The organism is Lysobacter sp. SCRH-1R (assembly GCF_057747855.1).
In genome coordinates this window covers 1,703,103-1,759,459 of sequence record NZ_CM173227.1, presented here as the reverse complement: position 1 = coordinate 1,759,459, position 56,357 = coordinate 1,703,103, and the positions used below count along the sequence as shown (strand labels likewise).

The 56,357-nt window shown below is 67.7% G+C and carries 48 protein-coding genes and 2 pseudogenes (2 of these 50 cut by a window edge); 18 read left to right on the top strand and 32 right to left on the bottom strand.

Going from position 1 to position 56,357, the window contains the following annotated elements; all coding sequences use genetic code 11:
• The 9 genes from AC3ANK_RS07940 to cmk all read right to left on the bottom strand — a co-directional run.
• Window positions 1-1,083 carry the 5' portion of an NAD(P)/FAD-dependent oxidoreductase gene (locus AC3ANK_RS07940; protein WP_484172653.1) on the bottom strand. The gene continues 219 nt to the left of window position 1, outside the view, so 1,083 of the gene's 1,302 nt are visible here — the first part of the coding sequence; it begins with the start codon at window positions 1,081-1,083; its stop codon lies off the left edge, out of view.
• Window positions 1,084-1,180: 97 nt separating this feature from the next.
• Entirely contained in the window at window positions 1,181-2,080 is a 900-nt protein-coding gene (gene galU, locus AC3ANK_RS07935) for a UTP--glucose-1-phosphate uridylyltransferase GalU (protein ID WP_206858845.1), read from the bottom strand.
• Window positions 2,080-3,990 (bottom strand): polysaccharide biosynthesis protein, encoded by a 1,911-nt coding sequence (locus AC3ANK_RS07930; protein ID WP_206858846.1) that lies wholly within the window; start codon window positions 3,988-3,990, stop codon window positions 2,080-2,082. The genes galU and AC3ANK_RS07930 overlap by 1 nt, the downstream gene beginning before the upstream one ends.
• Window positions 3,991-4,031: 41 nt before the next feature.
• Window positions 4,032-5,000: an MraY family glycosyltransferase gene (locus AC3ANK_RS07925; RefSeq protein WP_206858847.1), complete on the bottom strand. Its 969-nt coding sequence runs from the start codon at window positions 4,998-5,000 to the stop codon at window positions 4,032-4,034.
• A 4-nt stretch (window positions 5,001-5,004) separates the two neighbouring features.
• A complete protein-coding gene (gene lapB / locus AC3ANK_RS07920) occupies window positions 5,005-6,183 on the bottom strand; it encodes a lipopolysaccharide assembly protein LapB (RefSeq protein WP_484172652.1) in 1,179 nt (392 codons plus the stop codon).
• A 3-nt stretch (window positions 6,184-6,186) separates the two neighbouring features.
• Entirely contained in the window at window positions 6,187-6,450 is a 264-nt protein-coding gene (locus tag AC3ANK_RS07915; protein ID WP_206858849.1) for a lipopolysaccharide assembly protein LapA domain-containing protein, read from the bottom strand.
• A 114-nt stretch (window positions 6,451-6,564) separates the two neighbouring features.
• Window positions 6,565-6,867, bottom strand: a complete 303-nt coding sequence (locus tag AC3ANK_RS07910; protein WP_206858850.1) for an integration host factor subunit beta — start codon at window positions 6,865-6,867, stop codon at window positions 6,565-6,567.
• A 111-nt stretch (window positions 6,868-6,978) separates the two neighbouring features.
• A complete protein-coding gene (gene rpsA / locus AC3ANK_RS07905; protein ID WP_206858851.1) occupies window positions 6,979-8,667 on the bottom strand; it encodes a 30S ribosomal protein S1 in 1,689 nt (562 codons plus the stop codon).
• A 199-nt stretch (window positions 8,668-8,866) separates the two neighbouring features.
• Window positions 8,867-9,559 (bottom strand): (d)CMP kinase, encoded by a 693-nt coding sequence (gene cmk / locus AC3ANK_RS07900; protein ID WP_206858853.1) that lies wholly within the window; start codon window positions 9,557-9,559, stop codon window positions 8,867-8,869.
• Window positions 9,560-9,716: 157 nt separating this feature from the next.
• On the opposite strand from cmk, the gene ykgO reads away from it, so the two are divergent.
• The 8 genes from ykgO (at window position 9,717) to AC3ANK_RS07860 (ending at window position 16,259) form a co-directional block, all read left to right on the top strand.
• Complete coding sequence (gene ykgO, locus AC3ANK_RS07895) at window positions 9,717-9,842, top strand: type B 50S ribosomal protein L36 (RefSeq protein ID WP_010342887.1); 126 nt, start codon at window positions 9,717-9,719, stop codon at window positions 9,840-9,842.
• Window positions 9,843-10,047: 205 nt separating this feature from the next.
• Window positions 10,048-10,377: a hypothetical protein gene (locus AC3ANK_RS07890; RefSeq protein ID WP_206858854.1), complete on the top strand. Its 330-nt coding sequence runs from the start codon at window positions 10,048-10,050 to the stop codon at window positions 10,375-10,377.
• 18 nt (window positions 10,378-10,395) lie between these two features.
• On the top strand, window positions 10,396-11,433 hold the full coding sequence (locus AC3ANK_RS07885; protein ID WP_484172651.1) for an agmatine deiminase family protein: 1,038 nt from the start codon (window positions 10,396-10,398) through the stop codon (window positions 11,431-11,433).
• Between the two features lie 112 nt (window positions 11,434-11,545).
• Window positions 11,546-12,433, top strand: a complete 888-nt coding sequence (locus tag AC3ANK_RS07880) for a carbon-nitrogen hydrolase (RefSeq protein ID WP_484172650.1) — start codon at window positions 11,546-11,548, stop codon at window positions 12,431-12,433.
• Between the two features lie 299 nt (window positions 12,434-12,732).
• A complete protein-coding gene (locus tag AC3ANK_RS07875; protein WP_484172649.1) occupies window positions 12,733-13,290 on the top strand; it encodes an N-acetyltransferase family protein in 558 nt (185 codons plus the stop codon).
• 54 nt (window positions 13,291-13,344) lie between these two features.
• Window positions 13,345-13,953: a TetR/AcrR family transcriptional regulator gene (locus AC3ANK_RS07870; RefSeq protein ID WP_206858865.1), complete on the top strand. Its 609-nt coding sequence runs from the start codon at window positions 13,345-13,347 to the stop codon at window positions 13,951-13,953.
• A 22-nt stretch (window positions 13,954-13,975) separates the two neighbouring features.
• Window positions 13,976-14,902, top strand: coding sequence for an alpha/beta hydrolase (locus tag AC3ANK_RS07865; RefSeq protein WP_484172648.1), 927 nt, complete (start codon window positions 13,976-13,978; stop codon window positions 14,900-14,902).
• Between the two features lie 151 nt (window positions 14,903-15,053).
• Window positions 15,054-16,259: a TraB/GumN family protein gene (locus AC3ANK_RS07860; RefSeq protein ID WP_484172647.1), complete on the top strand. Its 1,206-nt coding sequence runs from the start codon at window positions 15,054-15,056 to the stop codon at window positions 16,257-16,259.
• A 206-nt stretch (window positions 16,260-16,465) separates the two neighbouring features.
• On the opposite strand, the gene AC3ANK_RS07855 is transcribed toward AC3ANK_RS07860, so the two are convergent.
• From AC3ANK_RS07855 to AC3ANK_RS07845, 3 genes and pseudogenes are all read right to left on the bottom strand, one after another.
• The gene (locus AC3ANK_RS07855) at window positions 16,466-19,576 is read right to left on the bottom strand and encodes an efflux RND transporter permease subunit (protein ID WP_206858869.1); all 3,111 of its coding nucleotides are present in this window, start codon (window positions 19,574-19,576) and stop codon (window positions 16,466-16,468) included.
• 12 nt (window positions 19,577-19,588) lie between these two features.
• Window positions 19,589-23,029, bottom strand: a pseudogene (locus AC3ANK_RS07850) (efflux RND transporter permease subunit); the annotation flags it as partial.
• Window positions 23,030-23,077: 48 nt separating this feature from the next.
• A complete protein-coding gene (locus tag AC3ANK_RS07845; RefSeq protein ID WP_484172646.1) occupies window positions 23,078-24,211 on the bottom strand; it encodes an efflux RND transporter periplasmic adaptor subunit in 1,134 nt (377 codons plus the stop codon).
• Window positions 24,212-24,515: 304 nt separating this feature from the next.
• Here AC3ANK_RS07845 and AC3ANK_RS07840 point away from each other — a divergent pair, with 304 nt between their 5' ends.
• Complete coding sequence (locus AC3ANK_RS07840) at window positions 24,516-24,908, top strand: c-type cytochrome (RefSeq protein ID WP_484172858.1); 393 nt, start codon at window positions 24,516-24,518, stop codon at window positions 24,906-24,908.
• A gap of 11 nt (window positions 24,909-24,919) precedes the next feature.
• Window positions 24,920-25,375: a c-type cytochrome gene (locus AC3ANK_RS07835; RefSeq protein WP_206858871.1), complete on the top strand. Its 456-nt coding sequence runs from the start codon at window positions 24,920-24,922 to the stop codon at window positions 25,373-25,375.
• Window positions 25,376-25,453: 78 nt separating this feature from the next.
• On the opposite strand, the gene AC3ANK_RS07830 is transcribed toward AC3ANK_RS07835, so the two are convergent.
• From AC3ANK_RS07830 to AC3ANK_RS07770, 13 genes are all read right to left on the bottom strand, one after another.
• Window positions 25,454-26,155, bottom strand: coding sequence for an HAD family hydrolase (locus tag AC3ANK_RS07830; protein ID WP_484172645.1), 702 nt, complete (start codon window positions 26,153-26,155; stop codon window positions 25,454-25,456).
• 68 nt (window positions 26,156-26,223) lie between these two features.
• Window positions 26,224-26,937: a YiaD family glycine zipper/OmpA-like lipoprotein gene (locus AC3ANK_RS07825; protein ID WP_484172644.1), complete on the bottom strand. Its 714-nt coding sequence runs from the start codon at window positions 26,935-26,937 to the stop codon at window positions 26,224-26,226.
• Between the two features lie 93 nt (window positions 26,938-27,030).
• Complete coding sequence (locus tag AC3ANK_RS07820; RefSeq protein WP_484172643.1) at window positions 27,031-28,449, bottom strand: WS/DGAT/MGAT family O-acyltransferase; 1,419 nt, start codon at window positions 28,447-28,449, stop codon at window positions 27,031-27,033.
• Between the two features lie 118 nt (window positions 28,450-28,567).
• A complete protein-coding gene (locus tag AC3ANK_RS07815) occupies window positions 28,568-30,004 on the bottom strand; it encodes a cryptochrome/photolyase family protein (protein WP_206858879.1) in 1,437 nt (478 codons plus the stop codon).
• Between the two features lie 70 nt (window positions 30,005-30,074).
• Window positions 30,075-31,199 (bottom strand): alanine racemase, encoded by a 1,125-nt coding sequence (alr, locus tag AC3ANK_RS07810; protein ID WP_484172642.1) that lies wholly within the window; start codon window positions 31,197-31,199, stop codon window positions 30,075-30,077.
• A gap of 274 nt (window positions 31,200-31,473) precedes the next feature.
• Window positions 31,474-31,806, bottom strand: a complete 333-nt coding sequence (locus AC3ANK_RS07805) for a glycine zipper 2TM domain-containing protein (protein WP_206858885.1) — start codon at window positions 31,804-31,806, stop codon at window positions 31,474-31,476.
• Between the two features lie 46 nt (window positions 31,807-31,852).
• Window positions 31,853-32,125, bottom strand: a complete 273-nt coding sequence (locus tag AC3ANK_RS07800; RefSeq protein ID WP_206858887.1) for a KTSC domain-containing protein — start codon at window positions 32,123-32,125, stop codon at window positions 31,853-31,855.
• A gap of 53 nt (window positions 32,126-32,178) precedes the next feature.
• The gene (locus AC3ANK_RS07795) at window positions 32,179-33,591 is read right to left on the bottom strand and encodes a replicative DNA helicase (RefSeq protein ID WP_206858890.1); all 1,413 of its coding nucleotides are present in this window, start codon (window positions 33,589-33,591) and stop codon (window positions 32,179-32,181) included.
• 217 nt (window positions 33,592-33,808) lie between these two features.
• The gene (locus AC3ANK_RS07790; RefSeq protein ID WP_206858892.1) at window positions 33,809-34,111 is read right to left on the bottom strand and encodes a hypothetical protein; all 303 of its coding nucleotides are present in this window, start codon (window positions 34,109-34,111) and stop codon (window positions 33,809-33,811) included.
• 260 nt (window positions 34,112-34,371) lie between these two features.
• Complete coding sequence (gene rplI / locus AC3ANK_RS07785; protein ID WP_206858894.1) at window positions 34,372-34,824, bottom strand: 50S ribosomal protein L9; 453 nt, start codon at window positions 34,822-34,824, stop codon at window positions 34,372-34,374.
• 153 nt (window positions 34,825-34,977) lie between these two features.
• A complete protein-coding gene (gene rpsR, locus AC3ANK_RS07780) occupies window positions 34,978-35,208 on the bottom strand; it encodes a 30S ribosomal protein S18 (protein WP_123769111.1) in 231 nt (76 codons plus the stop codon).
• A 23-nt stretch (window positions 35,209-35,231) separates the two neighbouring features.
• Window positions 35,232-35,654, bottom strand: coding sequence for a 30S ribosomal protein S6 (rpsF, locus tag AC3ANK_RS07775; protein ID WP_206858895.1), 423 nt, complete (start codon window positions 35,652-35,654; stop codon window positions 35,232-35,234).
• A 186-nt stretch (window positions 35,655-35,840) separates the two neighbouring features.
• Complete coding sequence (locus tag AC3ANK_RS07770; protein WP_484172641.1) at window positions 35,841-37,658, bottom strand: DUF885 domain-containing protein; 1,818 nt, start codon at window positions 37,656-37,658, stop codon at window positions 35,841-35,843.
• 149 nt (window positions 37,659-37,807) lie between these two features.
• Between AC3ANK_RS07770 and xth the strand changes: the two genes are divergently transcribed.
• From xth to AC3ANK_RS07745, 5 genes are all read left to right on the top strand, one after another.
• Window positions 37,808-38,734, top strand: coding sequence for an exodeoxyribonuclease III (gene xth, locus AC3ANK_RS07765; protein WP_484172640.1), 927 nt, complete (start codon window positions 37,808-37,810; stop codon window positions 38,732-38,734).
• A gap of 81 nt (window positions 38,735-38,815) precedes the next feature.
• Window positions 38,816-39,397, top strand: a complete 582-nt coding sequence (locus AC3ANK_RS07760) for a BON domain-containing protein (RefSeq protein WP_206858900.1) — start codon at window positions 38,816-38,818, stop codon at window positions 39,395-39,397.
• 83 nt (window positions 39,398-39,480) lie between these two features.
• A complete protein-coding gene (locus tag AC3ANK_RS07755) occupies window positions 39,481-41,346 on the top strand; it encodes an ABC transporter ATP-binding protein (protein ID WP_484172639.1) in 1,866 nt (621 codons plus the stop codon).
• A 71-nt stretch (window positions 41,347-41,417) separates the two neighbouring features.
• Window positions 41,418-42,617 carry a PQQ-dependent sugar dehydrogenase gene (locus AC3ANK_RS07750; protein WP_484172638.1) on the top strand — a complete coding sequence of 400 codons (1,200 nt, stop codon included), beginning with the start codon at window positions 41,418-41,420 and terminating at the stop codon, window positions 42,615-42,617.
• Window positions 42,618-42,835: 218 nt separating this feature from the next.
• Window positions 42,836-43,270, top strand: coding sequence for a nuclear transport factor 2 family protein (locus AC3ANK_RS07745; RefSeq protein WP_484172637.1), 435 nt, complete (start codon window positions 42,836-42,838; stop codon window positions 43,268-43,270).
• A 3-nt stretch (window positions 43,271-43,273) separates the two neighbouring features.
• Here the strand turns inward: AC3ANK_RS07745 and AC3ANK_RS07740 are convergent, their stop codons facing one another.
• A complete protein-coding gene (locus tag AC3ANK_RS07740; RefSeq protein ID WP_320415122.1) occupies window positions 43,274-43,804 on the bottom strand; it encodes a DUF488 domain-containing protein in 531 nt (176 codons plus the stop codon).
• Window positions 43,805-43,926: 122 nt separating this feature from the next.
• Here AC3ANK_RS07740 and AC3ANK_RS07735 point away from each other — a divergent pair, with 122 nt between their 5' ends.
• Both AC3ANK_RS07735 and AC3ANK_RS07730 read left to right on the top strand, forming a co-directional pair.
• The gene (locus tag AC3ANK_RS07735) at window positions 43,927-44,736 is read left to right on the top strand and encodes a ferredoxin--NADP reductase (protein WP_484172636.1); all 810 of its coding nucleotides are present in this window, start codon (window positions 43,927-43,929) and stop codon (window positions 44,734-44,736) included.
• Between the two features lie 87 nt (window positions 44,737-44,823).
• Window positions 44,824-45,564, top strand: coding sequence for an SDR family NAD(P)-dependent oxidoreductase (locus AC3ANK_RS07730; RefSeq protein ID WP_484172635.1), 741 nt, complete (start codon window positions 44,824-44,826; stop codon window positions 45,562-45,564).
• A 42-nt stretch (window positions 45,565-45,606) separates the two neighbouring features.
• On the opposite strand, the gene AC3ANK_RS07725 is transcribed toward AC3ANK_RS07730, so the two are convergent.
• The 3 genes from AC3ANK_RS07725 to AC3ANK_RS07715 form a co-directional block, all read right to left on the bottom strand.
• On the bottom strand, window positions 45,607-46,089 hold the full coding sequence (locus AC3ANK_RS07725; RefSeq protein ID WP_206858915.1) for a glutathione peroxidase: 483 nt from the start codon (window positions 46,087-46,089) through the stop codon (window positions 45,607-45,609).
• Between the two features lie 205 nt (window positions 46,090-46,294).
• Window positions 46,295-48,631 carry a TonB-dependent receptor gene (locus tag AC3ANK_RS07720; RefSeq protein WP_484172634.1) on the bottom strand — a complete coding sequence of 779 codons (2,337 nt, stop codon included), beginning with the start codon at window positions 48,629-48,631 and terminating at the stop codon, window positions 46,295-46,297.
• A gap of 302 nt (window positions 48,632-48,933) precedes the next feature.
• Complete coding sequence (locus AC3ANK_RS07715; protein WP_484172633.1) at window positions 48,934-50,988, bottom strand: amidohydrolase family protein; 2,055 nt, start codon at window positions 50,986-50,988, stop codon at window positions 48,934-48,936.
• A gap of 167 nt (window positions 50,989-51,155) precedes the next feature.
• Here AC3ANK_RS07715 and AC3ANK_RS07710 point away from each other — a divergent pair, with 167 nt between their 5' ends.
• On the top strand, window positions 51,156-53,363 hold the full coding sequence (locus AC3ANK_RS07710; RefSeq protein WP_484172632.1) for a M3 family metallopeptidase: 2,208 nt from the start codon (window positions 51,156-51,158) through the stop codon (window positions 53,361-53,363).
• Between the two features lie 181 nt (window positions 53,364-53,544).
• Here the strand turns inward: AC3ANK_RS07710 and AC3ANK_RS07705 are convergent, their stop codons facing one another.
• The 3 genes and pseudogenes from AC3ANK_RS07705 to AC3ANK_RS07695 all read right to left on the bottom strand — a co-directional run.
• A complete protein-coding gene (locus AC3ANK_RS07705) occupies window positions 53,545-54,852 on the bottom strand; it encodes a glycerophosphodiester phosphodiesterase family protein (protein ID WP_484172631.1) in 1,308 nt (435 codons plus the stop codon).
• Window positions 54,853-54,949: 97 nt separating this feature from the next.
• Window positions 54,950-55,831 (bottom strand): DUF72 domain-containing protein, encoded by an 882-nt coding sequence (locus AC3ANK_RS07700; RefSeq protein WP_484172630.1) that lies wholly within the window; start codon window positions 55,829-55,831, stop codon window positions 54,950-54,952.
• Window positions 55,828-56,357 (bottom strand): annotated as a pseudogene (locus AC3ANK_RS07695) (UdgX family uracil-DNA binding protein) (its annotated part continues 148 nt past the right edge of the window); the annotation flags it as partial. The gene AC3ANK_RS07700 and the pseudogene AC3ANK_RS07695, both read right to left, overlap by 4 nt.

Below are 56,357 nucleotides of genomic sequence, written 5' to 3'. Positions count from 1 at the left end.
CGCCAGCCACAGCCCGTCGTCGATCGCGCCGATCTGCGGCATCTGGTGGCGCGCGTAGCTCATCAGGCCCGACCACGCATGATCGATGCGTACGCCGTCCAGCTGCGGGAAGACCTTGAGCATGTCGCGGTACAACACCGCTTCGACCTCCGCCGGCGAGCGGTCCAGCACCGAGATGCGACCGCCCCACAGCAGGCGCGTGTCTGGCAGCGGGCGATAGTAGTCGAAGGCGAAGCGCGTGTCGTACACGGCCGCCCGCGTGGTCATGACGTCGTCGAGGCGCGCGCCGAGCGGCTGCGTCACCATCACGTAGGTGGCGATCGGCAATACGCCGGCATCCACCTCCGCGCGCAATCCGGCGAGGTAGCCGCCGCACGCGAGCACGACCAGGTCGGCTTCCACCACGCCTTCCGGCGTGCGCACGCGCCAGCCGGGGCCGGCACGCTCCAGCGCGACGGCCGGTGTCTGTTCGTGGATCGCGACGCCCTGCGCCATCGCGGCGCGTGCGATGCCGCGCGCGTATTTCAGCGGATGGAAGTGGAACGCCCGGGGTTCGAACAGGCCGTCGTGATAGCGCTGCGTGTGCACGAGCGAACGCAGGCGCTCGCGTGGCATCCATTCCCACTGGACGCCGAATTGCTGTTCCAGCAGGTGCTGGCGCTCGCGCAGCACCTGCGGGTCGCGGAACCAGTTCGCCCAGAGCACGCCCGCATCGACGCGATCGCAGTCGATGGCGTAGCGATCGGTACGCGCGCGGATGAGCTCGACCGCGTCGGTCGTTCCCGAATACAGCAGGCGCGCGCGTTCGGGGCCAAGGTCCTGCAGCAGGCTGTCCTCGCCGCGCGAGAAACCGCCGAACACGAAACCGCCGTTGCGCCCGGACGCACCGAACCCGACGCGTTCCGATTCGAGAAGCACCACGTCGCGCACGCCGCGCTCGGCCAGTCCCAGCGCGGTGTTCAGGCCGGCGAAACCGCCGCCGACGACGCACACGCTGGCGGCGACCGGCCCACGCAACGGTCCGAACCCGAGTTCGCGCTCGGGAACGGTCGCCAGGTAATAACTGGTATCCGGGCCGCTCATGCCATCGAACCTTGGCGGCGATCGGGACGACGCCGCTTGCTTCCCCAAAGTCTAGCGGCGAAGGCGCCGAGTGGCGGCGCCCGGGGTCGCGCGTCGCTCAGTTGAGCTCTTCGACGCCGAGTTCGGACAGCGCGTTCGCCATCAGCTGGCGTGCCGAGTCGCTGAGCTTCTCGTGGTCCAGCGCGTAGCGGATCGTCGCCTCCACCAGGCCGATGTGCGTGCCGCAATCGAAACGCGTGCCCTGGAAACGGTAGGCATTGACCGCCTCTTCCTCCAGCAGCGCGGCGATGGCGTCGGTCAGCTGGATCTCGCCGCCGGCGCCCGGCGTGGTCGATTCCAGCAACGAGAAGATGCGCGGATTCAGCACGTAGCGACCGACCACGGCGAGATTGCTCGGCGCGACTTCGGGCTTGGGCTTCTCGACGATGGCGCGGATCCGGCCCTGGCGCTTCTCGAAATTCTCGGTGGCGACGATGCCGTAGCTGGCGGTCTGCTCGCGCGGCACGTCCTGCACGGCGATCATGCTCGCACCCGAGGCTTCGGCTGCGTCGGCCATCTGCTTGAGCGCGCCGGGGCCACGATTCCAGATGAGGTCGTCGGGCAGCAGCACGGCGAACGGTTCGTCGCCGATCACCGACTTGGCGCACAGCACCGCATGCCCAAGGCCCAGCGCCTCGGCCTGCGTGACGAACACGGCACGCACGCCTTCGGGCAGCACGTTGCGCACCAGTTCCAGCTGTTCGGTCTTGCCGCTGCGCTCGAGCTTCTGTTCCAGCTCGTAGGCCTTGTCGAAGTAGTCGGCGACGGCGTGCTTGTAACGGTTGGTCACGAACACCAGCGTGTCGCAACCGGCCTCGATGGCTTCATCGACCGCGTACTGGATCAGCGGCCGGTCGATGATCGGCAGCATCTCCTTGGGAACGGTCTTGGTGGCGGGAAGAAAGCGGGTGCCGAGGCCGGCGACCGGGAAAACAGCCTTGCGAATACGTGCGGACATCAAACCTTCCTGGCGTTGCGGGCGGGAAAGGCCACCACTGTGGCCGATTCCTGGTAATCCGGATGTGTACCGACCGGCTGGAATTCAGGGACGGCCATCCGCAGGAGGTGGTTGAGCTGGTCCAGGTCGTACCGGGCGCTGGCTTCGCGCAGCTGCCCCAGGGCGTTGTCCAGGTGCGTCGCCGAGACGTCGCGCGGCTCGGCCTGGAGGATTTTCGGGTGCGCGGTCTGACGGTACCGCTCGTCCGCGTGGAAGAGCGTTTCGTGCAGCTTTTCGCCGGGGCGCAGGCCGGTGTAGACGATGGCGATGTCGCGGCCCGGCAGCTTGCCGGCGAGGCGGATCATCTGTTCGGCGAGCAGCCTGATCGGCACCGGCTCGCCCATGTCGAGCGTGTAGATGGCTTCGTGCGTGCCCAGCGCGGAGGCCTGCAGAATCAGCTGGCAGGCTTCCGGAATGGTCATGAAGAAGCGGGTCACTTCCGGATCGGTCACGGTGACCGGACCGCCGGCGCGGATCTGCTCGCGGAACAGAGGCACCACGCTGCCGGCCGAGTCCAGCACGTTGCCGAAGCGCACGGTGACGAACCGCGTCGCGTGCTGCCCGGCCAGCGCCTGGCAGGCCATCTCGGCCAGGCGCTTGGTCGCACCGAGCACGTTGACCGGATCGACCGCCTTGTCGGTGGAGATCAGCACGAAGGTGCCGACGTCGGCCTGGCAACAGGCGCGCGCGACGGTTTCCGTCGCCAGCGAGTTGTTACGCACGGCCTCGCGCAATTGCAGTTCTAGCAGCGGCACCTGCTTGTAGGCGGCGGCATGGAAGACGGCATCGGGTTCGGCACGTGCGAGCGCGTGGGCGATCACCGCCGGGTCGCCACAGTCGCCCAGGATGGCGATGTATTCCACGTCGGGGAAATCGCGCTTCAACGCGGCTTCGGTGGTGGTGAGCGCGAGCTCGTCTACTTCGATCAGCGCGATGCGGCGCGCACCGTGGCGCGCGCACTGGCGGCACAGTTCCGAACCGATCGAACCGCCGGCGCCGGTGACCAGCACCGAACGAGCACCAAGCCAGCCGCGGATCGCCTTCCAGTCCGGCAGCACCGGCTTGCGACCGAGCAGGTCCTCGATCGCCACTTCCTTCAGTTCGCCGGGCAGCGAACGGCCTTCGAGCACGTCCTGCAGCTTCGGCACCATGCGGAACGGAAGACCGGTGCGCTCGCACGAGACGACCACGCGTTGCAGCGCGTTGGCATCGGCCGAGGGCATGGCGATCACCAGCAGCTTCGCCGCGGTTTCGCGCGCGATCTCGGCGACGTCCTGCACGCGCCCGAGCACCGGCACGCCCTGCACCTTGCTGCCGCGCAGGCGCACGGCATCGTCGAGGAAGCCGACCGGCTGGTAGGTACCCGAACGACGCAGGTCGCGCACGAGCGCTTCGCCCGCGTGACCGGCACCGAGGATCAGGATGCGCACCGACGACTTGGAAGCCGATTCGACGCGGCTGTCCTTCCACGCACGGTACAGCAGGCGCGGCGCGCCCAGCATGCCCATGAGGACCAGCGGATACAGCACGAGGACCGTGCGCGGCACGGTGCCGAGGCGGTTGTAGAGGAACAGGCCGAGGACGATCGCAAACAGCCCGAGCACCGAGGCCTTGAGGATGTTCCACAGATCCGGCACGCCGGCGAAGCGCCACAGTCCGCGATACAGGCCGACCTGCCAGAAGACCAGCCCCTGCGCGGCGAGCACCAGCACGATTTCCGCCGACCACAACGGAATGGCGGGCGCATTGGTTTCGATACCCCAACGCAGGCGATGCAGCGCCTGCCAGACGACCCACACCATGGCGAGATCGTGCACGACCACCGCGAGGCGCGGCAGGCCGCTCTTCCACCGATCACGCCATGAGCTCATCCTTCGCCCCTTTTGTTTGTTTCAGACTGCCAGTTATTCAATCAGGAAGCTGCGCCCGGAAACTTCTTCTGCAGGACCAGCCAAAAAAAAGCGCAGCACATATACCACGCGATCGTGGTACCGGCGATGAAGAACGCATCACGCGGTACACCCCCCCAGCTTGCGATTATGACCAGTAGCGAAACGGCCGCATAGCATGCGGTGACCCGGGCGTGACCGGCCGCACGGGACCACCCCTGGTAGGCATGCTGGGTATGCGGCGTCCACCAGCGTTCGCCCCGCAGGAGACGGCGCAGCAAGGTCAGGCTGGCATCGACGAGAAACACGGAAACCGGCAGCAGGACAAGCGCGAATTTCTCACCCAGCCGGGCGCCGGCCACGACGCACAGCGCGCCCAGCGCGAACCCGATCGCACCGCTGCCGACGTCGCCCATGAAGATGCGGGCGCGCGGAAAATTGAACGGCAGGAACCCCGCGCAGGCCGCCGCCAGCGCCAACGCGAGCAGGCCCCATGCGCCGCCGGCCAGCCACGCCAGCCCCACGGCGGCGATCAGCGCCTGGCTCGCGGCCAGGCCGTTGATTCCGTCCATGAAGTTCCAGACGTTGGTCAGCACCAGCGTGGCGACGAAGGCCGCAAGCGCAAGCCACACCGAGTCGTACAGGTCGCCGACGACCAGCGCGAACAGCCCCGACGCGACCACGTGCACGCCGAGGCGGAGCCACGGCGAGAGCGGCCGATGGTCGTCCACCCAGCCGATGCCCGCGACCATCAGCAGGCCCACGCCGAAGGCCAGCATCAGCGGCGCCTGCGCCGGCTGTCGCAGGCCGAGCGCGACCGCCGCGACCAGCAAGGCAATGACGATCGCGATGCCACCGCCGCGCGGCGTCGCCACGCTGTGGCTGCGCCGTTCGCCCGGCTGGTCGATCAACGATTGCCTGAGGGCATAACGGCGTGCGAGCCACGTGCCCGCGACGCCGATGCAGAAGTGCACCGCCAGCCATTCGAGCATGCGATCAGACCACTGCGTAATTGAGCAGCGGCTTGATCGTGCCCCACTCCTTGCAGCTCGGGCACTGCCAGTGATGGCTGCGCGCGCCGAAGCCGCAACGGTTGCAGCGGTAGCTCGGGTTGCGCACCAGCAACTGGTCGGTGATGTGTTTGAGGTCGTGCAGCGTCGCGGCCGGATCGGCGCCCTCGGCCAGGGTCAGGTCGATCAGCGCCGCTTCGCCACGCACGGAGGGGCGATCCTTCAGCTGGCGCGCAAGATACGCACGCGCCGCCGGAACGCCCTCCTCGCCTTCGACCATGCGCGTGAGCGCGAGCACCGGCGCGATGCCGCGATAGTGTTCGGTCATCTCGGCGAGGAACGCACGCGCACCGGTCGCGTCGCCGACGCGCGCGTAGCAGTCCAGCAGAGCCGGCAGGATTTCCGGCAGGTAGTCGGGGTCGACGCGCGCCACGCGTTCGAAGGCGCGGATCGCGCCGGCGTCGTTGCCGGCATCCACTTCCAGGCGGCCTTCGATCATGCCCGCGCGCACGGAGTTCGCGTCGGCCTCGTACGCGCGCTTGACCGCTTCGCGCGCGGCATCGGTTTCGCCGGAGGCACGGTGGCGGTCGGCGAGCTCGCATTCGAACTGCGCGATGAGCTTGCCCATCGGCTCGCCGGTGGCTTCCTCGTAGCGACGCGCGTTCTCGATGGCCTTGTCCCAGTCGCGTTCGGACTGGTAGATGCCGATGAGATGGCGCAGCGCGAGCGGCGCGCGCATGTCGAGTGCGACCAGATCTGAAAACACGGTTTCGGCGCGATCGAGCAGGCCCGAGCGCATGTAGTCCTCGCCCAGCGCGAGCAGCGCCTGCACCCGCTGCTGGTCGCTCAGGCCGGGACGCTGCACGAGCGCCTGGTGCAGGCGGATCGCGCGATCCACTTCGCCACGACGGCGGAACAGATGGCCGAGCGCGACCTGCGTCTCGAAGGTGTCCTTGTCGAGTTCGGCGATGTGCAGGAACAGCTCGATCGCCTTGTCGGGCTGTTCGTTGAGCAGGTAATTCAGGCCACGGAAGTAGGTCGTCGACAACCGGCTGACCTGCGTGTCGCTGTGTCGCTCGCCGCCACGACGGCCGATGATCCAGCCGCTGACGGCCGCGATGGGCAGCAGGAGGAAGAACCAGAACCACTCACTGATGAAAGCCATGCATCAACTTCCGGAAGGGGGCGCGATCGTCGCACCCTGGCGTTGCGCGCGCGCCAGCCGACGGCGCATGGGAAGGACCACGCTGGCGCTGATCGCAAGGCCGCCAATCAGCACGCCCAGCAGCAGCGCGACGAGCAGCGACACGCCGAGGTTGGTCGGCAGCCGCGAGAATCCAAGATCGACCACGACCGGTGCGCGATTCAACGCGCCGACGATGGCGCCTGCCGCCAGGCACGCGATCGCGATCAGGAAACGGAGCAGGCGCATGACGGCCTCCATCGGACCGCTGTGGTCTGCTTTAGCTTAACGGACCTCGTTCGCAGGTCCAGAGGTTCAAAGAAGGGACGATGCGGTCGCACGAATCGCGCGTGCCGCGGGCCGTCAATCGGCCTCGTCCATGGGCACCACGCCGCTCACGCGCTCGCGCAGCTCCTTGCCGGGCTTGAAGTGCGGAACGTGCTTGCCGGGCAGCGCGACGGACTCGCCGGTCTTGGGATTGCGACCCAGGCGCGGCGGACGGTAGTGCAGCGAAAAACTGCCGAAGCCGCGGATCTCGATCCGCTCCCCGGTGGCGAGCGAGCCGCCCATCATTTCCAGGAGCGCCTTCACCGCCAGATCCACGTCCTCGCCCTTCAGGTGGGCCTGACGCTGGGAGAGGATCTCGATAAGTTCGGACTTGGTCATGCACGCTCGGGAGTGAAACGCCGCACGGATGCGGACAGTTGCGAGGCTCTCGCATATCGAAGGCGGTCCGGACGAACCGGACCGCCTTCGGGTACAACGCTACAGCGGTTGTTACTCGGACTTGTTGCCCAGCTGCTCGCGCAGCAGCGCGCCCAGCTTGGTGGTGCCGCTGGAGGCTTCGGCCGAAGCACGGTTGTAATCGGCCAGCGCTTCCTGCTGCTCCGCCTCGTCCTTGGCCTTGATCGACAGCTGCATCGAACGGCCCTTGCGGTCCGTGCCGATGATCTTGGCTTCGATTTCCTGGCCGACCTTCAGGTACTGCGAAGCGTCCTCGACGCGCTCCTTGGCGATGTCGCGGGCGGCGATGTAGCCCTCCACGCCATTGTCCAGTTCGACGGTCGCGCCCTTGGCGTCGACTTCCTTCACCTTGCCGCGGACGATCGAGCCCTTGGCGTTGGACGCCACGTACTGGCCCATCGGGTCCTGCTCAAGCTGCTTGACGCCCAGGCTGATGCGCTCGCGTTCCGGGTCCACGGCCAGGACGACGGCTTCCAGCGTGTCGCCCTTCTTGAAGTTGCGGACCACGTCTTCGCCGGTGGTGTTCCAGCTGAGGTCGGACAGGTGCACCAGGCCGTCGATACCGCCGTCCAGGCCGATGAAGATGCCGAAGTCGGTGATCGACTTGATCTGGCCCGACACCTTGTCGCCCTTCTTGTGGATGGCGGCGAAGGTTTCCCACGGATTGCTGGTGACCTGCTTCATGCCCAGCGAGATGCGGCGACGCTCCTCGTCGACGTCCAGGACCATGACCTGAACCTCGTCGCCGACCTGCACGATCTTCGACGGGTTGACGTTCTTGTTGGTCCAGTCCATCTCGGACACGTGCACCAGGCCTTCCACGCCCGGCTCGATCTCGACGAACGCGCCGTAATCGGTGACGTTGGAGACCTTGCCGAACACGCGGGTGTTGGCCGGGTAGCGACGGGCGATGTTGTCCCACGGATCCTCGCCCAGCTGCTTCAGGCCGAGGCTGACGCGGTTGCGCTCGCGGTCGTACTTGAGCACGCGGACGTCCAGCTCCTGGCCGACTTCCACGACTTCGGACGGGTGACGCACGCGCTTCCACGCCATGTCGGTGATGTGCAGCAGGCCATCGATGCCGCCGAGGTCGACGAACGCACCGTAATCGGTGAGGTTCTTGACGACGCCCTTGAGGATCGCGCCTTCCTGCAGCTTCTCGAGCAGCTGCTCGCGCTCGACGCTGTACTCGCTCTCGACCACCGCACGGCGGGAGACGACGATGTTGTTGCGCTTGCGATCGAGCTTGATCAGCTTGAACTCAAGCTCCTTGCCTTCCAGGTAGGCCGAGTCGCGCACCGGGCGCACATCGACCAGCGAACCCGGCAGGAAGCCGCGGACATCCTTGATGTCGACGGTGAAGCCGCCCTTGACCTTGCCGCTGATGCGGCCGGTGATGGTCTCGTTCTTCTCGAGCGCCTGCTCGAGTTCGTCCCACACCATGGCGCGCTTGGCCTTCTCGCGCGACAGGACGGTCTCGCCGAAGCCGTTCTCGATCGAGTCGAGCGCGACCTTGACTTCGTCGCCCACGCCCACGTCGATTTCACCGGCGTCGTTCCGGAACTGTTCGATCGGCACGATGCCTTCGGACTTCAGGCCGGCGTTGATCACCACCACGTCGCCGCGGACTTCCACGACGACGCCGGTGACGATGGCGCCCGGCTTCAGCTTGGCCAGGTTGGTCTGGCTCTGTTCAAACAGTTCGGCAAATGATTCGGTCATTGGAAAAAATACTCGGTTGAACACACGGGCCGCACCGGCTGTCAGGGCCTAACTGAGTTAGAAGGCATCAAGCAGCGCGTGGTCGACCCACCCGTTGTGTGGCGCGATGCAACTGCGCCATGTGTTGTGGTTGAACCATCACGGGATTGCGATGGCACTTTGATCTGCTACGGTTGAAACACTTACGTTTGAAGCACGCTCAGCGCGCAGGCAACAAGGCCAGCACGCGTTCGACCACGTCATCGATGCCGAGGCCGGTGGTATCGATGCGGACGGCGTCTTCGGCCGGCCTCAACGGAGCCACCGCGCGGTTGGCGTCGCGCGCGTCGCGGGCGAGGATCTCCCGCAGCAGACCGTCTAAATTAACGGAAACCCCCTTGTCTTTCAACTGCTTATAGCGCCTTTCCGCTCTTTCCTCGGCACTGGCGGTCAGAAACACCTTGTAGGGGGCGTCCGGGAAGATCACCGTGCCCATGTCGCGGCCGTCGGCGACCAGGCCTGGCGCCTGGCGGAAGGCACGCTGGCGGTCCTTCAGGGCGGACCGGACTTCGGGGATCGCGGCGATCGCCGAGGCGGCGGCGCCGGCGGTCTCGGTGCGCAGCTCGTCGGTGGCGTCCATGCCGTTGACCAGGATCCGCAGCTCGCGCGAGACCGGGTCTTCCTCGAATTCGATGCGGGTGTCGAAGGTGCAGCGGACCAGCGCGGCCGGGTCGGCGAGGTCCAGGTCGGCCCAGCCGGCGGCGACGCCGACGGCGCGGTACAGGGCGCCGGAGTCCAGGTAATGCCAGCCCTGGCGGGCGGCGACCAGACGGCTGATGGTGCCCTTGCCGGAGCCGGAAGGGCCGTCGATGGTGAGGACGGGGACGCTGGAGTTCGGGTGTGGGCTGTTCATGGGGGCATTATGCGGGACCCGGTTGCCGCCCCCGCCATTCGGGATGCGTACCCGGGATTAGGCGATGGTCGCCGCAACCACTTGATCGACGGGAGATTTACCCGTTAGAATCGCCGGCTTCGTCCGTTAACCCATTTACCTGTAGCCGAGGTCTGTCATGAAGGTCCTGTCCTCCCTGAAGTCGGCGAAGGCCCGTCACCGCGACTGCAAGGTCGTTCGCCGCCGTGGCAAGGTCTTCGTGATCTGCAAGTCGAACCCGCGTTTCAAGGCGCGTCAGCGCTGATCCATTCCGTCCGGCGTCCTGCGCCGGGCTGAAACGCGAGAAGGCCGCCCTCGGGCGGCCTTCTGCATTGTGGCGTTCCCCGCCTTCGAATTGGCGTTATCGCAGGCGCAAACCTTCAAAACGTGACGGCCGCGCGCTGCCGGGGCATCAGGGGTTGTGCGTACAATCGCGCACTACCACGAGGGGGCTCGAAGGGGAATCCGCCATGAAGCATCGCATTGCCGCCGTTCCGCTGTTCGCTGCGCTCGCCCTGTCCGGTGTCGCCTCGGCCGACACCCTGCTGGTCGAGCGCGTCCAGGAAGAAAACCAGGCCACCCTGCCCGCGCGTGGCCAGACCATGGCGCAGGTGGAAGCCAGCTACGGCGCACCGTCGCAGAAGCTGGAGGCCGAAGGTGGACAGAAGCGCCAGTGGCCGACCATCAACCGCTGGGTCTACCCGTCCTTCACCGTCTACTTCGAGAAGAACAAGGTGATCGACGCCGTAGCCAACAAGGCCAGCGCGGAGGAAGTGGGTCCCAAGCCACCCATCCGCTGAGCCCCTCTCGATGACGTCATGAACCAGAACGCACACGCACGCTTTCCCGCCGAATGGGAACCCCAGTCGGCCGTCCTGATCGCCTGGCCTAACGCGGACACCGACTGGGCCGACCGCCTGGGCGAGGTCGAGGAGACCTACATCGCGCTCGTCGCGGCGATCACCCGCTTCCAGGACGCGATCGTGTGCGTTGCCGACGAGGACGTGGAGGCCTACGCGCGTGCGCGCCTGTCCTCCGCACGCGTGGACATGTCGAAGGTGCGCTTCATCGAGGCGCCCTACGACGACACCTGGCTGCGCGACTCCGGCCCGATCACCCTGCGCGATGGCGATGGATTCCGGCTGCTCGACTTCCGTTTCACCGGCTGGGGCGGGAAGTTCGACGCCAGCCAGGACGACCTGCTGGTGGAACGCCTGACGGACGCGGGAATCTTCTCGAAAAGTGAGCGCCAACCGGTTGATTTTGCCCTGGAAGGCGGCGCCATCGACACCGACGGCGACGGCACGCTGCTGACCACCTGGCAGTGCCTGCGCGAGCGCCACCCGGATGCCTCCCGCGAGGAACTGACGAACAAGCTGGCCGACTGGCTGCAGCAGGACCGCGTGCTGTGGCTCGACCACGGCTACCTGGAAGGCGACGACACCGACGCCCACGTCGACACTCTCGCCCGCTTCGCGCCGAACGAGGCCATCGTCTTCCAGGCCTGCGACGACGAAACCGACTCGCACTATGCCGAACTCAAGGCGATGGGCGACGAGATCGCCGCGCTGCGCACGAAGGACGGCAAGCCGTACCGCCTGTTCCCGCTGCCGTGGGCAAAGCCCATTCTCGACGACGGCCGTCGCCTCGCCGCGAGCTACGCCAACTTCCTGATCGTCAACGGCGCCGTGCTGATGCCGACCTACGGCGACGAGGCCGACGCGAAGGCGCGGGCCGTGCTCGCCGAAGCGTTCCCGGGCCGCGAGATCGTGCCGGTCCCGTGCCGCCCGCTGATCTGGCAGAACGGCAGCCTGCACTGCATCACGATGCAGTTGCCGCAGGGCGTCGTCGCCTGATCCCCACGCAGCGGCACCGACCGCTGCGTTTCGCCCACGTTTTCGTTCGCGTCATGCGCAAGGCCTACAATTACAGGCCTTCGCGCGTTGCGCAGCTTTCGATCCGGAACCGATGAAGAAGACCACCCTCCCCGTCGCGCTGATCCAGGAGCGCAACCACGGCGACGCCGATGCGAACCTGACGGTGATCGAACAGCGCGTGGCCGAGGCCGCCAAGCGCGGCGCGAAGCTCGTGCTGCTGCAGGAGCTGCACAACGGCCCATATTTCTGCCAGCACGAGAACGTCTGCGAGTTCGACCTGGCCGAAACCATTCCCGGCCCGAGCACCGAACGCCTCGCCCCGCTCGCGAAGCAGCACGGCGTGGTGCTGGTGAGCTCGCTGTTCGAGAAGCGCGCGACCGGCCTGTACCACAACACCGCGGTGGTCTTCGAAGCCGACGGCAGCGTCGCCGGCAAGTACCGCAAGATGCACATCCCGGACGATCCGGGCTTCTACGAGAAGTTCTATTTCACGCCGGGCGACATCGGTTTCGAACCGATCAACACCTCGGTCGGTCGCCTCGGCGTGATGGTGTGCTGGGACCAGTGGTATCCCGAAGGCGCGCGCCTGATGGCGCTCGCCGGCGCGGAGCTGCTGCTCTACCCCACCGCGATCGGCTGGGATCCGGACGACGTGCAGGCCGAGAAGGATCGCCAGCGCAACGCGTGGATCCTCAGCCATCGCGGCCATGCCGTCGCCAACGGCCTGCCGGTGCTCAGCTGCAACCGCGTCGGGCACGAGGCTTCGCCGATGGGCGCTTCGGGCATCCAGTTCTGGGGCAGCAGCCACGTGCTCGGCCCGCAGGGCGAGTTCCTGGCCGAAGCCAACACGGACGAGCCGGAAATCCTGATGGCCGAAGTCGACATGGAACGCAGCGAACACGTGCGCCGCATCTGGCCGTTCCTGCGCGATCGCCGGATCGACGCGTATGGCGACCTGCTGAAGCGCTATCGCGATTGATCCTGCGGTGTCGGTCCGCGCGCGGCGAACCGACATCTCCAGCGAACGATGAGTGCAAGCGCCGGGCAGCGGACGGGCAGGGCGCCGCGGGAAGCCGTCATCCAGGCGAAGGCCGGGGCCAGGCCCATAGCGCCGGAGCACTCCGACCGCAGCGCTCCACCTCACCGTCCTTCCAGCGAAAGCTGGAATCCATCTCGTTGTTGCTCTTGGCCGAAGGCCGCGGCCCTTCGGCCAAGACCTTCGCGTCTCGAAAACCCGCATCCGGCGACGCCAACCGCTCCGGCAGTTACGCTTGCCGCATGCCCACGCCCACCGCATCCACCCTCGCCTCAAGCGCCCTGCATCTGCGCAGCGCCACCGCCGCCGACCTCCCCGCCATCACTGCGCTCTACGCGCAGGAAGTTCGCGATCACGTCGCCACCTACGAATACGACGAACCCGACGAAGCGGAGATGGCCCGCCGCTGGCAGGCGATCGTCGCGCAGGGGTATCCGTACCTGGTCGCCGAACGCGACGGCCGCTTCGCCGGCTACGCCTACGCCAGCGCCTACCGCACGCGCGAGGGGTACCGCTGGACGGTCGAGGACACCGTCTACGTGCACCCGGACCACGTCGGCCGCGGCGTCGGCCGCGCGCTGCTGCAGCGGCTGATCGACGACTGCACCGCGCTCGGCCTGCGGCAGATGGTCGCGGTCGTCGGCGACGTCACCAACGTGGCCTCGATCGCGCTGCACGAGAAGCTCGGATTCCGCACAGTCGGCGTGTTCCAGGGGCTCGGTCGCAAGCACGGCCGCTGGCTCGACACGGTCCAGATGCAGCGGAGGCTAGGCCCGGGACACGAAACGGACCCGGTGTGACCCCGGCCGACGAGCGGTAGAAATAAAACGAACGGCCGTGCTATTTTCCGCCCCATGACCGTTCTGACCGCCACCAGCAAGGGCGCCGCGACCCGCGAGGCCATCATCGACCGGGCCTACGGCATCGCCTGTGCTGCCGGCCTGGAAGGCCTGTCGATCGGGCCGCTGGCCCAGGCGGTGGGCATGTCGAAGAGCGGCGTATTCGCGCATTTCGGCTCGCGCGAGGACCTCCAGCTCGCCGTCCTCGACGAGGCCGCCGTGCGGTTCGTCGATCACGTCCTGCGCCCCGCCCTGTCGAAGCCGCGCGGGCTGGCCCGCGTGCGGGCGATCCTCGAAGCCTGGTACGACTGGGTCCGCCAGACCGAAGGCAGCTGCCTGCTGCTGAGCGCCGCCAGCGAATACGACGACCGCCCCGGCCCGCTGCGCGACCGGTTGGTCGAACACGAGCGCCGCTGGCGCCAGGAGGTCGCCCGCGCCGTCACGCTCGCCATCGGCACCGGCGAGCTCGCCGGCGATACCGACCCGGATCAGATGGCGTTCGAACTCGCCAGCCTCGCCCTGATCGTCCACCACGACGCCGGCCTGTTCGGCTTCGAATCCGCCGCCGACCGCGGCCGTCGCGCGCTGGAGCGGCTGTTCCGCTCCTACGCCCCCCACGCCTGACGCACCCACGGAGGGATCGCCCATGTACCCGCTCATCGCCAGAATTAGCACGACCGTTCGTAAGCTCTTCGGCCTGTACGGGCTGCGTGTGTGGTTCGCCGTCGGCAGTCGCGTCGCGCCGAGGCGCACCGTCGCGCGTGCAGCCCGGATCTTCTGCACGCCGCTGTCCTCCTCGCGCAGTCGCGCACTGGCGGCGCCGACGTTCGGCGCGCGCGAGGAATCCATCGACGTCGACGGCCACGCGATCACCGCCTACGTCTGGGGCGATCCGCGGCGCCAGCCGTACGTGCTGTTCGCCCATGGATGGTCGAGTCACGGCACGCGCGTCGGCGCGTGGCTTCCGCGCCTGCGCGACGCAGGCTATGCGCTGGTCGCCTTCGACCAGCCGGCGCACGGCCGCAGCCCCGGCGAGATCGCGACCCTGCCCTGCTTCACCCGGCACCTGCTTGCGGTGGGCGAACACTTCGGGCCGGCGGCCGTGGTGATCGGCCATTCGCTCGGCGGCGCTGCGACGGCGAACGCGCTCGCGCGCGGCCTGAAGGCCGACCGCGCGGTGCTGATCGCGCCCGCCGCCGATCCGGTCGCCGCCGCCGAACGCTTCGCCGACCTGCTGTGGATCGGCGCCAATGTGTGCCGGCGGATGTTCGAGTATTTCGAAAGCCGCATCGGCCTGAGCTTCGACGAACAGCAGGCGCATCGCACCGCGCCGGTGATCGGACGGCCGGCCCTGATCATCCACGATCTGGAGGACCGCGACGTCCCCTGGTCCGAGGGCGAGCGCTACGCGCGCTACTGGCCTGATTCGCGCCTGCTGACCACGCGCGGCCTGGGCCATCGGCGGGTACTCGACGACGAGGCGGTGATCGGCTCGGTCATGCGCTTCCTGCACGGCGAAACCGTCGGCGAGCGCGCGGTGTCCTCCCCCAACCTCCCGTTCGGCGTGGCGTGAGACGGGCGTTCATTGCCCCGTCCCGGATCAGGCCCTAAGCTTCCTGCAACCGATTTCCCACGACGGCGCCTGCGGGCGCCGTCTTGCTGCAGGACCCGCGAATCCATGCCGATCCACACCGCGCCCCACGCTCGCGTCGAAGGGCGCTTCCATGTCTGAGTCGTTGCACGCGCTGCTGGAACGCCAGCCGCACGCCATCGTCGAACGCGACGGCGTGCGCTACACCCTGCTGGGCACCGCGCACGTCTCGCTGGCGAGCGTGGAAGCGGTACGCGACGCGGTCGGCAGCGGTGCGTTCGACGCGGTCGCGGTCGAGCTGGACCCGCAACGCCTGCAGGCGTTGACCGATCCGGATGCGATGGCGCGGATGGACCTGGTGCAGGTGATCCGCAACGGCAAGACCGCGCTGTTCGCGGCGAACCTCGCGCTGGCCGCGTACCAGCGCCGCCTCGCCGAGCAGCTCGGCATCGAGCCCGGCGCCGAACTCAAGCGCGCCGTGCTCGAAGCGCGCCAGCGCGACCTCCCGGTGCACCTGATCGACCGCGACGTCGGCCTGACCTTCCGCCGCGCCAGCGCGGGGCTGGGATTCTGGGGGCGCATCAAGCTCGGTGCCGGCCTGGTCACCGCGCTGTTCGTCGACGAGGAGGTCGGCGAGGCCGACATCGAGAAGCTCAAGCAGGGCGACATGCTCGAATCGAGCTTCAGCGAATTCGCCAGCGACAGCCCCGAACTGTACGAAGCCGTCATCGCCGAACGCGACCGCTACATGGCCGCGCGTCTGCGTGAAACGCATGGCGACGCGCGCGAAGTGCTGGCGGTGGTCGGCGCCGGCCATCTGCAGGGCCTCGCGCGCCATCTGCGCGATGAGACACGCGATCCGGACGCGATCCGCACGGAACTCGAAACGGTCGGCAAGAAGAGCAGGACGCCATGGCTGGGCATCGCGATCGTCGCGTTCATCGTCGCCGCGATCAGCGTCGGCATCTGGCGCGGCGGTTTCGCGATGGGCGCCGACCTGCTGCTGCAGTGGATCGCCTGCACCGCCGGCTTCGCCGCGCTGGGCTGCGCGCTGGCGACGGCGCATCCGCTGAGCATCCTCACCGCCGCGCTCTTCGCCCCGCTCAAGCCGTTCCGCCTCGGCGTACCCACCGGCACGTTCAGTGCGTTGACCGAAGCGCGCATCCGCAAGCCGACGTACGCCGATTTCATGTCCCTGCGCGACGACGTGCAGACGCTGCGCGGCTGGTACCGCAACCGCGTCGCGCGCGTGCTGCTCACGTTCCTGCTGACCAACCTGGGCTCGATGATCGGCGCCTGGACGGGCCTGTTCCGCATCGGCGGGCGGTTGCTGCACTGATCCAAAGCGTTTGTAGCCCGTGTAAGCGAAGCGCACCCGGGTTTCGGACGGCGTGAGGTTGACGTTCCCCGGGTGCAGCCTCTGGCCTTACCCGGGCTGCCAAAGCTCATCTTCTGCGTGTCGCCAGAACTCGTCGGAGAAAAAAGCAAAGGCCGGAGCACGAATGCTCCGGCCTTTTTCATTGCGGCGCCGTCAGGTCGGGAAACTCAATCGACCTTGATCGCCGTGATCGTCGCGCCGGCGACCGGGCCATCGACCTGCTTCCCGCGAGCCCGGCGAATCATGCGCGAGGTGCTGTTGCGCAGGTCGTCGAGCATCGCGTAGATCGTCGGCAGGAACAGCAGGCTCACCACGGTGGAGAACGCCAGGCCGCCGGCGATCGCGCGTGCCATCGGGTAGTACGGCGGGCCGTCGCCGCCGATCTGCGTCTGAGTCAACGAAATCGGCACCATCGCCAGGATCGCCGTGCCCATCGTCATCAGGATCGGGCGCAGGCGTTCCTTGCTGCCTTCCACCAAGGCGTCGGTGCGCGACAGGCCACGGCGGCGCAGGTTGTTGATGTGCTCGATCATCACGATCCCGTTGTTCACCACCACGCCCATCAGCACCAGGATGCCGATGAAGGCCATGATGTTGAACTCCGTGCCGGTGAGCCAGAACAACCAGAACACGCCGAACACCGAGAACAGCACGCCGGTCATGATGGCCGAGGGGAACAGCAGCGATTCGAACACCGCCGCCATCACCACGTAGATCATGATCAGCGCGATCAGCAGGTTGAACATCATCTGCTTGTTCGCTTCGGCTTCGTCCTCGAACGCGCCGGTATCGAAGCTGAAGTTGTAGCCGGCCGGGAACGCGACCGCCTTCAACACTTCCTCCATCGCCTTGCGCGCTTCCGGCACGGTGATCTTGTCGCCGAGGTTGGCCTGGATCGCCACCGTCGTCTGCCGGTTGGCGCGCTGGATCTGCGTCGCCGACGGCTTCACCGCGACGTCGACCATCGCCAGCAGCGGCACGGTGCGGCCGTCCGGCGCACGCACGGTGAAGCTCGCCACGTCCGCCATGCCGAACTGCTCGGCGCCTTCGAAGCGCGCCCACACCGGCACTTCGGTGTCGCCGCGACGGAACTCGCGCAGCGGCGCGCCGCGCAGCGCGAGGCCGACGAAGCTCGCCACTTCCTGCGCGCTGAAGCCGAACGACGCCGCGCGTTCGCGATCCACGCGCACCGACAGCTCGCTGTTCTGGTCGCCAATGTCCACGCGCACGTCGCGCAGTTCCTTGCGCTTGGCCATGATCGGGACGATGTCGTTGGCCAACTCGACCAGCGTTTCGGTCGAGTCGCCCACCAACTGCACCTGCACGTTCTGGCCCGGGCCGCCGCCACCGCCACCCCCGCCCTGGTTGCCGATGCCGATGTTGGCGCGCGCCGACTTCGGCAGGTCCTTGCGCAACTGTTCGACGATGCCCTTGGACTCGCTGATCTTGTCGGTATCGAAGGTGATGCGCGTGCCGCCCCAGCCCTGCTCGCTGTAGTACGAGTAGATCTGGGTGATGTTGTACTTCTTGCGGTTGGTCTCCAGGAACTTCTCGATCCTGAGGATCTCGTCCGACATCTGCTCCTTCGTGTACGCGCCCTTCCACTGGTAGAAGATGTTGGTCTCGGTGCCGTCGTCGCCGCCGAACATGTTCTTCTTGGTCAGCATGAACGGCACGATGCTCACCGCGATGATCATCAGGATGCCCAGCACGGCCTTGCCGCGATGTTCCAGCGTCCAGCGCAGGAACGTCGCATAGCGCTTCTGCATGCGCGGGATCACGCCGCGGTGGGACTTCACGGCCGGCGGCGTCTTCAGCCGGGCGGAGATCATCGGGATCAGGCTCACCGCCACCAGCCACGAAGCGAGCAGCGAGACGGAGATTGTGATCGCGATCTGCGAGAGATAGATCGAAAGGAAATTGCGCTCGCCGAACAGGTTCGGCAGGAACACGATGCAGTGGCACAAGGTGCCGGCCGACAGCGCGATGGCGACGTGCCTGGTACCCAGGATCGACGCCAGCACCGGCTGGTCGGGCATGCGTTCGCGTTCCTGGTAGATGCTTTCCACCACCACGACCGCGTTGTCCACCAGCATGCCGACCGCCAGCAGCAGGCCCATCATCGACAGGATGTTGAGCGTGACGCCGGCGAAGTACATGAAGCCCAGCGTCATCACGAAACAGATCGGGATGGCCAGCGTCACCATCAGCGTCGACGGCCAATGGCGCAGGAAGAAGAACAGCACCGCGATCGACAGGATCAGGCCGATCGCGCCGGCTTCGGCGAGTTCGAGCAGCGACTTGGTGACGTTGTCGCCCTGGTTGTCGATGATGATGATGCGGATGTCGGAGAGCTCCGGCTGCTTGCGGATCGCCTCCACTTCCGCCAGCGCCTTGCTCGACACGTCGACGAGGTTCGCGTTGCGTTCCTTGAAGATGTCCAGGCCGATCGCCGGACGGCCATCGAGGCGGCGCCCGTAATTCATGCGCTGCGGCTTGAGCCGCACCTGCGCGATGTCGCCCAGCCGCACGCCCGAGTTGTTGATCACCAGATCGCGCAGCTGCTGCAGGTCGGTGATCTCGCCCACCGGCTGCACGCGAAGACGGCGACCGCCGTCGTCGATCTGCCCGGCGGAAATCGAGAAGTTCACCGCCTTCAACCGCTCGTTGAGCTCGTTGAGGCTGAGGTTGTGCGCGGTGAGCCGATCGGGATCGATCGCGATCTCCACCTCGTTCGGCGCCGCACCGGTCACGTCCACGCGCGCCACGCCGGGAATACGCTCGATGCGGCGCTTGAACTCGCGCTCGATCATGTCGTACGAGCCGGTCAGGTCGCTCTTGCTGGCCAGGCGCACGCGCAGGACGGGCTCGTCCGTGGTGGAGAACTTGAAGACGTTGTAGCGCTGCAGGTCCTCGGGCAGTTCGTCCCGGATGGCGTCGATGCGCTCGCGCGCCTCCGACGCCGCGATGGCGACATCGCGGTTCCAGTCGGAGAACTGCATGAAGATCTCGGCGCCGTCGGCACGCGCGTTCGCATCCATGCGCTTGATGCCGGTCATCGTCGACAGCGCTTCCTCCACCGGACGCAGCAGCGTGCGCTCCACCTCCTCGGGGGTGGAGCCGGTGTAGGGAACCTGCACGAAGATGAAGGGCGGCGAGACTTCGGGAAAGGCCTCCAGCGGCAGGCGGATCGCCGCGATCAGGCCGATCACGAACAGCGACACGAAGAACATGATCGCCGTGACCGGCCGCTTGATGCTGAGCTCCGCAATGGTCATCTGGCGCGCTCCTCAGACCGGCTCGGCATGGCCGCCGGCGCCTTCGCCCGTCGCCACCGGCGCGTGCGTGCGCTTGGCGCGATTGACGTAGTACTCGTCGGCGCGGCGATCCAGCAGGTCGTACACCACCGGGATCACCACCAGCGTCAGCAGCGTGGAGACCAGCAGGCCGCCGATCACCGTGATCGCCATCGGCGAGCGCACCTCGGCGCCCTCGCCCATCGCCAGCGCGAGCGGGAGGAAGCCGAACAGCGTGCACATCGTGGTCATGATGATCGGGCGCAGTCGCGAACGCGCGCCTTCGACCAGGGCCTCGCGCTTGGCGACGCCCGCCTCGCGCAGCTGGTTGACCTTGTCGACCAGGATGATCGCGTTCTTCACCACCAGGCCGACCAGCAGGATCAACCCGATGAACACCACCACCGACACCGGCGAATTGGTGAGCAGCAGCGCGAGCACGGCACCGACCAGCGCCAGGGGAATGGTGAACAGGATGACGAACGGATGCAGCAGCGATTCGAACTGCGAGGCCATCACCAGGTACACCAGGAACACCGCCAGGCCGAAGGCGAACAGCAGCGAGGTCACCGATTCGGCAAGCTCCTCGCCCTGGCCGCCGATGTGCATGCTCACGCCGGCGCCGAGCGGTTCCTTCGACACCATCTCCTCGACCTCGCGCACGGCCGTGCCCAGGTCGATGTCGCGCAGGTTCGCCGAGACGATCGCCACGCGCACCTGGTCGGCGCGGTGGATTTCGCTCGGGCCCGTGGTGGCGACGACGTCGGCGACCGAGTCCAGCGTCACCGGACGGCTGCTGTTCGGGTTGACGATCAGGCGGCGGATGCTGTCGACGGACGCGCGGTCGGTTTCGCGTGCGCGCACCAGCACGTCGATCTTGCGATCGCGGAAGCTGTAGCGCGTGGCGACGTCGCCGCGCACCTTCTTCACCACGACGTCGGCGATCTGGCGAGTGGTCAGGCCGAGCGCACCGGCGCGATCCTGGTCGAAGCGGATCTGGATTTCAGGGAAACCCTCTTCCACCGTCGACTTCACGTCGGCGTAGTGCGGATTGGCGCGCAGCAGCTTGGCCATGCGCTGGCCGGCCTGCTGGATGCCTTCCAGGTCCTGCCCGCGCAGTTCGATTTCGAGCGGCGTGGAGAAGCTGAAGAGCTCCGGACGGGCGAAGTCGACCTGCGCGCCCGGATGCGCCTGCATCGTCCCGCGCAGGCGCTCCGTCTCGCGCGCTTCCACCGCCTTGCTGCCGCCGTTCTCCATCACCACGGTGAGCTTGCCGATGTTCTCGCCGCTCTCGGTGGGATTGGCGTCCAGGCGCGTACCGCTGCCGCTCACGCCGTATAGCGCGCGGATGCCGTCGTCGTCGGCATGCTTGCGCTGCAGCTCGCGCACCAGCGCGTCGGTGTCGCGCAGCGGCGTGCCGGGCGGGAGCTTCACCGTCATCTCGAAGCGGTCCTGCGCCAGCTGCGGGATCAGGTCCGCGCCCAGCAGCGGCACCGCCAGCAGCGTCAGCGCGAACGCCACCGCCGCCGAGCCGAGCACCAGCACCGGACGGTTCAACGCGTTCGGCAGCAGCTTGAGGTAGCTGCGTTCGGCGCGGCCGTACGGCGACATCGCGATGTCGCTGGCCTTGCGCATGATCGGACCGACCACCGCCACCAGCACGCGCCACAGGCGCACGATCGTCCAGGCGATGCTGAAGAAGAACGTCCGCAGCACCCAGTTGAGCCCGCGCTGGAACCACGACAGCGGCTTGCCCAGTTTCGTTTTCGGCTCCCAGCGGGGATGCGGCGCTTCCTCCGGGAAGGCCATGGGCGGGCGGCCCTTGAGCGCGCTCAGCATCGGGATCAGCGTCATCGACACGATCAGCGAGATGCCGATGGCGAGCGCCACGGTCAGCGCCTGGTCGCGGAACAGCTGGCCCGCGATGCCCTGCACGAACACCAGCGGCAGGAACACCGCGATCGTCGTCAGCGTGGACGCGACCACGGCCATGCTCACCTCGCGCGTGCCGGCGATGGCGGCTTCGAGTATTCCGAGCCCGCGTTCCCGCGCCTTCGCGATGCTTTCCAGCACCACGATGGAGTCGTCCACCACCAGGCCGGTCGCCAGCGCCAGGCCGCCGAGCGACATGACGTTGAGGCTCAGGCCCATCTGGCCCATGAAGAAGAACGTCGCGATGATCGACACCGGCAGCGACAGCGCGATGACGAACGTGCTCCAGCCATCGCGCAGGAACAGGAAGATGATCAGCACGGCGAGCGCGCCGCCGATGACCGCGTCCATCTTGACGTCGGAAATCGCGTGGCGGATGAACTGCGACTGATCGTCGATGGTGGTCAGTTCGACGTCCGGCGGGACCTGCTCCTTGAGTTCGTCCAAGCGCTTCTGGATCGCGTCGGCGGTGGCGACCGTGTTCGCGTCGCCTTCCTTGTAGATCGCCAGTTCGACCGCTTCCCGGCCCGCCAGGCGGATGATCGCCTCGCGTTCCTTGAAGCCCTGACGCACCTCGGCGATGTCCTTCAACCGCACCGGCATGCCGCCCGCGACCGACGCACCGCCGGCGGAGTTGGCGCTCTGCACCGACGCCGCCGCGGCCATCGCCTCGGCCGAACCGGTCTGCGCGGCGATCGCCGCCATCTGCGCTGCCGCCGACGCCGCCGCGCTGTCGCCGCCGCTCTGCGTGGTGACCAGCATCTCGCGCATTTCCGGCACGCTGGCGAACTGGTTCACCGTGCGCACGAGGTAACGCTGCGAGCCTTCCTCCAGACGGCCGCCGGAGATGTTGATGTTTTCCTGCTGCAGGCGCTGGATGACGGTGTCGATCGGCAGGTTCAGCTGCGCGATCTTCTGCTGGTCGATGTCGACCTGGATCTCGTCTTCCAGGCCGCCGCCGACCTTCACCGCGGCGACGCCTTCGACCGGTTCGAGCTTCTTTTTCAGATCGTCGTCGGCGTAGCGGCGCAGCGCGGTGAGCTGGCGCATCGCCTCGGTGTCGCTGGACGCTTCGGTCTTGGGCGACAGTGCGATGCGCAGGATCGGCTCGGTCGACGGATTGAAGCGCAGCAGCACCGGCGCCTTGGCTTCCAGCGGAAGCTGCAGCACTTCCATCTTGTCGCGGACTTCCAGGCTGGCCTGGTCCATGTCCGTGCCCCAGGCGAACTCGAGCACGACGTCGCTCTGGCCCGTTCGCGACACAGATTTCAGCTTGCGCAGCCCCTTCACCACGCCGACGGCTTCTTCCACCGGCTCGCTGATCAGGGTTTCGATTTCCGACGGCGCCGCGCCGGTGTATTCGGTGCGGACCGTCAGCGTGGGATAGCTCAGATCGGGCAGCAGGTTGACCTTGAGGTCGCCCAGCGCGATCAGGCCGAACAGGACGAAGGTGAGCGTCACCATGAACACCGTCACCCGACGGCGCGTGGAGAATTCCACCAGGTTGAAACCGGGCGTGTGCGCGGGTTGCGTCACGTGGATTCTCCGGGATTACTTCTTGGTTTCGGACTTGGCGACCGAAGCGACTTCCTTCTTCGCCTGCGGCTGGCCCAGGATCTGCACGGCGGTGCCGTCGCGCAGCGCGGTCTTGCCGGCGACGACGACCTGCTCGCCTTCCTTCACGCCGTCGCGCACTTCGGCCCACGAACCGTCCATGTAGCCCAGCTTGACCGGCACGCGCTTGGTCTTGTCGCCACTGACCACGAACACCGCCGGATCGCCATCGTCGTCCAGCAGCGCGACGCGCGGGACGACGAGCGCGTCGGCGCGCTGGTCGTAGTCGATGCGGATGCGGCCGAACATGCCCGGCTGCAGGATGCCGTCGCCCTTGAACGCGCACACCACGCGGAAGGTGCCGCTGCCCGAATCCACCACCGGCGAAACGCGGTCCACCATACCCTGGAAGGTCTTGCCCGGCAGCGCATCGACCACCAGCGCGACCGGCAGGCCGGCCTTGAGCGTCACCAGCTCGCGCTCGGGCACGTTGAGCGTGGCCTCCAGGCGCGAGGTGTCGACGATGCGGAAGATCGGCGTGTTGATCTGCACGAAGTTGCCGGTCTTGATCGAGCGCGAGGCGATCACGCCGGAGATCGGCGCTTCGACGTTCGCGTACGACAGTTCGAGGTTCGCCAGGCGGTTGGCGGCGCGGGCGTTCTCCAGGTCGTAGCGCAGCTGGTCGTTGTCGTTGGCACTGAGCAGCTTCTGCTCGGCCATCTGCTTGGCGCGGCTGTAGTTGGCTTCCAGCTTGCGCATGGCGGCGCCGGTCTGCGCGGCCTGCAGCTCGGCGCGAGCGGAGTCCAGGCGCACCAGGGTCTGCCCGGCGCGGACCGGCTGGCCTTCCTCGACCATCACGTTCAGCGCCACGCCCGAGGTCTTGGCGACCACCTGCGATTCGGCCACCGGCTCCAGCGGCGCGGTGCCGGTATAGCTGGCGGCGACGGCGCGGCGGGAGGCCTTGGCGACCTCGACCGGCACGGCTTCGGGACCCTTCTTGTCTTCCCCGGCCTTGGCCTGCGCCTCGCCTTCGCCCCCGCCCTTGCAGGCGCTCAGCAACAACATGCACGGCAGCAGGACGACAGCGGCGCGGGCAAAACCACGGCTGCGATTTCGGGCGAAGTGACGCATGAATTGGACCCCAAGGTGGCTGAGACCGGCGCTTGTACCGGTGTTGTATATAGGTATATCACCGCCCCAGTCACCCTCCATCCGCCGAAGGTCATGGTGACTGGAGCCACGTCGTCGACCGCCCCTGCCGCAGGCGAAGACGGTACGCAAGAACCATCGATGCAAAACGGAGCGGCTTCGTTGCAATCCGAACCATGGCTATACTTGCCGACTTGTGCGCGGTCGCCTTGATAAATGGGGAGGCGCCACGCAGCCAGCACTAAGAACCTTTCGCTAGCCACACGAGATTGCGGACTACGACATGATGCGACCGCTGATGATCGCCGCCTGCTTCCTCCTGACCGCCACCGCGTTCGGTGCGTCGGCCCAGGATGCGCAGGCTCCCGCCGCCCCGGCCGCCACTGCCGCGCCGACCGCTCCGGCCCCGGCCGCTCCGGTCGCACTGAAGGGCGACGCCGCCCGGGGCAAGCAGCTCACCTACACCTGCCAGGGCTGCCACGGCGTCACCGGCTACAAGAACGCGTATCCGAACTACCACGTGCCGCGCATCGGCGGGCAGTCGGAGGTCTACCTGACCAACGCGTTGACCGAATACAAGAAGGGCACGCGCAAGCACCCGACGATGCAGGCCCAGGCGCAGAGCTTCTCGGACCAGGACATCGCCGATATCGCCGCCTTCCTTTCGACCGTGAAGTGAGCAGCAGACCCATGACGAACCCGGCCTTGACCAACAAGTTCCTCGCCATCGCCCTGCTCGCCTCCATCGCGCTGGTCGGCTGTTCCGGCGGCGACACGCCGGCCGAGCATTCGGCGGCCGACCGCAGCGAAGGCCACACCTCGTCCTCCGCGGGCCTGCCGGCCGGCCACATCGCCGCGGGCGAGAAGCTGGCGCAGACCAAGGGCAAGGCCACCGGCCAGTCGTGCGTCGACTGCCACGGCGCCGAAGGCAACGCGCCGATCGACGAGACCTACCCGAAGCTCGCCGGCCAGTACTACGACTACATCGCGCACTCGCTGCAGGCCTACCGCGACGGCGACCGCGAACATCCGCTGATGTCGAGCCAGGCGAAGGAACTGACCGACCAGCAGATCGCCGACCTCGCCGCCTACTTCGGTTCGCGCAAGGGTTCGCTGCAGGACCTGCACGGCATGCACCACGACTGATCGCGCCTGTCGCGACGGTAACGAACAGGCCCGCGCACGCGGGCCTTTTCGTTTGCGCCGGACAGCCCGGTTCCGGGGCTACACGGAAGCGTCGGCGGGCTCGCTTCGGAACGCGTCGCCGGATTCGATGCGCGCGAGCGTCCGCAACAGCACCGGTGACAGGAAGTCGTCGATGACCTCGTCCGCGCCCGCGTCGCACAACGCGTTGTCCGACAAGGCGCCGCGCAGACCGAAGGTGCGGATGCCGGCGGCGCGCGCGGACCGGATGCCGGACAGCGAATCCTCGAACGCAAGCGCGCAGCGTGCGGTGCCGCCGAGACGTTCGAGACCCGTGAGATACGGCAACGGATCGGGCTTGCCCCGCGCGAGTTCCTCGCCGATCACCAGCGCGTCGATCCGGTCGAGGACGCCGATGCCACCGAGCATCAGCTCCGCATTCGCGCGCGGCGCATTCGTCACCACGCCGACGCGCACGTCGTGGCGGCGCGCCCAGTCGAGCAGTTCGATCGCGCCGCGCGTGGGTTCCAGCGTCGTCACCGCCGAACGGAACAGCGCCTCCTTGCGATCGGCCAGGCGTGCGTGCGCCTCGATCGGTTGGCCGGGGAACAGCTCGCGCATGATCGCCTCGTTCGATGCGCCCATGATCCGCGAGCGGTACGTCTCCATCGTGAGCGTGCGATCGAAATCCGCGAGCAGCGTCTGGAACGCGGCGAAGTGGAGCTCGTCGGTGTTGACGAGCGTGCCGTCCAGGTCGAAGAGCAGTACGAAATCGTGTGGCATGAAGGTCCTGCTGCCAAATGGAACGGGCCGCAGACGCGGCCCGTTCTTCGTGCGATGCGATGCGGCGATCAGGACTCGATCGGCACCAGCGTGATCTCCACGCGGCGGTTCTGCGCGCGGCCGGCTTCGGTGTCATTGCTGGCGATCGGGCGGGATTCGCCGGCGCCGACGACGATGAAGCGTTCGCGGTTCAGGCCACGGCCCTGCAGGTAGCTGGAGACCGCATTGGCGCGCTGCTCGGACAGCTTCTGGTTGTACGCATCGCTGCCGACGCTGTCGGTGTGGCCGGCCACTTCGATCACCGTCTGGTTGTACTCCTGCAGCGTGCGGGCAACGTTGTCGAGCACCGGGTAGAACTCGGGCTTCAGGTTCGACTTGTCGAAGTCGAAGGTGATGCCGCTGGGCATGTTGAGCGTGATGTTGTTGCCCTGGCGCACGACATCGACGCCGGTGCCGGCGGTCTGCTGGCGCAGCGCGGCTTCCTGGCGATCCTGGTAGTTGCCGATGGCCGCACCGGCGAGGCCGCCGACGCCAGCGCCCACCAGCGCGCGCTGGCGGCGCTCGGTCGCGCCGTCGCCGCTGAGCAGGCCCGCCGCAACGCCGGCCAGCGCGCCGATGATCGCGCCCTTGCTGGTCTTGCTCATGCCCTGCTGCTGGCCCTGCTGCGGCGGTTGCTGCTGCGGATAGGGCTGGCCGTAGTAACCGCCGCCGCTGGTGGCGCAACCGGCGAGCAGCGCGGTGGTGACGACGGCCACACACGCGGCCTTGACGAAATTCTTCATGAGCGGGGTCCTTGCGTGGAAGACGGAATGGAACTGAACGCGCACAAGCTAACCGCGTTCACGTCTGGCGCAAGTGATCGCGACGTTCCGTGTTCAGTCGGCGGCAGGAATCAGCGCAGCCGCCGCATCCCCATCGAGGCGCGCGTCCCAGTTTCCCATCAACGCCAGGTACAGCAGCTTGTCGAACTCCGCGCCGAAGCGGCGGATCACCGCATCGGGATCGGGAATGAGCCGGCCATCGGCGATCAGCCCGAAGTGCACGCGCCCGTTGTAGCTGAGGATGGAGATGCCGATGCCGATCGAACCGGTCTGCGGCACCCAGAACATCATTTCGCGCAGCATGCAGCCGGCGAGGTACAGCGGCTGCTGCGGACCGGGCACGTTGGTGGCGACCGCCGTGGCCTTGCGGCTGAACAGTTCCAGCGCCAGCCCCTGCACCGGCGACGGCGCCATGCCGAGCGCCGCGAGCAGTCCGTACGCGACGATCGCCTGCCGCGAGCGCTTGAGGTCCTCCATGCAGCGCGCGACGCGTTCGACGCGCCGGATCGGATTGCCCTCGCCCACCGGCAGCTCGAGGAACACCAGGCCGAAGTGGTTGCCGAGCTTGCGTGCGTGTTCCAGCGGACGCAGGTTCACCGGCACCGTCGCACGCAACGTCAGACCGTCGACGTGATCGCCGCGTTCGATCATGTAGCTGCGCAGCGCGCCGGCGGCGGTGGCCATCAGCACGTCGTTGACGGTGCAGTCGCAGGCGCGGCCGACGGCTTTGACTTCTTCCAGGTCGAGCGGTTCGGCCCAGGCGACGCGCTTGCTCACGCCCAGCCGGCCGCGCAGCAGCGACGGGGGATCGTCCGGCAACGCGAGCGCGTGCAGCAGCTCGCGCGCGATCTCGCCGCCCTCCTTCGCCAGCACCGCGGCGAGCGTGGGATCGCGGTACATCTCCAGTCCTTTCTCCACGACCTTGCTGCCCAGCTGCACGTAGCGATCGACCGCGCCCACGCGACGCGCGACGCCCGCGTGCTGCTGCTTGAGCCACGTGCGCGGCAGTTCGCTGCCGTCGGCCGCGTCGGGTTCGGTATCGGTGAGCGAGAGCAGCACCTGCACCAGCGCGATGCCGTCGGCGTAGCTGTGATGGATGCGCGCCACCAGCGCCGAACCGCCGCCGTCGAAACGTTCGACCAGATGGAACTGCCACAGCGGGCGATCGTGGTTGAGCGGCGAGGACGCGAGCTGGCTGACGAAGCGCTCCAGCGCGCGCTTGTCGCCGCGACCGGGCAGCGCGGCGTGCTGCACGTGCCAGTCGAGGTTGAAGTTCAGGTCGTTTTCCCAGTGCGCGCCGGCCGGCGTGACCACGGCCTTCTGGCGGAACCGTCCGTACGAGAGGAAGCGCTGCTTCACCACGCGCTTGAGGCGCTCCAACGACATCGGTTCGGCGAACATCAGCACGCCGGTGATCATCATCGGGTTGGTCGGCCGCTCCATGCGCAGCCAGGCGGTGTCGACCCGCGACATCGGTTCCCGGCGACCACGCCGGCGTGCCCCAGTCCGCGTCCGCGCCATGACCCTCGGCTCCCGTGCGTGTGCCGGCCGAGTGAATCACGCCCTCGCGAGCAGCGTCAACGCGGCTCCATCAGCCGCGCAGCTTGCGGTACGCGGCCAGCGCCGAATCGCGGCCCGCGCCCATCTCCACCAGCGGCTGCGGCGGGTAATCCGGCGCGCCCCGGCGCAGCGCCGGCGGGTCCTGCCAGGGCGCGAAGCGCAGCGGCACCGGCAGGCCGGCCAGCTCCGGCACCCAGCGTGCGATGTAGCTGCCGTCCGGATCGAACTTCGCGGCCTGCAGCACCGGGTTGAACACACGGAAGTACGGCGCCGCGTCCGCGCCGGTGCCGGCGACCCACTGCCAGCCGAGCGTGTTGTTCGCCAGGTCCGCATCCACCAGCGTGTCCCAGAACCAGCGCGCGCCGTGCCGCCAGTGGTAACGCAGGTGCTTGGTCAGGAAACTCGCGACGATCATCCGCACGCGGTTGTGCATCCAGCCGGTGTGCCACAGCTCGCGCATGCCCGCATCGACGATCGGCACGCCGGTGCGGCCCTGCTGCCAGTCGGCCATGCGCGCGGGCGACACGTTCGACCACGCGAAATCGTTGAAACGCGCGTCGAAGTCGCGGTCCGGCGTTTCGGGGAAGTGGTGCAGCAGGTGGTGGGCGAACTCGCGCCAGCCGAGCTCGCGCAGGAAGCCGTCGATATCGCCGCCGTTGCCTGCCGTGCGCTCGCGTTCGAGCATCGACGCCACGCGCCACGGAGCGATCTCGCCGAAATGCAGGTGCGGCGAAAGACGCGACGTGCCGATGCGGTCCGGGCGGTCGCGCTGTTCGCGATATCCACGCAGCGCGCCTTCCACGAAGGCTTCCAGCGCCGCGTGCGCCCCCGTTTCGCCGGGCGTCCATTCGTTCCAGAAGGCGCGGTCCCAGCCATGTCGCGGCGCGAGTCCCAGCGCGTCGAGCGGCACGCCGGCCGGGCCTTCGACGCTGCTGCGTATATGCCCGGGCGCATCGATGCACAGGCCGAGCTGCCACTGCGCCAGCAGTGTCTTCCAATACGGCGTGAACACCTTGAACGGCAGCCCCTGCCGGTTCCGCACCGTCCACGGCTCGAACAGCAGCGCCGCGTTGAAGCTCTCCACGCGCATGCCCTGCTGGCGCAGCGTGGTCTTGATGTTCGCGTCGCGGCGCTCGTGCGCGGGTTCGTAGCGGCGGTTCCAGAACACCGCCTCGGCACCGGTGGTCGCGATCAGCGATTGCAGCGTCGTCAGGCTCGGGCCGAAGAAATGGCGCAGGTGCGAGCCGCGCCGTCGCAGCGCCGCATCGAGTGCGGCCAGCGAACGGTGGCGCCAGGCATTGGACGCCGCACCCGGCGCCCAGTCGCCGGCTTCGTCCGGCGCGTGGATGTAGACCGGGATCGGCACGTAGCCGTTGTCGAGCGCCGCCTGCAGCGCCGGGTTGTCGTCCAGGCGCAGGTCGTTGCGGAACCACACCAGCGCCAGCGCGTTGGATTCGCCTGCGGACATCGGGCCCCCGGCCTCGGACGGACTCGTCGCCGCCAGTATGCCCAAGCCCGCGTCCGCCGCGCGGGGGCCGTCAGCCGCCGCGGTATTCGCGCGGGATGCGGTCGTTGAGGCCGACCAGGATCTCGTACGGAATCGTCCCGGCGAGCGCGGCGACGTCCTCGGCGCCGATCGCCTCGTCGCCCTGCGCACCGATCAGCACGACCTCGTCCTCGTTGAATGCGCTGTCGCCGCCGATGTCGACCATGAACTGGTCCATGCACACGCGCCCGACGATGGGATAGCGATGCCCGCGGATCAGCACCTCGCCACGCGAGGACAGCGCGCGCGGGAAGCCGTCGCCGTAGCCGATCGGCACGGTCACCACGCGCGTGTCGTGGTCGCTTCGCCACGTCGCGCCGTAGCTCACCGGATTGCCCGCCTTCACCACCTTGAAGTACACGACCTGCGAACGCAGCGACATCGCCGGCTTCACGTCGATGGTGCGTTGCGACGCGGGATCGGGCAGCACGCCGTAGAGCACGATGCCGGGCCGCACCATGTCCAGCCACGTCTGCGGGAAATGCAGCACGCCGCCGGAATTGGCGAGGTGGCGCACCGGCATCGGCGCACCGAGGCGTTCGATGTGCGCGCAGGCGTCGTGGAAGCGTTCGACCTGCTGCAGCGTCATCGGCGAAGCCGGGTCGTCCGAACACGCCAGGTGCGAATAGATGCCCTTCAGCACGCACCACTTCGACGCCACCGCCGCTTCCACGAACGGCCGCGACGAATAGCTGTGCACGCCGACCCGTTCCATGCCGGTGTCGATCTTCAGGTGGATCACCGCACGCCGGCCCATCGCCTCGGCCGCGGCTTCGACCTGGCGCAGCTTGTCCAGCGAGGACACGGTGATCTCCAGGTCGTGCGCGATGAACTGCGACACCTGCGGACCGAAGATGCCGCCCAGCACCAGCACCGGCGCGGTCACGCCGGCACGGCGCAGCGCGATGCCCTCCTCCACGAACGCCACGCCCAGCTGGTCCACGCCCTGCGCCTGCAGGTGCAGCGCGACCGGCACCAGCCCGTGGCCGTACGCGTTCGCCTTGACGATCCCCATGACGGGCACACCCACGTGCGCGCGGATCGCACGCAGGTTGTGGGACAGATGGTCGAGATCGACCGTGATGCGAGTCGGACGCTCGCTGACGGCGGGAGGCATGCCAGGCGTGGGGTGCACTGCGTGTCCGGTGCGGAGGGCTCGAACGCGCATTCTAGCGAGCGGTGGGGTTGGTCGATGGGTGAGGCTGGCCCCGCTCACTTCCGCGACCGACGGGACAGAGCCGAGAGGTTGGGTCAGGAGTGGGACGTGCGGTGCAACCGCATTCAGTGCACAGCTGTTCCGCGCTGTGGGCTTCACCCCTCCCCAACCCTCCCCTGCTTGCAGCGGGAGGTTGGGAGGTGCGAGTCGCGCAAGCGCCGGGCTTCGAAGCGGCTCAATCGCAGCGCCGCTCGATCACCGTCTCCGTCTTGTTCTGCTGGTTTTCCTGGATTTTCCGGCCGGCGAACGCGCCGCCGACCGCGCCGGCCGCGGTCGCGAGCTTCTTGCCGCTGCCACCGCCGACCTGGTTGCCGAGCAGCCCGCCGACCACGCCGCCGGCGACGGTGCCGGTGATCTTGTGTTCGTCCTTCACTTCCTTGGGCTTCTGCACTTCGACGTCGTAGCAGCGCTTGCCCTGGGTGGAGGAACCGCTCGACTGCGCCATCGCCGGGCCGGCGAGCGCGCACATGGCGATCGAGGCGATGAGGATGTCGGGGATGCGGCGCATGACTGCACTCCTTTGGCGGGTTCGATTCACGCTGCGCCGGACCTCGTTAGGAACGCGTCAATCCACGCCCTTTCCGCGCCCTGCGCGTTCGCCGCGCTTCATCTTCGTCCAGGTGCCGGTAGTCGAATCCGGCGTTGCGGATGTGCTCCGCGAAGTACTGTCCATGCGAGTCCGCGCCCATGAGCCCCACGTACAGGTAGCGCGGCACGTCGAAGTACAGGTAGATCCCGCCGCTGGTGAACTCGATCTCGAGCACGCGCCCCGCCTCGTCGTAGCCGACGCCCGCAATGGCTTCCGATTCCACGTGCTCGCGTTCCATCGGCAGCGGACTCTAGCGCTGCCGGCGTTACTCCGCCGTCGAGGCGCGGACGCCTATTCGAAGCTTCCCACCGAATCGTGCGACAGGTTGTCGAAACGGGTGTACTCGCCGAAGAACTTGAGCTTCACCGAGCCGGTCGGGCCCGAACGCTGCTTGCCGATGATGACCTCGGCCAGTCCCTTGTCCGGCGAGTTCTCCTTGTTGTAGTAGTCGTCTCGATAGATGAAGACGATCATGTCCGCGTCCTGCTCGATGGCGCCGGATTCGCGAAGGTCGGCCATCACCGGTCGCTTGTCGGTTCGCGTTTCCAGCGAGCGGTTGAGCTGCGACAGCGCGATCACCGGCACCTGCAGTTCCTTCGCCAAGCCCTTGAGCGAACGCGAGATCTCGGAGATTTCCGTCGCGCGGTTCTCGCTGTTGCCGGGGACCGACATCAGCTGCAGGTAGTCGATGACGATCAGGCCCAGGCCGTGTTCGCGCTTGAGGCGGCGTGCCTTCGCGGACAGCTTCACCGGCGACAGGCCGGGCTCGTCGTCGATGAAGATCTTCACCTCGCGCAACTGGCGGATCGCGCTGGTGACGCGGCTCCAGTCCTCGTCTTCCAGCTGACCGGTACGCAGGCGCTGCGCGTTGACGCGGCCGACCGAGGAAATCAGTCGCATCGCCAGCTGGCTGGCCGACATTTCCATCGAGAACACCGCCACCGGCAGCTTGCTGCGGAAGGCGGCGTATTCGGCCATGTTCAGCGCGAGCGTGGTCTTGCCCATCGCCGGACGCGCGGCCAGGATGATCAGGTCGGTCTTCTGCAGACCGGCCGTCATCATGTCGAATTCGGTGTAGCCGGTCGGCAGGCCGGTGACGCCGCCGCCGTTCTGGTAACGCGTCTGCAGCGTGTCGAACGCTTCCGACAACGCCTTGGTGACCGGCGTGAAGTCGGTCTTGCCGGAGGTGTTGGCCTGGGCGATCGCCAGCACCTGGCGCTCGGCTTCTTCCAGGATCTCGGCCGAATCGCGCCCGTCCGGCTGGAAACCGTCGTTGACGATCGTGGTGCCCACGTCGATCAGCTGCCGCAGGATCGCCTTGTCGCGGACGATCTCGGCGTAGGCGGTGATGTTCGCCGCCGACGGCGTGTTGGTGGCCAGTTCGATCAGGTAGGCGCCGCCGGCGACTTCCTCGCTCAGGCCCTGCGATTCGAACCATTCGCCGAGGGTGACCGCGTCGAACGGCCGGTTCTTCTCGGCCAGCTCGCGGATCGCCCGGTAGATCAGCTGGTGATCGCGGCGGTAGAAGTCGCTGTCGGTGAGCTGGTCGGCGATGCGGTCCCAGGAATCGGGCGCCAGCATGAGGCCGCCGAGCACCGCCTGCTCCGCCTCGATCGACTGGGGCGGCACGCGCAGCTGGTCGATGCGCTGTTCGTTGCGCGTCTCGAACCGCTTCTCCCTGCGGAAACCAGGTCGTGCGCTCATGCCCTCAGTCACCCTTTCCCTGCACCGGCGTGGCGGCGCGTGTCGTTGTCGCGGGTCGGGCATCGTAGACGCGGAATGCCCCGGGGCGTTGCAGATAAGTCTGTGGATATCGCGTGGATACTCATGCCGGCATGGGGCCACGCCACCGTCGCACGAGCTGCGACACCCCGTCCCGCGATGGACGGTCGAACGTCAGCCGGTGAGCCCTGCGTCGGACTCAACCGGCGATGCCGGCGCGGGCGCGCATCCCCGGCGAGATGACCGACAGCAGCTCGTCCAGCGCTTCGTCGCGCCAGCGGCCCACGCGGCGCGGCTGCAGAGCGCCGGCGATGTGCTGGTCGATCAGGCGCGCGATGATCGGGAACACGGTGTCGCCATCGGCCTCGCAGGCTTCGCGCAGGCTGGCGGCGATCAGGTCGGCGAAGGAGAGCGGCGCCGACGGCAGCGAGCAGGCGGTCAGCGAATGCAGGGTCAGCTCGAGCGACGGGTCGAGCGCGGGAAGGTCGAGGCGCTGGTCCATGGCGGCGGCGGTATCGGATTAAGTGTCGCGACTTTGTCACGCACCATTCCGGCGCCCTATCGGAAAAATCCGAAAAGGTTTGCCGGTCCTCTGACATGGATTGGCGCAACGCCTGCGTCCGGCGCGCCGTCCGGGGTCCCCGGGTGCGCTTCGCTTACCCGGGCTACAAAGGCTGACGGGTCGAGTGCCTTCGACGGACTCGCGCAAAAAGAAAGGGCGCCCGGAGGCGCCCTTGCTTCAAGCTCGTGCGGTAACCGCGATCAGGCGACTTCGCCGACCACGATGACCTTGACGGTGGCTTCGATGTCGGCGTGCAGGTGCACGACGATCTCGTACTCGCCGGTGCGACGCAGCGGGCCTTCGCCCAGCACGACTTCCGACTTCTCGACCTTGTGGCCGTGCTTGGTCAGCGCATCGGCGATGTCGCGCGGCGTGATCGAGCCGTACAGCTTGCCTTCGGTCGACGCGTTCGCGGTGATGGTCACCTCGACGCCGTCCAGCGCGGCCTTGCGGCCTTCGGCGCCTTCCAGCGCGGCCTTGGCCTTGGCTTCGTACTCGGCGCGGCGGGCCTCGAACTCGGCCAGGTTGGCCTCGGTCGCCGGCGCGGCCTTGCCGTACGGGATCAGGTAGTTGCGGCCGAAGCCCGGCTTGACGTTGACCTTGTCGCCGAGCTTGCCGAGGTTCTGCACGTTCTGCAGGAGGATCAGTTGCATGGTGTTGCTCCGTATTCGTTAGCGAGCCGGGGGCCCGCAGCGGTGGCTGTCCGAATGACGTCTCTCAGGCGCTCATTGCAAAGCGCCAAATCGAAGTCCGGTTTCGTGAGGAGTCCGCACATGGACGTGCGGGCTCCTGCGGAGGGATCCGCGTTACGCGTTGTGGTTGTCGGTGTACGGAATCAGGGCCAGGTAACGGGCGCGCTTGACGGCCGTGGCCAACTGGCGCTGGTACTTCGACTTGGTACCGGTCACGCGGCTCGGCACGATCTTGCCGGTCTCGGTGAGGTACTGGCGCAGGGTGTTGAGATCCTTGTAGTCGATCTCCTTCACACCCTCGGCGGTGAACTTGCAGAACTTGCGGCGACGGAAGAACTTGGACATGAGTGTGCGCTCCTAGGGCGGGATCAGGCGGCTTCGGCGTTGTCGTCCGAGGACTCGTCGGTCGAACCGACGCCTTCCTCGTCACGGCGGCGACGCTCGCCACGCTCGGGCTTGTCGCCCTTCTCGTCCTTGTACTTCATGATCAGCGACTGCTCGGTGTCCGGGCCGTCGCGCTTGATCACCAGGTGGCGCAGGACGGCGTCGTTGAAACGGAAACCGTCGACCAGCTCGTTCAGGACGTTCTGGGTGCACTCGATGTTGAGCAGGACGTAGTGGGCCTTGACCAGGTTCTCGATCGGGTAGGCCAGCTGACGGCGGCCCCAGTCCTCGAGACGGTGGATCTTGCCTTCGCCGCCTTCGATCAGGCCCTTGTAGCGCTCGATCATGGCCGGCACCTGCTCGCTCTGGTCCGGATGGACCAGGAACACGACTTCGTAATGACGCATGTGTGATTCCTTGTGGATGATGGGCGCGGGCTTCGCCGCGTCCGGATCAGCCCCCCGACGTCCCGGAATGGACGCGGTGGAGCAAGGTCTCCCGCCGGCCGGAGCCGTGGGAGCCGGAAATTATGGCCGATTCAATGGGTTGAAACAACCTGGCGTGGGCACTCGGGCCCCTGCCCGCCGCGCGGTTCAGCTTCTCGCCGGCCCCGCCGCCCGCCGGCTCTCGATCCAGGCGTCGATATGCGCCTCCAGCGCCTCCAGCGGCACCGAGCCGGTCGCCAGCACGGCGTCGTTGAACTCGCGCAGGTCGAAGTCCGGGCCGAGCTGCCTGGCCGCCTTCTCACGCAGCTCGGAGATCTTCAGCTGGCCGATCTTGTACGCCAGCGCCTGGCCGGGCCAGCCGATGTAGCGGTCGATCTCGTTGACCACGTCCTGGCGGGTCTTGGGCGAGTTGTCCATGAAGAAGGCGATGGCCTTGTCGCGGCTCCAGCCCTTGCTGTGCATGCCGGTGTCCACGACCAGGCGCACCGCACGCCACATGTCGTACGCCAGTTGGCCCATGCGGTCGTACGGGTCGTCGTACAGGCCCATGTCGTAGCCCAGGCGTTCGGCGTACAGGCCCCAGCCCTCGCCGTAGGCGACGAAGTAACCCACGCGGCGGAACATCGGCACGTCCGGCAGTTCCATGCCGCGCGCGAACTGGAAGTGGTGCCCCGGCACCGCCTCGTGCAGCGAGAGCGCCATCATCTCCCACTTCGGTCGCACGTCCGGCTTGTACAGGTTCACGTAGTAGAAGCCCGCGCGCGTGCCGTCCACGGCGCCGGGCTGGTAGTACGCGGTGGTGGTGTCGGGCGCGATGTTGTCCGGGATCGGCCGCACGCCGTACGGCAGGCGCGGGATGGTCTTGGAGATCTTCACCAGCTCCGGATCGATGCGCTTGGCGATCGCCTGGTAGGCGGTGAACAGTTCCTGCGGCGTCCTGTAGAAGAACTTCGGGTCGGTGCGCAGGTGTTCGAAGAACTCCCCCAGCGTGCCCTTGAACCCGACCTCCGCCTTCACCTTCTCCATCTCGGCGCGGATGCGCGCGACTTCCTTCAGGCCGATCTGGTGGATCTGGTCGGCCGACAGGTCCGTGGTGGTGAAGTAGCGCGCCACGAAGTCGTAGTACGCCTTGCCATCGGGCAGATCGGTCGCGGCGATCGAGGTGCGCGTCTTCGGCAGGTAGTCGTTCTTGAAGAACGTCGCGAGCTCGCGATACGCCGGCACGATGGTCTGCGCGATGACCTGCTTCGCCTCGGCCTGCAAGGCGGCGCGATCGGCCTCGCCGATGGCGTCCGGGAATTTCGTGAACGGCTTGTAGAACGGGCTCTTCGCGGGATCGTCCACCAGTTGCGCCTGGATCTGCGCCGGCACGCGCTCCATCAGCACGCGCGGCGGCGTGTTGCCGGTGGCGGCGCCTTCGCGCAGCAGCGCCTGGTTCTGTTCGATCAGCGCCGGCAGCGCGCGCATGCGCGCCAGCCAGTCGCGGTAATCCTTCACCGTGGCGAACGGCAGCACCTCGGCGATGCCGTCGGCGGTCTGCACGCCGCCGCTGAGGCCGATCGGCTGCAGGTATTCGCGGTACTTCTGGCGCTCGACGGCCTTTTCCATCTCCCACGCGAAGACGTCGTAACTGAGCCGGTCCGCTTCGCCCAGCGCATTGCGGTCGATGGCCTTCAGCCGCGCCAGCGCCTGGCGGTCGCCGTCCAGGCGACGCTCGATCGCGGCGATGCCCAGGTCGTTCCAGGCATCGTTGTAGCGCTTGTCGCCGCGCCAGCTCGCCTCCTCGGGGTTCTCGCGCATGTCGCGCTCCCACTCGTCGGCGAACAGCGCGTGCAGCGCCGTTGCGGCGGGATTGTCGGCGGTGACGGTCGCGGTGGCGCGCGTGGTGGACGGCGCCTGCGCGTAGGCGGCCGGCGCGGACAGGCAGGCGGCGACGGCCGCGGCAAGCAGTGCGTGTCGAAGCATGGGCATTCCCCCTGAAGATCGTGGGCCGAGTCTAGCCGCCCTCGCCTGTCGCCGGCTTGATCGGGACTGCCGGATCGCAAGCGGCCGAACCGCGCCTTCACGACGCCCCGGCTAGCGTGCGGCGAAGCCCACCGAGGACGGCATCGCGCGTGAAGATCGCCACGTTCAACATCAACGGCGTCAACACGCGCCTGCCGGCGCTGCTCGAATGGCTGCGCCGGGAACAGCCCGACGTCGCCTGCCTGCAGGAGCTGAAGGCGCCCGACGACGCCTTCCCCGCGCAGGCCGTCATGGAGGCCGGCTACGGCGCGATCTGGCACGGGCAGAAATCCTGGAACGGCGTGGCGATCCTCGCGCGCGACGCCGAGCCGGTGGAAATCGGCCGCGGCCTGCCGGGCGATCCCGACGACGTGCAGAGCCGCTACATCGAAGCGGCCGTCGGCGGCATCGTGGTGATCTGCCTGTACCTGCCCAACGGCAATCCGCAGCCGGGACCGAAGTTCGATTACAAGCTCGCGTGGATGGAGCGCCTGCACCAGCGCGCGCAGCACTGGGTCGACAGCGGCCAGCCGGTGGTGATGGCCGGCGACTACAACGTCGTGCCCACCGACGAGGACATCTACAACCCGAAATCCTGGCGCAAGGACGCGCTGCTGCAGCCGGAAAGCCGCGAACGCTACCAGCGCCTGCTCGACCAGGGCTGGCTGGACGCGGTCCGGCACGTGTTCGGCGAGGAGCGCGTGTACACGTTCTGGGACTACTTCCGCCAGCATTGGGAGCGCGACGCCGGATTGCGCATCGACCACCTCCTGCTGAATGCCGCGCTCGCCCCGCGCCTGCGCGCGGCCGGCGTGGACCGCTGGGTGCGCAGCCAGACCAAGCCGAGCGACCATGCGCCGACGTGGATCGAACTCGCGCCGGCGAAGGCCCGACGTCCGGCGGCGAAGAAGACGGCTGCGAAGAAGACGGCAGTGAAGAAGACCACCGCCCGGAAGACCGCGACGAAGAAAGCCGCGAAGAAGGCCGCATCGACCACCGCCGCGCCGAAGAAGCGGACGCGACGCACGGCACGATGAAACGAAGCGATCACGACCCGTTGCCGTCGCGCTAACCGCCGTCTTCGCAGCATGCCCGCATCCACTACGACAGGAGCGGGCATGGCCAGGCATCCGGACGACGATCATCGCCACGAGCTCTACCGCGGCATGCCCTCGGTGACCAATCGCAGCTGGGGCACGCCGAAGCAGGACGACGGCTTCGGGTACGGGGGCCAGGGCGGCTACGGCGAATCGCGCGGCGATCCGTCCGGACGCGGCGCAAGCGAGCGTGCCGGCGGTCATCGCGGGCGCGGACCGCGCAACATCCTGCGTTCGGACGAGCGCATCGCCGACGACCTGATCGAACGCCTGACGCGAAACGAGGATATCGACGCGAGCGAGATCCTGGTCGCGGTCGATGCCGGGAACGTCACCCTCACCGGCGAAGTGCCCGAGCGGCGCATGAAGCATCTGGCGGAGGATCTCGCCGCCGCCGTGCAGGGCGTGCGCGACGTGCAGAACCGGTTGCAGGTCGACAGGGGCTCGGCGTCGTTCGGACCGCCGGGTCGCGCCGTGCGCAGCGGCTTGGACCAGCAGGGCAGCGGGTTTTCCAGTTCCTCCTTCGATCAGCGCGACGACATCGACGACGATGAGCACGACGAGAACCGTCGCCGGCCAATGCGGCGCGCGCGGGAGCATTGACGCTCGTCCCGTCACGCGCCGGGCGCGGGTGACGGCAACCGGGGAATGACGGCGACGGCCGCGCACAGGGCACAATCGGCCGCATGAGCGATCACGCCGCGGCCGTACCCGCTTCCCGCCCTTCCCTTCGCGAGCGCTTCGACGCCCTGCGCAACCTGCCGCCGTTCCTCCGGCAGATCTGGTCCACCAGCCCCGCGCTCACGCTGGCGACCATCGGCCTGCGCATCGTGCGCGCCTTCCTGCCGGTGGCGACACTCTACGTCGGCAAGCTGATCATCGACGAGGCCGTGCGCCTGGTCGCCGCCGGCAACGGTTTCGACACCCTGGGCGACGCCTGGCGCAGCGGGCAGCTGGACACGCTGCTGGCGCTGCTCGGGCTGGAGTTCGCGCTGGCGATCGGTTCCGACCTGCTCGGCCGTCTCGTCAGCTATGGCGACGCGCTGCTCTCGGAGCTGTTCACCAACGCCACCAGCGTGCGCCTGATGGAACACGCGGCGACGCTCGACCTGGAGGATTTCGAAGGCCCCGACCTGCAGGACAAGCTCGACCGTGCGCGCCGCCAGACAATGGGCCGCATGAACCTGATGAGCCAGCTGTTCGGCCAGGTGCAGGACGCGATCACCGTGGTGAGCTTCGCCGCCGGCCTGCTGGTGTACGCGCCGTGGCTGATCGTGCTGCTGGCCATCGCGCTGGTGCCGGCGTTCGTCGGCGAGGCGCATTTCAACGCGCTGGGCTATTCGTTGAATTTCGCGTGGACGCCCGAGCGCCGCCAGCTCGAATACGTGCGGCAGATGGGCGCGAGCGTGGAAACGGCGAAGGAGGTGAAGATCTTCAACCTCCACCGCTTCCTGATCGCGCGTTACCGCCAGCTCGCCGAGGCCTTCTTCCGCGCCAACCGCGCGCTCGCGCGGCGTCGCGCGTTCTGGGGCGCGGTGCTCGCCGGCCTGGGGACGCTGGGCTATTACGTCGCCTACGGCTACATCGCCTGGCGCACGGTGCGCGGCGATTTCAGCATCGGCGACCTGACCTTCCTCGCCGGCAGCTTCCTGCGCTTGCGGCAACTGCTGGAAGGCTTGCTGGTGGGCTTCTCGCAGGTCGCCGGGCAGGCACTGTACCTGGACGACCTGTTCTCGTTCTTCGCGATCAGGCCGGAGATCGTTTCCCCCGCCAACGCGCTGCCGGTGCCGCGCCCGATCACGCGCGGCTTCGCGTTCGAGAACGTCGGCTTCCGTTATCCCGATGCGCAGAAATGGGCGCTGCGCGGGCTCGACTTCGAACTGCGCGCCGGCGAAGTGCTGGCGCTGGTCGGCGAGAACGGCGCCGGCAAGACCACGCTGGTGAAACTGCTCGCGCGCCTGTACGACCCGGACGAAGGCCGCATCCTGCTCGACGGCCGAGACCTGCGCGACTACGACCTGGACGACCTGCGCGGCAATGTCGGCGTGATCTTCCAGGACTTCGTGCGCTACCACCTCACCGCCGGCGAGAACATCGGCGTGGGCCGCATCGACGCGATGGACGACGCCGCGCGCATCCGCGACGCCGCGCGCCGCGCGATGGCCGACGAGATGATCGACCACCTGCCCAACGGCTACGACCAGCTCATCGGCCGCCGCTTCAAGACCGGCGTGGACCTGTCCGGCGGGCAATGGCAGAAGCTCGCCATCGCGCGCGCCTACATGCGCGATGCGCAGGTGATGATCCTCGACGAACCCACCGCCGCGCTCGACGCGCGCGCCGAATTCGAGGTGTTCCAGCGCTTCAAGGACCTCTCGCGCGGCAAGACCGCGGTGCTGATCTCGCACCGCTTCAGCAGCGTGCGGATGGCGGACCGCATCCTGGTCCTGGCCGACGGCCGCCTGGAGGCCAGCGGCACGCACGAGGAACTGTTGGCGCAGGGCGGTCGCTACGCCGAATTGTTCGAGTTGCAGGCGGCCGGTTATCGTTGAGCCAATCGCGCCCGGTCCCCGGCCGCGTCACGCACACATCCCACGCACGAACGGACAGGAGCCCTGCCCCCATGCGCCATGCCCTGCATTGCACCACGCTTGCGATCGCCCTCTCGTTGACCCTCGTCGCCTGCCAGGCGCGCCAGGACGAAGGCGACGCGGCCCCGGCGAAGGCCGCCACCGCCGCACCGAAGGCGCTGCCGACGCAGACGGTCGCCAGCCAGAACGGTTCGGTGACCGTCACCACGATCGCTTCCGGACTGGAACACCCCTGGAGCGTCGCCCTGCTGCCCGACGGCGGATTCCTCGTCACCGAACGCCCGGGGCGTTTGCGTCATGTGTCGGCCGACGGTGCGGTTTCCGCTCCGATCACCGGCGTGCCCGAAGTCTGGGCGCAGGGCCAGGGCGGCCTGCTCGACGTCGTGCTCGCGCCGGACTTCGCCACCAGCCGGAAGATCTTCCTGAGCTATTCGGAAGCCGGCGCCGACGGCAGCGCCGGCACCGCGGTGTCGACGGCGACCCTCGGCGACGGCGCGCTGACGGACGTGAAGCTGTTCTACCGGCAGGAACCCAAGCTGGTCGGCCCGAACCATTTCGGCTCGCGCATCGTGTTCGACGGCAAGGGCCACGTCTTCATCAGCCAGGGCGAACGCAACGACCGCCCGACCTCGCAGAAGCTCGACATGCTGCAGGGCAAGCTGGTGCGCCTGAACCTCGACGGCAGCGTGCCGGCCGACAACCCGTTCGTGGGCCGCAACGACGCGCGCCCGGAGATCTGGAGCTACGGCCATCGCAACATGCAGTCGCTGGCGCTCGATCCGCGCACCGGGAAGGTGTGGGAAGCCGAGCACGGCCCGAAGGGCGGCGACGAGATCAACCTGCCCGAGCCGGGCAAGAACTACGGCTGGCCGATCATCACGCACGGCATCAACTACTCGGGCCTGAAGATCCCCGAGGCCGTCGGCACCTCCGCGCCCGGCATGGAGCAGCCCTACCACGTGTGGGAGAAGTCGCCGGGCCTGTCGGGCATGGCCTTCCTCACCGGCCAGGCGGGTTCGAAGTGGAACGACAGCCTGTTCCTCGGCGCGCTCGCCGACGGCAGCCTGATCCGCCTGTCGCTGGACGGCGACAGGATCACCGGCGAGGAGCGCCTGCTGAAGGAAATCGGCGCCCGCGTCCGCGACGTGCGCGTGGGCCCCGACGGCGCGGTGTACGTGCTCACCGACGAGACCGACGGCAAGCTGCTGCGGCTGGACGCGCCGAAGGCGTAAGGCTGCGCCGGGGGGCGCACGGCAGTCGTGCGTGCGCCGACTCGACACGCCGGCTCGATACAGTTGCCTCGATAGAAGCGTCATCCCGGCGAAGGCCGGGATCCAGCCCGTAACTCCCGGGCACTCCCCACGTCAACGACATCCCCTCATTCCCGTCCACGCGGGAATGGCGAGTCGCCGCACAGGCCCTCCAACCGAACCACCCAGAAGGGCAAAACATGATCCGGACGATCCTCCTCACCCTCGCCCTGCTCGTCTCCTTCCCCGCCGTCGCGTCCGAAACCGACGCCGAACTGCTCGCGATGGACGCGAACTGGAACGAGCTGCGCATGAAACCCGACGTCGCCGGGCTGGAACGCATCCTCGCCGACGACTGGATGCTCACGCATTCCGACGGCCGCGTGCAGTACAAGACCGATTACCTCGACGAACTGCGCACGAGCACGCGCCGCAATTCCGGCATCGGCAACGAGGACGTGCGCGTGCGTCGCTACGACGACACGGTCGTCGTCACCGGCACCAGCGTGCAGTCGGGCATCAGCAACGGCGTGCCGTGGAACGGCCGCTTCCGCTTCACGCGCGTGTGGGTGCAGCGCGATGGCGCGTGGAAGATGATCGCCTCGCACTCCTCGCGCGTCGCCGAGGCGAAGTAGCCTTCAGAACAGATCTCCTTGCGGCGCGGTTTCCACGACCGCGCCGTAATCCAGCCGGCCGTCGACGATCCGCGCCGCCTTCGTGTACGGATGTTCCTCGGTGCGGCCGGGCGAGATCAGGTGCACCACCGTCCAGCCGCGCGATTTCAGATCGTCGCTGATCAGGCTGCGATGGCACTGCGTCCAGTAGGCCTCGGCGCACATCACGGCGGTGCGGCGCGTCGACGCGATCGCCTCCAGCCGGTCGCGCGCCTGCCGGTACTCGGCGCTCGCCATGTAGTCGGCGTAGCCGCGGAAGGACGCGTTGCGCCAGGCGGTGTTCGGCGAATCCTTGCGGGGATTGCGGCGCCCGCCCAGGTCGACCATTGGCAGGTACTCGATTCCCGCTTCCGCCAGCCCCGCCGCGATGTTCGCCGCGGCGAACTGCGGGTGCCGGCGCGAGCCGGGATAGCGCCGCACGTCCGCCACGGCCTCGATGCCCGCCTGCATCAGCAGGCTGAGGAATTGCGTCCATTCGCGCGTGGAATGGCCCACGGTCCAGATCGTTCGCATGCCCCGAGCATAGTCGGAGGCGTGTCGCCCAGATGAGAATCAATATCAAGTGAAGCCGGCTGGGCTACAATGGCCGCGCTTCCCCCACTCGCCCCAGACACCCGATGTCCTCCGCCTTTGGCACCGAGACGGTGCTGGATGTCCGTCACTGGACGGACGATTACTTCAGCTTCACCACCACCCGCGACGACGGCTTCCGCTTCGAGAACGGCCAGTTCGTGATGATCGGCCTGCAGGTCGAACAGCCCGACGGCTCGCACAAGCCGCTGCTGCGCGCGTACTCCATCGCCAGTGCGAACTGGGAGGAGCAGCTGGAGTTCTTCAGCATCAAGGTGCCGAACGGGCCGCTGACCTCGCGGCTGAAGTCGATCCGCCCGGGCGATCAGGTGCTGATCGGCCGCAAGCCCACCGGCACGCTGCTGATCCACGACCTGCATCCGGGCCGCAACCTGTACCTGCTGGGCACCGGCACGGGTCTCGCGCCGTGGCTGGCGGTGATCAAGGACCCGGAAACCTACGAGCGTTTCGACAACGTGATCCTGACGCACGGCGTGCGCAGCGCGACGGACCTCGCCTATCGCGACTACTTCGTCAACGAACTGCCGCGCCACGAGTTCCTCGGCGAGCAGATCGCCGCGAAGCTGAAGTACTACCCGGCGGTGACGCGCGAGGCATTCGAGGTCGATGGCCGCGACCAGCGTGGCCGCCTCACCGGGCTGTTCGACAGCGGCCGGATGATGGAGCACCTCGGCCTGCCCGCGCTGGACCCGGAACACGACCGCGCGATGATCTGCGGCAGCCCGCAGATGCTCGCCGATTTCCGCGACATCCTCGATCGGCGCGGCTTCACCGCCGCTCCGCGCATCGGCACGCCGGGGCAGTACGTGTTCGAGCGCGCGTTCGTCGAGAAGTAATCGCCAGACCCGCGCGCCCGCGAGGGCGTCGCCAGGCTCGTCGCCCGGCAGGAATAGACTGGCTCCTCCCCCGGATGGAGCAGCGCGATGAGATTCCAGGACAAGGTCGTGATCGTCACCGGCGGCGCCAGCGGAATCGGCGAGACCACCGCGCGGCAGTTCGCCGACGAAGGCGCGCACGTGGTGATCGCCGATTTCTCGGAACGCGGCCAGGCCGTCGCCGACGCGATCGCCCAGGACGGCCCGCGCACGCTCTTCGTCAGGACCGACGTGGCCGACAGCGCCAGCGTGCGGAACATGGTCCAGCGCACCGTCGAGGCCTTCGGCCGCATCGACGTGCTGTTCGCCAACGCCGGCATCGCACACGACGCGCCGATCGACCAGCTCGACGAAGCCGCGTGGACGCGCACGCTGGACGTCAATCTCACCGGCGTCTATCTGTGCGACAGATACGTCGTCGAGCAGATGCTCGCGCAGGGGGGCGGCGTCATCGTCAATTGCGGCTCGATCCACAGCCACGTCGGCAAGGCCGGCGTCACCGCGTACGCCGCGGCCAAGGGCGGCGTAAAACTGCTCACGCAGACGCTGGCGATCGACTACGGCGCGCGCGGCATCCGCGTGAACGCGGTCTGCCCCGGCTACATCGACACGCCGCTGCTGAAGGAGATTCCTGCCGAAGCCAAGGCGGAGCTGGCCAGCCTGCACCCGATGGGACGCCTGGGCCGCCCCGAGGAAGTGGCCCGCACGGTACTGTTCCTCGCCAGCGACGATGCGTCCTTCGTCACGGGCGCTTCGCTGCTGGTGGATGGTGGGTATACCGCGCAGTGATCCGTCCTGGCGCCCGCGTTTCGTGCGCGGGCGCCGGCACGCTTACGCCAGCGCCGCCTCGATGTCCTTGACGATCGACTCCGGCTTCTCGTTCGGCGCGTAGCGCTTGAGCACGCGGCCGTCGCGGCCGATCAGGAACTTGGTGAAGTTCCACTTGATCGCGTCGATGCCGAGGAAGCCGCCCTTCTCGTCCTTCAGCCACTTCCACAACGGATGCGCCGCGTCGCCGTTGACGTCGATCTTGGCGAACATCGGGAAGGTCACGTCGTAGGTGAGCGAGCAGAAATTCCTGATCTCGGCTTCGTCGCCCGGCTCCTGATGGCCGAACTGGTCGCACGGGAAACCCAGCACCGCGAAGCCGCGCCCGGCGTAATCGCGCTGGAGTTTTTCGAGGCCCGTGTACTGCGGAGTGAAGCCGCACTTGGAGGCGACGTTGACGATCAGCAGCGCCTTGCCTTCGAACTCGCGCAACGCGCGCGGCTGGCCGTCGATGTCGGTGGCGGTGAAGTCGTAGGCGGTGGGCATGGGGGTGGTCCGGGTGGAGGGTGCTCCAAGGATAACGCCGCCCGGTCACGCCACGTCGCGCCTCCTGCCCTCTCACCGTCGTCCGGGCGAAGGCCGGGATGACGGAAAGAGGACCCGCGACGAGCGCGAAACCGACGCACTCCAGAAACAACAACGCCGGGACAAGCCCGGCGTCGTCGTCACCACTCGCATCAGGCAACCACCATCAGAACGAAGCGCGGAACTCCGCACCGAACGTGCGCGGCTCGTTGATCATGCCGGTGAGGTTGTTGAAGTCGATCGCGCCCACCACCTGCACCTCGTCGGTGATGTTGCGGCCGAACAGCGCCAGGTCGTACTTGCCGTAGTTCCAGCTGTAGCCCACGCGCAGGCCGCCTTCCACCAGCGACTTGCCGGTGAACTCGATCGAGTCGTACAGGAAGAAGTTGACCTCGCTGCGGTACATCCAGTCGGTGTAGACGTAGAACTCGTTGCCGTTGTCCATCGGCAAACCCCAGCGCGCGGTGAGGTTGTGCGTCCACTTCGGCGCCTGCGGCAGCACGTTGCCGTCGATGTAGTAGCTGCCGGTCGGCAGGCCCGTGACCGGATCGAGCACCGGCTCGTTGGTCACGGTGCACGCCACGCAGCCGGCGACGTTGAGATCGCTGTCCTTGATCTCCGTGTCGTTGTAGCTGCTGCCCAGCGTGACCAGCAGGTTGTCGGTCAGGTAGGCCTGGAAGTCCATTTCGAAGCCCTGGCCCACCGAACGATCGGCGTTGAGCAGGATGTTGGCGTTCGCCGCGCCGCCCACGGCGGTGAGCTGCTGGTCCTCGACCTCGTAGTAGAAGACGCCCGCATTGAGGCGCGCGCGGTTGTTCCACAGGTCGGCCTTGACGCCCGCCTCGTACGAGGTCGAGGTCTCCGGACCGGCGACCGACATGCGGTTGAACGCGCCGGCGGCCTGGATCGAGCTGCCGCGATAACCGGTCGCGACGCGCGCGTAGAGGTTCACGTCGTCGTTGATCTCGTACGTCGCCGACAGGTCCCAGCTGAACTTCTTGTCTTCCGGCGCGGCCGTCAGCGTGCCGCCCGGGCCTTCGGCGGCCAGCAGGTCGTCGATGGTGCACAGCACCGGGCCGGGGATGATGCCCAGCGTCGGGCCGATGCACGGGGCGAAGCCGGTGTTCCAGTACTCCAGGACGTTCAGTTCCTTCTCGTCCCAGGTGTAGCGCGCGCCGGCGCGCAGCTCGAGCGCGTCGGTGGCCTGCCAGGTCGCGGCGGCGAACACCGCCCACGAATCGTTGGTCTGGCGCACGCGCTCGTAGCCGTCCGGCGCACCGTTGTTGAGCGAGTCGTAGCTGAAGCTCTCGACGTCGTAGTCCTCGTTGAAATAGAACACGCCGCCCTGCCAGTTCCACGGCGTGCCGGTGTTCGATTCGATGCGGAATTCCTGCGTCCACTGCGCGTGGCGCGGGATGCCGTCGGCGGTTTCGGACTGGAACGGAATCACGCCCGGGCCGTCCGGCGTGCCGCCGTCGATGTCGCCGCGGCTGTAGGTCTCCACCGACTCGTAGCCGGTGATCGCGTACAGCGTGTAGGTGTCGCTCAGGTTCCAGCTCAGGCGCGCGCTGGCGCCCTTGCTGTCGAGTTCGGAATGGTTGAGGCCGTTGAGCGAGACGCTGTCCTCGTCGAAGCCGGCGACCAGCTCGTTCGTGCCCGGCTCGATGATGTTGGCGCGGAACAGGCGCGCGGTGCCGTTGAGGTGGCGCGCGTGCGCGTTGAGCAGCAGGTCCCAGTCGCCGCCTTCGTACAGGAACTGCACGCGGCCGGCGGATTCGTCATAGCCTTCGAAGCCGTCGTTCGGGCCCGGATAGGTGTTGTCGACCCAGTCGTCGCGACGCTGGAACAGCACCGAGGCGCGCGCCGAGAGGTTCTCGGTCAGGCCGCCGCCGACGGCGCCCTCGAAGTTCACCATGTTGTCGGTGCCCACGCCGAGCTTGCCGTAGCCGCCGAATTCCTGCGACGGACGCGCCGATTCGAACTTCACCACGCCGGCCGGGCTGTTGCGGCCGAACAGCGAACCCTGCGGGCCGCGCAGCACTTCCACGCGGTCCAGGTCGAACACCGGGAAGCCCTTGAGGATCGGGTTTTCCTGCACGACGTCGTCATAGACCAGCGACACCGGCTGCGAGGTGTTGAGGCGGAAGTCGGTGTTGCCGTAGCCGCGGATGTAGAAGCGCGGGAAGGCGCGGCCGAAGGACGATTCGATGTTCAGGCTCGGCACGCGGCCGGACATGAAGCGCACGTCGGTGCCGCCGGAGCTGAGCACGTCCAGCGCCTGCGCGTCGATCGTGCTGACCGAGACCGGCACGTCCTGCAGGTTCTCGACCTTGCGCTGCGCGGTCACCTGGACGGCGTCCAGCGTCGTGGCGGACGGCGTGGTGTCCGGTGCCTGCGTGGTCTGCGCATCCTGCGCGAAGGCGGCCTGCGCCGGCAGCATCAGCGCGATGGCGACGGTCAGGGCGTGGCGGGGAAACTTGCGGGAAGCGCGCGTGGCGGACATGGGGCGGTCTCGATAAGCGGCGCCGAAGGATGGAGGCGCCAAGGGTTCGAAGGCCGACGCATCGATGCTCTCTCCGGCATGCGATGCGGCGATGCGATGAGCGGATGGATCAACTCGGGGACCGTCCCTTGACGGCCTGGCGCGGACCCGGTCCCGCGCCCTGGCTGCTCGACATGACGCGGGAATGTTACCAGAGTGTTAAAGGGCCGTACCGGCGCGTATCGGGGCCGGCGAGAGCCCTGCCGCCTTCGCTCCCCGCCCTGCTTGCAACCTCCCCCCGCGAGCAGGGGGAGGAGACGCCATCAGCGGCTGTTGAGCACCCGAACCGCCGGCGCGAACGGCTTGATCCCCAGCGCCTCGTGGATTTCCTCCGGGTAGTACGCGGTGTCGCCCTTGAGCACCAGCGCCACTTTCCGGATGTCGGCGATGTCCTTCGTCGGGTCGCCGTCGATCAGCACCAGGTCCGAACGCTTGCCCGGCGTCACCGAACCGCGTTCGGCCAGCGTGCGGCTGTACTTCGCGCCGTTCCAGGTCGCCACCTGCAGCGCCTGCGACGGGGTCAGGCCGGCCTGCACGTACAGTTCGAGCTCGCGTTGCAGGGTGAAACCGACCATCTCGTCGGTGCCGGCCACCATCGGCACGCCCGCCTTGTAGGCGCGGCCGACGAAGTCCACCAGCTTGGCGAACGAACGGTTGTACTTCGCCGCGGTCGCATCGTCCGGGATGTTCATCTCCGCCGCGCGCCGGCCGCGCTGCACGTCCGGCGGCAGGTGGTCGGCGACGTCGGCCACGATCGGCGACATCTCGCCTTCGCGCTGGTGCAGGAACTCGAACGTCGCCAGCGTCGGGTCGATCACCACCTGCTTTTCCGCCAGCGTGTGGATGAAGTCCTGCACCGGCCTGCTGTCGAGGTCGAGCCCGTCGGCCCTGTCGGCGACGAGGTAGAAGCGCGCCAGCGTGCGCGTGTCGGTCTTCTCGTCGACGAAGAAGTTCAGCATCAGCTGGTTGATGTGCTGGATCTCGTCGAAGCCGTCGTCCACCACGTCCTGCGCGCGCAGGAACGCCGGCACGTGACCGCTCACGCGCAGCCCCTTGGCATGCGCGTAGGCGACCGTTTCCTTGAGGATGTCCTTCGGGAAGGAGTTGTAGATCTTGATCTGCGGGTACTTGTGCTGCGCGTACCAGTCCACCGCCTTCTTCGCGTCGTCGAGGTTCTTCACCACGAAGCCGTTGCGCGCGGAGAACTTGCTCTCGCCCTCGATGAAACCGGCCGGCACCACGTCCGGCGACATCAGCGTGCCGCCGGCGATCTCGCCCATCATCTGCTGGAGCGTGGCGTTGTCGTTGCCCATATCGCGCACGGTGGTGACGCCGGCGGCGAGATTCAGCCCGCCGTCCCAGCGGCCGACGTGCGTGTGCATGTCGAACAGACCGGGCAGCAGCACCTTTCCGTCGGCGTTAATGACGTGGTCGGCGGCGGACGTGTCCTTCGACGCGGGCGAGACCGACACGATCTTTCCGTCCCTCACCCGCACGTCGCTGGCCGCGCCCAGCGTCGCCTTCTCGCTGTCGAACACGCGCGCGTTGCGGATCAGCGTCGTGCCGGCGAGCGGATGGCCCAGGCGTTTGGCCAGATCGACCAGCGCATCGCCTTCGGCCTGCTTCTGGCGGGTTTCCAGGTCCGCGGCGGCGGCCTGGCAGCCGTCCTCGATCAGCTGCAGGAACCCGGGATAGATGTAGGCGAACAGGCGCGGATTGGCGTCGGTCGTCGCCCACACGAAGGTCGGCACCAAGCCCACGCCGGTCATCGCGACGAGTTGCACGTCGCGCGTCTGCGCGCCGCATTGCGCCTGCGCTTGCGCGACCCTGCGCGAGGTGAGCGTGCCGCTCGGGATCAGCGGCAGCTTGCCGTCGCTGCGCTGCGAGAGCGCGTTGAACGCCACCGAGAACGCCGCTGGCGAGCCGCCCAACGGCTGGTACAGCGCGGTGCCCCGCACCGTCTGGCGGCCTTCGTCGGAGGTGGATTTCCACTGCGCCTCATCGCCCTCGCGGCGGAAGCTCTCGTCGATCCTCGCCCCGAACGTGGACGTGCCCTGCACCTGATAGGTGCGGTACGTGCCGTCCGGCGCGAGGGTGAATTCCTCCTTCAGTTCCGGGCCGCGGCCGTTGTCCTTGAAGATGAATTCGACCTTCGTCGTGCCGTCGTCGCCGCGGGTCACGACCTGCTGTCCCGCCTGCTTGCCGCCGTCCACCAGGGCCACGTAGCGGAGGGTTTCCGTCGCCAGCGCCTGCGGGGCCAGCGCCAGCAGCCCGAGGGCGAGCGTGCCGGCCAGCGCCGCGCGAGTTCTCGTGTTCATGTCCATGCGTGTCCCGCTGATGTGCCCGGACCGGCGGCCCGGTTGTCCCCGGAGTGTAGCCAGCCTGTGCCCGTGCGGTCGGTTGATGAAGGCATGCCTTTCGTCATGGGTCGCACCCTGGCCCATCGGGTAGGCTTCGGGCTCCCTTTGACGAGGTTTCCGAGCCCATGAAGCACCCTCTCGCGCTGGCGCTGGCCGTGGCAATCGCCGCGACCGCCCCCACTTACGCCAAGACCCCCAAGCAAGGTACCGCCGTGAGTGCGCAAGCCGACGCCGCCAAAGGCACCAATCCGTTCTTCGCCGACAGCCCGCTGCCGCTGCACTACCCGCAGTTCGACCAGATCAAGGACAGCGATTTCGGCCCCGCCTTCGATGCCGGCATGGCCCAGCAGCTGAAGGAAATCGACGCGATCGCCAACAACGCGGAAAAGCCGACCTTCCAGAACACCATCATCGCGATGGAGAACTCGGGCCGCACGCTGGCCCGGGCCACGACCGTGTTCTTCAACCTGGTCGGAACCGATACCAACCCGGCGCGCGAGAAGCTGCAGGGCGACTACGCGCCGAAGTTCGCCGCGCACCGCGACGCGATCAACCTCAACGGCAAGCTGTTCGAGCGCGTGAAGGCGCTGTACGACACCCGCGATTCGCTGGGCCTGGACGCGCAGGGCGTGCGCCTGGTCGAGCGCTACTACACCGATTTCGTCCGCGCCGGCGCCAACCTGTCCGAGGCCGACAAGGCCAAGCTGAAGCAGATCAACGCGCAGCTGGCCGCGCTGGGCACCAAGTTCAGCCAGAACGTGCTGGCCGAAGTGAACGCCTCGGCCGTCGTGGTCGACACGAAGGAAGAACTCGACGGGCTGTCCGACGAGCAGATCGCCGCCGCCGCCGAAGCCGCGAAGACCCGCAACCTGCCGGGCAAGTACGTCATCGCGCTGCTCAACACCACCGGCCAGCCGCCGGAAGCGCAGCTGACCAACCGCGCCCTGCGCGAGCGCCTGCACAAGGCGTCCGTCGCGCGCGGCAGCCGCGGCAACGAGTTCGACAACACCGGCATCGTCGCCCAGGTCACCAAGCTGCGCGCCGAACGCGCCGAGCTGATGGGCTACCCGAACTACGCCGCCTACGTGCTGGAAGACGAAACCGCCAAGACGCCGCAGGCCGTCAACGCGATGCTCGGGCAGCTCGCCCCGGCCGCCGTCGCCAACGCCAAGCGCGAAGCCGCCGACCTGCAGGCGATGATCGACGCCGAGCAGAAGGCCAAGGGCCAGCCGACGTTCAAGCTGGAGCCGTGGGACTGGGCCTACTACAGCGAGAAGGTGCGCCAGGCGAAGTACAGCTTCGACGAGTCGCAGCTCAAGCCGTACTTCGAGATGCAGAACGTGCTGGAAAACGGCGTGTTCTACGCCGCCGGCCAGCTGTACGGCCTGAAGTTCAAGCAGCGCACCGACCTGCCGAAGTATCACCCGGACACCTGGGTGTACGACGTGTTCAACGAGGACGGCTCGCAGCTGGCGATCTTCATCTGGGACCCGTACGCGCGCTCGTCCAAGCGCGGCGGTGCGTGGATGAACTCCTACGTCGACCAGTCCGAGCTGAGCGGCTTCAAGCCGGTCGTCGCCAACCACCTCAACATCCCCAAGCCGAGCGAAGGCAAGCCGACGCTGCTGACCTGGGATGAGGTCACCACCGCGTTCCACGAGTTCGGCCATGCGCTGCACGGCATGTTCTCGGACGTGAAGTACCCGTACTTCAGCGGCACCAGCGTCCCGCGCGACTTCGTCGAGTACCCCTCGCAGGTCAACGAGATGTGGGCCGACTGGCCGTCGATCCTGGCCAACTACGCCAAGCACTACCAGACCGGCGCGCCGATGCCGAAGGAACTGCTGGACAAGGTCATCGCCGCTTCGAAGTTCAACCAGGGCTTCGCGACGACCGAGTACCTGGGCGCGGCGATGCTCGACCAGAACTGGCACCAGGCCACTGGAGACCAGCTGCCGGCGGCCAGCGGCGTGATGGCCTTCGAAGCCAACGCGCTGAAGAAGGACGGCGTGGACTTCTACGCGGTGCCGCCGCGTTACAAGACTCCGTACTTCAGCCACATCATGGGCGGCTACGCGGCCGGCTACTACGCCTACATCTGGTCGGAAGTGCTCGACGCCAACTCGGTGCAGTGGTTCAAGCAGAACGGCGGCCTGAGCCGCAAGAACGGCGACCACTTCCGCCAGACCCTGCTCTCGCAGGGCGGCAGCACCGACGCGCTGCAGCTGTTCCGCAACTTCGCCGGGCACGATCCGAAGATCGAGCCGCTGCTGGAGAAGCGTGGCCTGACCACCGCGCCGTCGCAGCCGACGACGAAGGCGTCGAAGAAGTAAGTCGGTTCGTCGCGACGTGACACGAAAAGCCGCCCGGGAAACCGGGCGGTTTTTTTTGCCTTTTTAGCCCGGGTAAGCGAAGCGCACCCGGGGCTTTCGCGTGACGCGACGGGAAGGCTTCCCCGGGTGCGGCCTTCCGGCCTTGCCCGGACTACAAGAGCCCGCCCGACCACGCCGCGGGTTATCGCCCCCGCAGCCGGTTCACTTCAAGAAAGATCTCCCGCGCCAGCACGCCCTGGTCCGGCTGGTCGATGAAGAACCCCTGCACGCCCAGCCCGTACAGCTGCAGAGCTTCGGCGACCACCGACTGCGGCACACCGCCCGGCGTCCGCGCCAGATACGTCTCCTCCGCGCGCAACGTGTACGGATGCACCTGCAATCCCGCCTTCAACGCCCACGCGAGCATCGGATGCACGATGCCGGTGTTCTGCGCGGCGAGTTCCGCCTTGCCGTCGCCGTCGGCATCGACCGGCGTTTCCAGCGTCGTGCGCGGCAGCAGGCTGCCCTTCCACGGGCCGACGCCGCTGGCGTAGTTCGCGCGCATCCACGTCAACGCCGGTTCGGTGGCGAATGCGCCATAGCGCGTGTCCGCATCGATTCCGCCCACCGCCTGCACGAGGCCACCGTAGATCGCGGCGAGATTCGACCCATGCGCGATGTTGTACGCGACGTCGTACGGCGCAGCGCCGTGGAAGTCGTCGTACAGTTGCACCAGCGGCAGGTCGATGCCGGCGGCCGGCATCAGCGACTTCTTCAGTTCGATCAGGTTCTCGAACTCGAAGCTCTGGATGTAGATGCGACGCGGGTCGGTGAAGCCTTCGGCGACCAGCGTTTCGATCAGCTTCGCGCCCAGCGAGGTGTTGATGGGCGTCCCGTCGATGCGCCGCCCCTCACGCGCGAAATACGTCGGATGCTTGGTTTCCGGATAGATGCCAATGCGACGCCCGTTGCGGCTTTCCCGTTCCACCAGCGCGATCACCTCCGCCAGCGTCGGGATCGGATACATCCCATCGAAGCGCGTGTTGTTCGGGCGGATCGCGGGAATGCGTTCCTTCGCACGCAGCGTCTTCAGCTCTGCGAGCGTGAAATCCTCGGTGAACCAGCCGGTCATCGTCACGCCGTCGATGGTCTTGGTCGCGCGGCGACCGGCGAATTCCGGATGCGAGGCGACATCCGTCGTGCCGGAAATCTCGTTCTCGTGGCGCGCGACGAGCACGCCGTCCTTCGTGGCGACCAGGTCCGGTTCGATGAAATCCGCGCCCTGGCGGATCGCGAGGCGATACGACTCCAGCGTGTGTTCGGGCCGGTAACCGCTGGCGCCGCGATGGGCGATGACGACCAGGCCCTGGCGGCCGGGCGGATCGGATGGACGATGGCGGTCGGCGGCGGTCACGGCCGCATCATCGGCGAAAGCGGCGGGCGTGGCGATGCCGAAGGCAAGCAGTGTCGTGGCGGCGAAGCGGAACATCCGGTGGATGGCAACAAACATTGGTTCGCTCCTTGCGGACAGGGCACGCCGGCTCCCCCGTGCAACCGGCCGCGCCCATCCTCCGGGCCGAACATTGCGCGCCGTTGACCGTGGCGCGTCAGCCGCCGAGCCGCTTCATCAACCCGCGCGCATCGAACGGCGCGCGGACCTTCGCATCGTTGTCGAAATAGCAGTAGACATCGCGCGACCGTCGCGCCGGCCGCGTGCGTTCGATCCGCGGCACGTCGTTCGGCACGCCGCCGGTGCGCCAGGTCCGGATGCGCCGCGCCCAGGTGTCCAGCGCTTCATCGCCGTAGCCGCTGGCGTACAGTTCCTCGTCGCCGTGCAGGCGGATGTAGACGAAGTCCGCCGTGACGTCGCCGACGAACGGAAACTTCCGCGCGGTGTCCGCCACCACCAGCGCGATGTTGAACTCGCGCAGCAGCGCGGTGCATTCGGGCACGAGGAAGCTTTCGTGCCGCACTTCCAGCGCATGCCTCAGCGCGTGTTCGCCCTTCGCCTTCAGCACGCTGCGGCCTTTCATCAGTGTCACTTCGCGTCGTCGCGCGAGCTGCTCCGCCTGCGTCGTGTCCGTGGGAAGCAGCTCGAAGAATCCGCGCAGGCGCTGCGCATCGAAACGGAAATTCGGCGGCAGCTGCCACAGGATCGGCCCGAGCTTCGGCCCCAGCGCCAGCAATCCCTGCGCGAAGAACGAGGCGAGCGGCGTCTCCACGTCCTTCAGGCGCTTGAGGTGCGTGAGGAAGCGGCTGCCTTTCACGGCGAAGACGAATTCGTCCGGCGTTTCGTCGCGCCACAGGCGGAAGCTTTCGGGGCGCTGCAGCGAATAGAACGTGCCGTTGATCTCGATGCTGTGGAAGCAGCGCGAGGCGTATTCCAGTTCACGCCGCTGCGCCAATCCTTCGGGATAGAACACGCCGCGCCACGGCGCGTAACGCCAGCCGGAAATCCCGATGCGTACCCTGCCCCGCGGCGTCGTCATCGAGGGCGTCCCGCGCGCTGGAGCAGCGACAGATCGGCGACGAACTGCGCGTAGGCGGCATGGCGATCCTCGTCGCCACGCTGGCGCAGCACGAACGAGGGATGCACCGTCGCGAGCACGCGCGTGCCGTCGGCAAGCGTCTGCCAGGCGCCACGTTGCGCCATCAGCCGGAATTTGCTGCCGAGCACCGAACGCGCGGCGATCGCACCGAGACAGACGATGACGTCGGGTTGCACGGCCGCGAGTTCGCGCTCCAGCCAGATGCGGCAGGCGGCGCGCTCGGACGCGTCGGGACTCTTGTGCAGCCGCACCTTGCCGCGGCGTTCGAACTTGAAGTGCTTCACCGCGTTGGTGACGTAGAACTTCGCGCGATCCAGGCCGAGTTCCGCCAGCGCGCGATCGAACAGCTTGCCCGCCGGCCCGACGAAGGGCTGTCCGCTGAGGTCTTCCGCATCGCCGGGCTGTTCGCCGATGAACAGCACGCGCGCGTCTTCAGGCCCTTCGCCGAACACGGTCTGCGTCGCGG

What these genes read in the sequence shown, in the direction of transcription:
- AC3ANK_RS07855 (WP_206858869.1), bottom strand. Translation starts at nt 19,576, where the DNA reads ATGACCATTGCGGAGCTCAGCATCAAGCGGCCGGTCACGGCGATCATG.
- AC3ANK_RS07840 (WP_484172858.1), top strand. Translation starts at nt 24,516, where the DNA reads ATGCGACCGCTGATGATCGCCGCCTGCTTCCTCCTGACCGCCACCGCG.
- AC3ANK_RS07825 (WP_484172644.1), bottom strand. Translation starts at nt 26,937, where the DNA reads ATGAAGAATTTCGTCAAGGCCGCGTGTGTGGCCGTCGTCACCACCGCG.
- AC3ANK_RS07875 (WP_484172649.1), top strand. Translation starts at nt 12,733, where the DNA reads ATGCCCACGCCCACCGCATCCACCCTCGCCTCAAGCGCCCTGCATCTG.
- cmk (WP_206858853.1), bottom strand. Translation starts at nt 9,559, where the DNA reads ATGAACAGCCCACACCCGAACTCCAGCGTCCCCGTCCTCACCATCGAC.
- AC3ANK_RS07820 (WP_484172643.1), bottom strand. Translation starts at nt 28,449, where the DNA reads ATGTCGCGGGTCGACACCGCCTGGCTGCGCATGGAGCGGCCGACCAAC.
- AC3ANK_RS07890 (WP_206858854.1), top strand. Translation starts at nt 10,048, where the DNA reads ATGAAGCATCGCATTGCCGCCGTTCCGCTGTTCGCTGCGCTCGCCCTG.
- AC3ANK_RS07885 (WP_484172651.1), top strand. Translation starts at nt 10,396, where the DNA reads ATGAACCAGAACGCACACGCACGCTTTCCCGCCGAATGGGAACCCCAG.
- lapB (WP_484172652.1), bottom strand. Translation starts at nt 6,183, where the DNA reads ATGGCTTTCATCAGTGAGTGGTTCTGGTTCTTCCTCCTGCTGCCCATC.
- ykgO (WP_010342887.1), top strand. Translation starts at nt 9,717, where the DNA reads ATGAAGGTCCTGTCCTCCCTGAAGTCGGCGAAGGCCCGTCACCGCGAC.
- rpsR (WP_123769111.1), bottom strand. Translation starts at nt 35,208, where the DNA reads ATGTCCAAGTTCTTCCGTCGCCGCAAGTTCTGCAAGTTCACCGCCGAG.
- AC3ANK_RS07795 (WP_206858890.1), bottom strand. Translation starts at nt 33,591, where the DNA reads ATGAGCGCACGACCTGGTTTCCGCAGGGAGAAGCGGTTCGAGACGCGC.
- AC3ANK_RS07830 (WP_484172645.1), bottom strand. Translation starts at nt 26,155, where the DNA reads ATGCCACACGATTTCGTACTGCTCTTCGACCTGGACGGCACGCTCGTC.
- AC3ANK_RS07835 (WP_206858871.1), top strand. Translation starts at nt 24,920, where the DNA reads ATGACGAACCCGGCCTTGACCAACAAGTTCCTCGCCATCGCCCTGCTC.
- AC3ANK_RS07800 (WP_206858887.1), bottom strand. Translation starts at nt 32,125, where the DNA reads ATGGAACGCGAGCACGTGGAATCGGAAGCCATTGCGGGCGTCGGCTAC.
- AC3ANK_RS07925 (WP_206858847.1), bottom strand. Translation starts at nt 5,000, where the DNA reads ATGCTCGAATGGCTGGCGGTGCACTTCTGCATCGGCGTCGCGGGCACG.
- AC3ANK_RS07870 (WP_206858865.1), top strand. Translation starts at nt 13,345, where the DNA reads ATGACCGTTCTGACCGCCACCAGCAAGGGCGCCGCGACCCGCGAGGCC.
- AC3ANK_RS07930 (WP_206858846.1), bottom strand. Translation starts at nt 3,990, where the DNA reads ATGAGCTCATGGCGTGATCGGTGGAAGAGCGGCCTGCCGCGCCTCGCG.
- AC3ANK_RS07715 (WP_484172633.1), bottom strand. Translation starts at nt 50,988, where the DNA reads ATGAACACGAGAACTCGCGCGGCGCTGGCCGGCACGCTCGCCCTCGGG.
- AC3ANK_RS07860 (WP_484172647.1), top strand. Translation starts at nt 15,054, where the DNA reads ATGTCTGAGTCGTTGCACGCGCTGCTGGAACGCCAGCCGCACGCCATC.
- AC3ANK_RS07705 (WP_484172631.1), bottom strand. Translation starts at nt 54,852, where the DNA reads ATGTTTGTTGCCATCCACCGGATGTTCCGCTTCGCCGCCACGACACTG.
- rpsA (WP_206858851.1), bottom strand. Translation starts at nt 8,667, where the DNA reads ATGACCGAATCATTTGCCGAACTGTTTGAACAGAGCCAGACCAACCTG.
- AC3ANK_RS07865 (WP_484172648.1), top strand. Translation starts at nt 13,976, where the DNA reads ATGTACCCGCTCATCGCCAGAATTAGCACGACCGTTCGTAAGCTCTTC.
- AC3ANK_RS07815 (WP_206858879.1), bottom strand. Translation starts at nt 30,004, where the DNA reads ATGTCCGCAGGCGAATCCAACGCGCTGGCGCTGGTGTGGTTCCGCAAC.
- AC3ANK_RS07880 (WP_484172650.1), top strand. Translation starts at nt 11,546, where the DNA reads ATGAAGAAGACCACCCTCCCCGTCGCGCTGATCCAGGAGCGCAACCAC.
- AC3ANK_RS07915 (WP_206858849.1), bottom strand. Translation starts at nt 6,450, where the DNA reads ATGCGCCTGCTCCGTTTCCTGATCGCGATCGCGTGCCTGGCGGCAGGC.
- AC3ANK_RS07745 (WP_484172637.1), top strand. Translation starts at nt 42,836, where the DNA reads ATGATCCGGACGATCCTCCTCACCCTCGCCCTGCTCGTCTCCTTCCCC.
- AC3ANK_RS07735 (WP_484172636.1), top strand. Translation starts at nt 43,927, where the DNA reads ATGTCCTCCGCCTTTGGCACCGAGACGGTGCTGGATGTCCGTCACTGG.
- AC3ANK_RS07760 (WP_206858900.1), top strand. Translation starts at nt 38,816, where the DNA reads ATGGCCAGGCATCCGGACGACGATCATCGCCACGAGCTCTACCGCGGC.
- AC3ANK_RS07720 (WP_484172634.1), bottom strand. Translation starts at nt 48,631, where the DNA reads ATGTCCGCCACGCGCGCTTCCCGCAAGTTTCCCCGCCACGCCCTGACC.
- AC3ANK_RS07770 (WP_484172641.1), bottom strand. Translation starts at nt 37,658, where the DNA reads ATGCTTCGACACGCACTGCTTGCCGCGGCCGTCGCCGCCTGCCTGTCC.
- AC3ANK_RS07700 (WP_484172630.1), bottom strand. Translation starts at nt 55,831, where the DNA reads ATGACGACGCCGCGGGGCAGGGTACGCATCGGGATTTCCGGCTGGCGT.
- alr (WP_484172642.1), bottom strand. Translation starts at nt 31,199, where the DNA reads ATGCCTCCCGCCGTCAGCGAGCGTCCGACTCGCATCACGGTCGATCTC.
- AC3ANK_RS07755 (WP_484172639.1), top strand. Translation starts at nt 39,481, where the DNA reads ATGAGCGATCACGCCGCGGCCGTACCCGCTTCCCGCCCTTCCCTTCGC.
- rplI (WP_206858894.1), bottom strand. Translation starts at nt 34,824, where the DNA reads ATGCAACTGATCCTCCTGCAGAACGTGCAGAACCTCGGCAAGCTCGGC.
- AC3ANK_RS07710 (WP_484172632.1), top strand. Translation starts at nt 51,156, where the DNA reads ATGAAGCACCCTCTCGCGCTGGCGCTGGCCGTGGCAATCGCCGCGACC.
- AC3ANK_RS07750 (WP_484172638.1), top strand. Translation starts at nt 41,418, where the DNA reads ATGCGCCATGCCCTGCATTGCACCACGCTTGCGATCGCCCTCTCGTTG.
- AC3ANK_RS07910 (WP_206858850.1), bottom strand. Translation starts at nt 6,867, where the DNA reads ATGACCAAGTCCGAACTTATCGAGATCCTCTCCCAGCGTCAGGCCCAC.
- AC3ANK_RS07725 (WP_206858915.1), bottom strand. Translation starts at nt 46,089, where the DNA reads ATGCCCACCGCCTACGACTTCACCGCCACCGACATCGACGGCCAGCCG.
- AC3ANK_RS07845 (WP_484172646.1), bottom strand. Translation starts at nt 24,211, where the DNA reads ATGCGTCACTTCGCCCGAAATCGCAGCCGTGGTTTTGCCCGCGCCGCT.
- AC3ANK_RS07790 (WP_206858892.1), bottom strand. Translation starts at nt 34,111, where the DNA reads ATGGACCAGCGCCTCGACCTTCCCGCGCTCGACCCGTCGCTCGAGCTG.
- rpsF (WP_206858895.1), bottom strand. Translation starts at nt 35,654, where the DNA reads ATGCGTCATTACGAAGTCGTGTTCCTGGTCCATCCGGACCAGAGCGAG.
- AC3ANK_RS07730 (WP_484172635.1), top strand. Translation starts at nt 44,824, where the DNA reads ATGAGATTCCAGGACAAGGTCGTGATCGTCACCGGCGGCGCCAGCGGA.
- galU (WP_206858845.1), bottom strand. Translation starts at nt 2,080, where the DNA reads ATGTCCGCACGTATTCGCAAGGCTGTTTTCCCGGTCGCCGGCCTCGGC.
- AC3ANK_RS07805 (WP_206858885.1), bottom strand. Translation starts at nt 31,806, where the DNA reads ATGCGCCGCATCCCCGACATCCTCATCGCCTCGATCGCCATGTGCGCG.